This window comes from Rhizobium sp. CF142 (assembly GCF_000281145.1).
GTDB lineage: Bacteria > Pseudomonadota > Alphaproteobacteria > Rhizobiales > Rhizobiaceae > Rhizobium.
In genome coordinates this window covers 1-56247 of sequence record NZ_AJWE01000137.1, presented here as the reverse complement: position 1 = coordinate 56247, position 56247 = coordinate 1, and the positions used below count along the sequence as shown (strand labels likewise).

The following is a 56247-nucleotide window of genomic DNA, read 5'->3' as shown; positions in this document are numbered from 1 at the left end:
ATTTCTTGGATGCCCAATTTCGGGTCTGAGAGACGGTTGATGGAAAAGACACTCAATCACGTAGCCGGAGCCTTTCGCTGGTCGACTGAAAAGGAAGTGACGGCGATCGAAATCGCCGTATCGGCGCTTGCCATGGCCGTTCCGGCACTGCTTGCGGCGAGGGGCCATCATACGGGGCTCGGCCTGATCGGCGGCATGGCGATGAGCGGGACGGTAGCGCATGGCAGACTGAGGACGCAAGCTGCGAGCGCAGGGGCCGCATTGCTGGTGCTGGTGTTTGCGGCGGGGCTTGCCTGCGCGCTCGGGCGGCTTGGCGGCGCTTGGCAGATGGGCCTGTTGGTGATTGCCGGCATTGCCGGTATCGTCGGCGGTCTCGATCGCGCTGTTGTCGCCGCCTCCATGCGCTTCGTCTTCTATCTCGTCATGGTCGGCGGCATCGTCTCCACTACTACGGCAGATCCGCGGCTCATCTTTGCCATTGTCATCGGCGGCGCGGTTTTCGCTGTCGTTCTCCACATGGTGATGGCTGGGGTCGTCGCGCATATCCGCCGTCATGCGGCAGAGCCGGTTGAGGATGAACGCAAGCCGACCGCCAGACAGAAATTCAACAGGTTGCGGCGCTCCCTGACGGAGCCGGCAGGCTGGCAATATCCCGTCCGGCTGGTTTCCTGCCTGGGTGCCGTCTCGCTCATCCACCTGTTCTTTCCCGATCATGACGTTCACTGGGCGGCACTGGCGCTGGTGCTGCTGATCGAGCGGCGGCCGGAACGTTTGCCACTCAAGACGACGCAAAGAGTGATCGGCGTTCTCTTCGGTGTCTGTTGTGCGGGATTGCTATCGTTTCTTACCTTGCCAGCCTGGGCCGATGTGCTTGTTGTCGCCGCGCTCGGCGGTATCAGGCCCTTTCTGCGGGCCAGGAATTATCTCGCCTATTCGATCGTGATGACGCCGCTGATGATGATGGCCATGGGAACCGCCGATCATACCCTGCCGGCCTCCGCGCTGCTGGACAGGCTATTTGCAACTGTCTTTGCCGCCTGTCTTGTGCTGCTCGTCAACCAGGCAACGATCTATTTCGTGCCGCAGACGGCAGCGCCTAACGCTTAGACGACGATGCTCGAGGGAATGGTCGCCGTCGGCACGGCAGCCGACAGACCGGTCACGGCTGATTGTGCTGCTCCGATTGCACCTTCGGCGGTGGCGTCGCGGTTCTTCTCACGCAGATCGCGCATTGCCTTTCCGAGGATCTGCTTCAGCTCGCGAACGACAGACTTGAACTCTTCCATGGTCTTGCGGTCATCGGCGGAAATTGCCGAGGACTTCGGACCGTCTTCGACGATTTCCTGATAGGCCTTGCGGGCGTGAGCCGCACCATCTGTTTCTGCAGCGTCCGTGCCGTCTTCCACTGCTCCTGTTGTCGTTTCGGTACCCTGCGTTGCCTCGGTGGAAGCCGGTGCATCGCTTGCGACAACGTCGGCCGTTGCACTGGTGGCATCGGCCGTCGCGGCGGTGGAAGCTGACGCGGCTGCTGTGCTGGTCGCAGCACCTGCGTCCGAAGAGCCGCCGGTTGCAACGGCCGAGGCGAATTCGGAGGCTGCGGCGCCAACCTTGCGTGCGAGTTCGGCGGCGAGACGCGCAATCACTTCAGGCGGGAAGCCCGCTGTCTTCAGCGCCTGAAGCTCCTGCTTGGCTTCTTCGAGCTTGCGCTGGGCGCGGCTCTTCGCATCGTCGGCGGAGCTTGCCAGCGAATTACGCACCTGCTCCAGCGCCAGCGACTGCCGCTGGATCTTCAATACACCTGTGTCGGGCTCGTTGCTCGTGGACGAAACGCCGGATTGTGCCGGCTGGGTGCCGCGCAGAAGGGTGGACGCCGAAACGGTTGCGAGCTGCATAATATACCCCCGATTACATTTGGGGCGTACTCTGCCAGATCAGACTTGCGTGGAACTGGGGCGCGGAACCCCTTGTTTCCCGGCCAATTGCTGCATCGTTTGTTCGAAAAGGGGCATGCCGCCGGGCTTCCAGCCGAGCGCGCGGATCTTACCCGTGTTCATGGCGCAAAGCTCTGCCTTGTCCGCTGCTTCGGGCAGCGGGAAGGGACAGTCGGCGTGATGACGGATCGGCGAAAGTATATCCCTCGTATCGACGGCGATATCCGAAACGTTAAAGACTTCACCGGCGATTCGGGCACTTTCTGTTTCCAGCATCAGCCGCACGACACGGCCGAGATCGCGTCCATGCACTTCGGTTCCCGCACGTGGGGAAACAGGCTGGCCGCTCAGATAGTCGTCGATCAGTCGATCCCATTTGTTTGGAGACCGGTCACCGTAAACGCCTGTTGCCCGTAGGCTTGCTCCCGCAAAGCCCGGGCCGGAAAGATGGGCAAGCGCCCGCTCCGCATCGAGCTTGACCTGCCCATAGAGGGTTTCCGGCGTGGCGGGCATGGTTTCGAAGAGCTCGGTGCCCGGTGCATGCTCGCCATAGGCGGCGCGACTGGACATGAAGATGCAACGGCGGGTGCCTGCGCGCTTTGCCTCCTCGAAGAGTTTCACTGTGCCATCGAGATTCAGGCGGTGAAACGCCTTTGGATCATCGCCTTCGCCGCCGCGGTATTTTCCTTCGATGTGGCTGAAGGCGGCGTGCACGAAGAAATAGGCATCATCGAAGGCGCCGATATCGTCCTCGTCCGGATCAAGCGAAAGCGGAGCGAAATCGACCGGACGAGAGAAGGACCGGGGGAGCGGCGCACGCCGTCCGCCGACAATCACCTGATATCCAGCAGAAAGCAGCTCTTCGACGATATAACGTCCGACGAGGCCCGTTCCGCCTGATACCAGTACTTTCATGCCGCCTCATCCGGATTGGCCAGAGATGCAATCTCCGGCACGTGGCTGTCAGTATGGAAACAATGCCACAAATCGATCAAAGGTTGTAGCCTTGCGGCCTTGGGATGATCTTTTTCCCAAGGTTTTTCATACTGATAGTGCAGGATAGAAATACTCTTCCAATCCCACAGGGCCGGCATTGTGAGCCAGACATATTGCAGCATGTTGAAATAGACCGGCAGGCCGTGCCAATCGGGAAAGAATGTCTCGAGGAAGGTCTGGTCCGTGCGCCGCCAGAAGATGTCGGGCTGATCCAGAACTGCGAGCATCTGCCGGAAGGTCTCTTGCGAGGGGCGGGCAACGAAGACGCCGGAGTTCATGCGATGGAAGTCGGCAAGGCTTTCATAGACATTCGGAGCTGCGGAGAATTCCGGGTAGGCGAAGAGCTTGTCGACGTTCTTCAAGGCGATCGCATCGGCATCGATGAAAACGCAGCGCTCATATTCGACAAGCTGCCAGAGGCGGAGCTTGCAGAAATTGTCGAGCGGCGAATGAAAGGCCGGCTTGCGGCCCTTGGTGAAAGGTGCTGCGGAGTGGAGATTGCGGCACGCATGCCGCTCGTTGAAAGCATCCGACAACGGCAGATGCTCGACTTCGATCAGCCGGCAGCCGAGAGCGTCCAGTGGGGCGAGGGTGGCCGCGTCGACACCGCCGGTATGCAGGATGACGATGGCGGCGTCCGTACCAGTGCGACGCAGCGAGTTTGCCAGTGCCGTCGCGCCCATGGCGTAATCGGCGTTGGTGACGAGAGTGACATAGGCGAAGTGCGGGGCAGAGGTCATGGATGCAGGGTACCTTCCTGAACGGCCTCGCTTCGGCAAGGCCGTTGCTTCGCGAAGAAAGCACCCCTCATGATACGGACTTCAGCCGCTTGCCTTCCGGGTCGTGATTAATCGTCGCGGCGATGTCCTTCGTCCAGGCGGAGATGGCCGGGACGCGGGAGCGGTCGACACGGTAAGCGAATTTCTTGGCGACTTCGACGATTTCGTCGAGCAGGCCGGCCTTCAGGGTAATCGGATCGAGGCCGAGACTGAGGAACTTGTCGTTCCTGACGACCAGATCGTTTTCGGCAGCTTCCTTGCGCGGATTGGGCAGCCAGACGACTTCGGAACCGGCCATCTTGGCGATCATCTCCGCAAGATCGCGCACGCGATGGGTTTCCGTCATCTGGTTGAAGATCTCGACGCGTGAGCCGCGGGCGGGGGGATTCTTGAGCGCCAGTTCGATGCAGCGGACAGAATCCTGGATATGGATGAAGGCGCGCGTCTGGCCACCGGTGCCGTGGACGGTCAGCGGATAGCCGATGGCTGCCTGAATGAGAAACCGGTTCAGTACCGTGCCGTAGTCGCCATCATAATCGAAGCGGTTGATGAGCTGCGGATGGCGGCGCGTCTGTTCGGTATGCGTGCCCCACACGATGCCTTGATGCAGATCAGTGATCCTAAGGCTGTCATTCTTGGCATAGAACTGGAAGAGCAGCTGATCCAGGCACTTGGTCATGTGGTAGATCGAGCCGGGATTGGATGGATAGAGAATCTCCTGGGAGGCAGTTTCGCCATCCATCGTCTCGATGCCGACAGGCAGATAACCTTCCGGGATGGCGGCGCCGACCGTCGAATAGCCATAGACGCCCATGGTGCCGAGATGGACCAGATGCGCATCGAGCTGCAACTCGACCAACGCATTCAAGAGATTATGCGTGGCGCTAACATTGTTGTTAACAGTGTAATTCTTGTGCCGGTCGCTTTTCATCGAATAGGGCGCAGCGCGCTGTTCGGCGAAATGGATGATCGCATCTGGCCGGTTTTCCGCTAGCCACTTCTTCAGGAGCTCGTAGTCGCGGGCGAGGTCGATCAGATTGAAATGGATGCGGCGGCCGGTTTCTGCATGCCAGATACGAGTGCGCTCCTGAATGGAGTCCATCGGCGTCAGCGATTGGACGCCGAGCTCGGTATCGATCCAGCGGCGGGAGAGATTGTCGAGGATGTGGATGTCATGCCCGGCATCGGAGAGATGCAGCGAGGTTGGCCAACCGATGAAACCGTCTCCGCCCATCACCGCAATCTTCATGCCACTGGCTCCTCATCGGTTGTTTCCCATCGGGATAGTTAGGAAATATGACAATTGTTCAATGCTTGCCTGTCGAGAAGTGTTGCGTCAAAGAGGGCCGGAAAGTTTGGAGAAAATTATGGCGGAACACGGTTTTTCTATTTCCGGCGAGCTCACCGAGGCGGGCCATCGACTCGTCCAGCGGGTCTATTATGAAGATACTGATTTCTCCGGTCTGGTCTATCACGCACGCTATCTGCATTTCCTCGAACGGGGCCGCACCGACTACCTGCGCTGTCTCGGTGTCGAGCAGCGAGAGCTCGTGAATGCGGACGAGGAAGGACTCGTTTTCGTCGTCCATCGCATGGAGATCGACTTCAAAAGCCCGGCCCGCATGGACGACATTTTGACCGTGATCACACACACCGAAAAGGCCGGCGGCGCGAAGATGGTGCTCAACCAGGAAATCCGCCGCGACGACACGCTGCTGATCGCTGCCAAGGTGATCATCGCCGTGATCAATGCCAAGGGCAGGCCGCGCCGGTTGCCGGAGGCGCTCGCAAGGCAAATGCTCATTCCCGAAAGCTGAAAATAGCCGGGACAATGCCTGCGTTTCCTGCGTCAAACTGCCGGAATCGAGGGCTTGTAAAAACTTGAATTTTATGTGAAGGAATTGCCGCGCTGCAAGATGAGCGCTGTGTTCAGCAACCGGACAATGTTCCGGTCAAGTTATCCAGGAACAAAATCTCCCGCGACATTCCCGCTGTCATAGTCTGGCACTAACGATCTATTAACCATAATGGTGTCTTACTTGCGGAGTCGGAGTTTGTGCGACGCACGCCTTCCTTTGACCAAATTTGACGGCAAGAAGGCGGAAGAAGAGCTTGGAAGCTTGACCAGGGCTTTGGGCGGCGGCCGCCAGACATTCTTGCGTGATCACTTCGTGCCGCCCGGTCAAGCGCCGGGCGTTTGGATTCGGGGATTTTGGATCTATGGAACAAGTAGGATTGGCAGCAGCCACGACCGACGTCAGCCTCTGGTCGCTTTTCATGCAGGCCGGCATCGTCGTCAAGCTGGTCATGCTCGGCCTTATCGCCGCTTCGGTGTGGACCTGGGCTATCGTCATTGACAAATATCTGGCTTACGGCCGAGCCCGTCGCCAGTTCGACAAGTTCGAGCAGGTCTTCTGGTCGGGCCAGTCGCTGGAAGAACTCTACCGGACGCTTTCCGAGCGCAACAATACCGGCCTTGCGGCGATCTTCGTCGCAGCGATGCGCGAATGGAAGAAGTCCTTCGAGCGCGGTGCACGTTCGCCGATCGGTTTGCAGATGCGTATCGACCGCGCTATGGACGTGACGCTCGCCCGTGAATCCGAATTTCTCTCTGCCCGTCTCGGGTCGCTCGCGACGATCGGTTCGGCCGGTCCGTTCATCGGCCTCTTCGGTACGGTCGTCGGTATCATGACCTCATTCCAGGCAATTGCCGGTTCGAAGTCAACCAACCTCGCGGTTGTCGCACCCGGTATTGCGGAAGCGCTTCTCGCAACCGCCATCGGCCTCGTTGCCGCTATCCCGGCGGTTATCGCCTACAACAAGTTCTCCGCCGACGCGGGCAAGCTCTCGGGTCGCATGGAAGGCTTTGCGGATGAATTCTCCGCCATCCTTTCGCGCCAGATCGACGAGAAGCTGCAGCCGCGCCAGGCTGCGCAGTAACGGAGTAGACGACTATGGGTATGGCTGTAGGCGGCAATAGCGGAGGGGGCGGCGGACGCCGCCGCCGCGGTGGCCGCAACAAGGGTGTGATCTCCGAAATCAACGTGACGCCGCTCGTCGACGTCATGCTCGTGCTGCTCATCATCTTCATGGTGGCGGCGCCGATGATGACGGTCGGCGTGCCGATCGATCTGCCGGAAACGCAGGCCAAGGCCCTGAATTCCGAAACGCAGCCGATCACGATTTCGGTCAAGAACAGCGGCGAAGTCTATCTGCAGGAAACGCCGATCCCGGCCGAGGAAATTGCTGCAAAGCTCGAGGCGATCGCCACAACAGGCTACAACGAGCGCATCTTCGTGCGCGGCGATGCGACCGCGCCTTACGGTGTGATTGCCGACGTCATGGCCCGCATCCAGGGCGCAGGCTTCAAGAATATCGGCCTCGTGACGCAGCAGAAGAAGGACCAGTAACGCTCAAGATGAAGACCAGCGTCGTCACATCTGCGGTTCTGCACGGGCTGGTGCTTACCTGGGCGCTGGTGTCGCTGAGTGCTCCGGAATCCTTCAAGGTGGAGGATTTCGAGGCGATGCCGGTCGATCTCGTGCCGGTGGAATCCATCACGCAGTTACAGCGGGGGGACAAGAAAGCTCCGAAGAAGGAGACCTCTGCACCCGTGCCGACGACACGGCCGCCGATCCCGCAACCGGCCGAAAATGCCGGCGACAACAATGTCGATTTGAAGACGCCACCGGTTCCGAACGCCAAGCCGAGCAATAGTGAGGCGGCTGCCGCCAATTCGAGCGAAAAGCCTCTGCCGCAGGTCGATCCGAAGCCGAACGACGTCAAGGAAGTCAACAAGGAAGAGACCGAGGTCGAGCAGCCGAAGGAGGTTGCCTCCATTCCGCCGCCGAAGCCGGTCGAGGTGACGCCGCCGAAGCCGGAGGAAAAACCGCCGGAAGAGCAGGCAAAGCCTGAAGAGCCGCCGAAGCCGGATGCGGAAGCGTTGCCGGACAAGGTGCCGACGCCGGTCGTCAAGCCGCAGGTGAAGCCGCCGGAACAGAAGCCGGCCGAAAAGCCGCCGGAGAAGACACCGGATCAGCCGAAGGCCGCTGAAAAGCCGACTGACAAGAAGAAGGACGATCAGAAGCGCGAAGTGGCGAAATCCGCCTCGTCGATGAAGAGCGACTTCAACGCGGACGAGATCTCTGCGCTGCTGAACAAGACCGATCCATCTGCCGGTGGCGCCAAGCGTTCGACGCAGGAAGCATCCTTGGGCGCGAAGAAGAGCACGGGCGGCTCGAAACTCAGCCAAAGCGAAGAGAATGCGCTGCAAGGTTTGATCGAAGGTAACTGGCTGATCACTCCCGGAATGGAAGGCCTTTCCGGCATGGTCATTAGGGTACATATGAAGCTCGATAAGGATGGTAACATTATCGGCCAGCCCGAAGTTGAGTCCTCGGGCGGTAGCAGCAGCGATTCCACGCGACGTGCGCTGGAAAGTGGCGCCTACAGAGCTGTCATGAAATCCGCGCCCTTCTCGATGCTTCCGAAGGACAAGTATGACGCTTGGAATGAGGTCGAACTGAACTTCGATCCGAGCAGCATGGGAATCTAGATGCTGACGGACCTGTCCCATGGCAATAAGTCCCTTGCAGCCGCCGCAGTGCTCGGCACGATTCTGGGCTGCGCCTTTGAGGCATCGGCACAGTCAGCTGGGGCAGCAACAGCCGATGCGTCAGCGGAGGCGATACAGCAGGCGGTAGCGACGTATTTCAATATCCCTGCGGGCTTGCTGGACGGTGGCAAGGTTCTGATCACCGTTCACCTGAAGCTTAGCAGGACTGGTGCGATCAAAGGGTCGCCGCTGGTGACGGCTTCAGGCGGCGATGAAGCTGCACGGCAAGGTCTGTCGGCTGCAGCTCTCCGTGCAGTGCAGCGCGCATCGCCATTCACCACACTTCCGAAAGACAAATACGAATCCTGGAAAGAAGTTGTCCTGCGCTTCGAACCCGGCGATCCGACTCCATAGATGCTGAAAGGCTGTTTGGTATGACAAAGTGTTCCTTCTTCCGCGCCATTGCGATCGCAGCCGGTCTGATGACCGCTGCCGTCTTCGCGACGCCGGCCAATGCGTTGGTCACCATCGACATTCGAAAAGGTAACGTTCAGCCGCTGCCGATTGCGGTGACGGACTTTTTGCAGGGCGATATGGGCGCGCAGGTTTCTCAGGTCATCGCCGCCGACCTGCAGCGATCCGGTTTGTTTGCGCCGATCAGCAAGACGGCCTTCATCGAGAAAATTTCCAATCCCGACGCTGCACCGCGCTTCGAAGACTGGAAGGTCATTAATGCTCAGGCGCTTGTGACCGGTCGCGTTACCCAGGAAGCGGACGGGCGCCTTCGTGCTGAATTCCGTCTGTGGGATCCGTTTGCCGGCCAGCAGATGACCGGCCAGCAGTTCTACACGCAGCCTGAGAACTGGCGTCGCGTCGCCCATATCATTGCCGACGCAATCTACAAGCAGATCACCGGTGAAGAGGGCTATTTCGATACCCGTGTCGTCTTCGTTTCCGAATCCGGTCCCAAGCAGCAGCGCAAGCGCCAGCTGGCGATCATGGACCAGGACGGCTTCAACGTGCGCATGCTGACCGATGGCAGCGACCTCGTGCTGACGCCGCGCTTCTCGCCGAACCGGCAGGAAGTGACCTACATGTCCTTCGCCAACCAGCAGCCGCGAGTCTATCTGCTCCAGCTCGAAACCGGACAGCGCGAAGTTGTCGGTAACTTCCCGGGCATGACCTTCTCGCCGCGCTTTTCTCCTGATGGCCAGAAGGTCATCATGAGCCTGCAGCAGGAAGGCAACTCGAACATCTATACGATGGACCTGCGTTCGCGCACGACGACTCGCCTGACATCCACGGCCGCAATCGATACCTCGCCCTCCTATTCGCCTGACGGCAACCGAGTCGCCTTTGAAAGCGACCGCGGCGGACAGTCGCAGATCTATGTGATGAATGCCGACGGTTCGGGCCAGACCCGCATCTCCTTCGGTGACGGCCGATATTCCACGCCGGTCTGGTCGCCGCGCGGCGATCTGATCGCTTTCACCAAACAGTCGGGCGGCAAGTTCTCGATCGGCGTCATGAAGCCGGATGGCTCGGGCGAGCGCATTCTGACGACCGGTTTCCATAACGAAGGCCCGACCTGGGCGCCGAATGGTCGTGTTATCATGTTCTTCCGTCAGGCAGCAGGTGCGGGTGGTCCGCAGCTCTATTCGATCGATCTGACGGGCTATAACGAACAGGCCATCAAGACGCCGGCCTATGGCTCGGACCCGGCCTGGTCGCCGCTTCTTGAGTAGTGGAGGGGCGGAAACTCGCCTTCATGTCGCCGCAAAGTCCTGAAAATGGGCGATGCAGGGACAAATCAACGAATCGTTAACCATAATCTTTGATGGCCGGTTAACCCAGTGCGGTTACTGTCCGGAAACCCTGATTGAAGTCGCAAGGAGACCCGGCCATGAGCCGAATTCACACCCCGGCAATGAGCCGCATGCAGAATTTTGCCCGTAACCCCGTCATGATCGCGCTTGTCGCCGGCCTTGCTCTCGCAAGCTGCGCCAACAAGAAGAACGTGCCGAACAGCGCCGGCGATCTCGGCCTCGGTGCAGGTGCGGCAACGCCGGGCTCTGCCCAGGACTTCACGGTTAATGTCGGCGACCGTATCTTCTTCGACACCGACTCCACGTCGATCCGCGCCGATGCTGCCCAGACGCTCGACCGTCAGGCTCAGTGGCTCGGTCGCTACCCGAACTACCAGATCACGGTCGAAGGCCATGCCGACGAGCGCGGCACGCGCGAATATAACCTCGCTCTCGGCGCTCGCCGCGCTGCAGCTGCCAAGGATTATCTCGCTTCGCGCGGTGTTCCAGCCCAGCGCATGAAGACGATCTCCTACGGCAAGGAACGTCCGGTCGCCGTCTGCGACGACATTTCGTGCTGGTCGCAGAACCGCCGTGCCGTTACCGTTCTCGGCGGCGCAGGCATGTAATTTTCGGCAAAAGCCGGAATTTGACGAGGCGGCTCCTTGCGGGCCGCCTTTCTTTTTGACCACACTTTGGCCAGACTCCGTTGCTTTTTGAGAGCAATTGGAAAAATCTCCTGTCGTGCCATCGGGGCGCGAAGAATCACTGGGACAGGACGATACAAAAATGAAGAAACTAGTCGTGGCAGGCATGCTGTGCCTTGCGGCCGTGACCGGGAGCGAGCGAGCGGCTTATTCCGCTTCGTTCTTCGGCTTGCACATCGGCGGCCAATCTGCGCAACAGAGCCAGCCGGCAGCGCCGGTTGTCAACGTGCAGAGCAGCGGAGCGGAAGTCCGCATTCAGCAGATGGAAGACCAGATGCGGCAGTTGAACGGTCGTATCGAGGAAATGAGCTATCAGCTCCTCCAGATGCAGGAGACGATCCGCAAGCAGCAGGAAGACAATGAATTCCGCTTCCAGCAGCTCGAAAAGACGGGCGGCGGCGCAGGAACTGGTGGCGGTGCTGCCAAAACGCCGGTGAAGAAGAGTGAAGCAGACGTCGCTCCACCGGCATCAGGCGGTGGCGATGATATCGCCAAGGTCATTCAAGCCCCACAGGGAGCCGAAACGGCTCCCTCCACCAACGCGCCGGCCAATGACGGCCTCGGCCAGCCGCCGCGCGAGCTCGGCTCTATGGATTTCGACCAAAACGGCAATCCCGTTGGCAATAGCATGAACAAGAATGCGACGGTCGGTTCCGCGCCGCTACCGGATGCGGCGGCGCCACAGCAGACTGCTTCGCTCGGCAGCGAGGGTGATCAGTACAGGGCTGCCTATGGCCATGTGCTTTCCGGCGACTACGCGACGGCGGAGCAGGAATTCACGCAGTACATCTCCCGTTATCCGAACAGCTCGCGCGCTGCGGATGCCAATTTCTGGCTCGGCGAGGCGCTTTATTCGCAGGGCAAGTTCAACGAATCGGCCAAGACTTTCCTGAACGCTCATCAAAAATACGGCACGTCCGAAAAGGCGCCCGAGATGCTGCTGAAGCTCGGCATGTCGCTTGCCGCTCTCGACAATACCGATACGGCCTGTGCGACCCTGCGCGAAGTCAGTAAGCGGTATCCGAAAGCCTCCCGTGCCGTCATAAACAAGGTCGCGAGCGAACAGAAGCGTCTCGCCTGCTAGGGCCTTCCGGTTTGTTTCCGGAAGATCCGATTTCTCCCGAGGCGGCAATCGACCGTTTCCTCGCTTTGCTGAAGATACCCACGCGCATTCTTGTCGCGATCTCAGGCGGAAGCGATTCCAGTGGCCTGCTCCTGGTGCTCCATGAAGCGCTGAAGGCCGCATCCGATCTTTCCATTTCCCTTTGTGCCGCGACGGTCGACCATGCGCTGCGCCGCGAATCCGCGGATGAGGCCAGCCGGGTCGCAACTCTCTGCGCATCAATGGGCATTCCGCACCGGACGATGGTCTGGCAGGGGGAGAAGCCGAAAACCGGTATCTTGGCGGCGGCACGCGAGGCGCGTTACGGTCTTCTTGCCGAGGCGGCGGAAGCCTTCGACGCTGATCTCATCGTGACAGGACATACGCTGGACGATCAGCGCGAAACACTGCATATGCGTGGAATGCGGACGGAGCAGATTTCGACCGGCATCGCGGATGCGGTGCTGTTCGACCGGCATTTCTGGATCCTTCGGCCGCTGCTTTTTTCCACCCGGGCAGATATACGTCGCTTCCTGACCGCGCGTAGCGTGACGTGGATCGACGATCCCAGCAACGAAGATATGAAATACGAGCGTGTGCGGACGCGCCGGCAGCTTTCCATTGAGGGCGCTGCCGAGACGGATATCTCTCGTGCTTGGGAAGAGCGTCTGGCTCTTTCTTCTGATGGAGCCGAATGGCTGCATCGCCATTTCAGGCTTCATGGCGGTTTGCTCGGGCAGGTGATGCCTGGCGGGTTGAGGCAGGATCGCAGAGTTCTTGATTATGCACTTGGCCGTTTGACGGCCGTTTTTGGTGGGCAGCCGTTTGTGCCGGGAAGGAAACAGATGGAGCGGCTTCTTGCATTCGCCACAGGTGGCAAGCCGGGGCGAATGACTGTCGGCCGTGTGGTATTCGATTTGCGGCGTGACGGGCTTTATCTGGCACGTGAGAGCCGGGGAATCCTGCCTCTGGTGCTTCGGTCGGGAGAAGCCGGGGTTTGGGATGGAAGATTTGAAGCGAGAAACAGGTCGTCAGAGACCATAGAAATTACGACACGCGCCGGCTCGGTGAATGAGGCAACAATGCGTGACGGGCCTTCCGCGCCCGACTTGGGCTCGCCGGATTTCGATGACAGGCAAGACAAGGGGGATTGGAGCCCGGGTCTTCCCAAGGCGGCGTGGAAACGGGCTGCGGCTTCTGGGCCGGCCATATCCGCAGGGCAAGGGCTTTTATCGCCGGAATTCGCCCGATCCGTCGATTTGACGCCCCATTTTGCAGCCTTCGACCGCTTTTTGACACGATTTGATTTCACCTTTGCCGAGAGGCTTTCGGCAGTTTTCTCAAGGGTGCCCTATGCGGAGCCGCCTTTAAGAAGTATTGACGGAAAAACGATCTGACGGAGTGGATCGCCTTGGCAATGGCTTGGCGCAACCCTATGTTAGAGACCAAATATGACGGCCGCCATGAGGCGACTGTCCAGTGCTGGGGAGTTCAATGAACCCTAACTTACGTAATTTCGCCTTGTGGGCGATCATAGCGCTTCTGCTGATCGCCCTTTTCAGTATGTTCCAGACGGCTCCGGCGCAGACGGGTTCGCGTGAAGTTCCTTATTCGCAGTTCCTGCGTGAGGTCGATGCGGGCCGCGTGAAGGATGTCGTGGTCACCGGTAACAGGCTGACCGGAACATATCTGGAGAATAACAATACCTTCCAGACCTATTCGCCTGTGATCGACGACAATCTGCTCGATCGCCTGCAATCCAAGAATGTCGCTGTCACTGCGCGCCCGGAAACCGATGGTTCCTCCGGCTTCCTGAGCTATCTCGGAACGCTGCTGCCGATGCTCTTGATCCTTGGCGTCTGGCTGTTCTTCATGCGGCAGATGCAGGGCGGTTCTCGCGGCGCGATGGGCTTCGGTAAATCCAAGGCCAAGCTTCTGACCGAGGCGCATGGCCGCGTGACCTTCGATGACGTTGCCGGCGTTGATGAAGCCAAGCAGGACCTGGAAGAGATCGTTGAGTTCCTGCGTGACCCGCAGAAGTTCCAGCGCCTCGGCGGCAAGATCCCGCGCGGCGTGCTGCTTGTCGGCCCTCCGGGTACCGGTAAGACGCTGCTCGCCCGCTCGGTTGCCGGCGAAGCCAACGTGCCATTCTTTACCATTTCCGGTTCGGACTTCGTCGAAATGTTCGTCGGTGTCGGTGCAAGCCGCGTCCGCGACATGTTCGAGCAGGCGAAGAAGAATGCACCCTGCATCATCTTCATCGACGAAATCGACGCCGTCGGCCGCCATCGTGGCGCCGGTCTCGGCGGCGGTAACGATGAACGCGAACAGACGCTGAACCAGCTCCTCGTCGAGATGGACGGTTTTGAAGCCAATGAAGGCATCATCCTGATCGCCGCGACCAACCGTCCCGACGTTCTCGATCCGGCGCTGCTGCGTCCGGGCCGTTTCGACCGCCAGGTCGTCGTTCCGAACCCAGACATCGTCGGTCGCGAACGCATCCTGAAGGTTCATGCCCGCAACGTTCCGCTGGCACCGAATGTCGATCTCAAGGTTCTGGCTCGCGGTACGCCCGGTTTCTCCGGTGCGGACTTGATGAACCTCGTCAACGAAGCTGCCCTGATGGCCGCCCGCCGCAACAAGCGTGTCGTGACTATGCAGGAATTCGAAGACGCCAAGGACAAGATCATGATGGGTGCGGAGCGCCGCTCTTCGGCCATGACCGAAGCGGAAAAAAAGCTCACCGCTTATCACGAGGCCGGTCACGCGATCACCGCGCTGAACGTCGCCGTCGCCGATCCGCTGCACAAGGCAACGATCATTCCGCGTGGCCGTGCGCTCGGCATGGTCATGCAGCTTCCCGAGGGCGACCGCTACTCGATGAGCTACAAATGGATGATCTCGCGCCTTTGCATCATGATGGGCGGCCGCGTTGCTGAAGAACTGACCTTCGGCAAGGAGAACATTACTTCGGGTGCTTCCTCCGACATCGAGCAGGCGACCAAGCTTGCCCGTGCGATGGTCACCCAGTGGGGCTTCTCTGACGAGCTCGGCCAAGTTGCCTATGGTGAGAACCAGCAGGAGGTCTTCCTCGGTCATTCGGTTTCGCAGTCGAAGAACGTCTCCGAAGCGACCGCGCAGAAGATCGACAACGAAGTGCGCCGCCTCATCGACGAGGCCTATACGCAGGCTCGCACGATCCTGACGGAAAAGCATGACGAGTTCGTCGCTCTCGCCGAAGGGCTGCTCGAATACGAGACGCTGACCGGCGAAGAGATCAAGGCTCTGATCCGTGGCGAAAAGCCTGCGCGCGATCTTGGCGATGATTCGCCTCCGAGCCGCGGCTCTGCCGTGCCGAAGGCCGGTGCGCGCCCTGCTTCCAAGGGTGATGAACCCGAGGGTGGGCTGGAACCGCAGCCTCACTGAAATTGAACAGCAATTTGCCTAAAGGGCCGGATTTCCACAGGGAATCCGGCCCTTTTAATATTAGTAACAGGATATAATCAGTTTTCTTGGTAATTTACGTGCCGGTTACGCGGTTTTGTGGCATTCCGCTGACTAAAGACAAGTCTGATCAAGGTTTCGGGCGCAGCACCAATCTTTGAAGCCGGATTCTTGTTTGAGGAATGCCTAAGCTTCTACGGCGCGCGGAAAGCGCAGGAGTGCATATGAAAAGACGCTATTTTGGGACGGACGGCATCCGAGGCCAAGCCAACATCTTCCCTATGACGCCGGATCTTGCGATGCGGGTCGGCATCGCCGCAGGGACGATTTTCCGTAACGGCGCCCACCGTCATCGTGTAGTGATCGGCAAGGACACGCGCCTGTCGGGATATATGCTGGAGAATGCCCTCGTGGCCGGCTTTACCGCGGCAGGCCTGGACGTCTTCCTGCTCGGTCCTATTCCGACACCTGCGGTTGCCATGCTGACGCGCTCGCTGCGCTGCGATATCGGCGTGATGATTTCGGCCTCGCACAATCCGTTCCAAGATAACGGTATCAAGCTTTTCGGTCCTGATGGCTACAAGCTCTCCGATGACATCGAAGCGCAGATCGAGGACCTGCTCGACAAGGATCTATCGGGACAACTTGCCAAGGCTGAGGAAATAGGCCGAGCCAAGCGCGTCGATGGCGATATCTACCGCTATCTCGAGCACGTCAAACGCACCTTGCCGCGCGATGTGACCTTGCAGGGCCTGCGCGTCGCGGTCGACTGCGCCAACGGTGCGGCCTACAAGGTGGCACCTGCCGTTCTCTGGGAGCTCGGCGCCGACGTGGTGACGATCGGCAACGATCCGAACGGTACCAACATCAACCTGAATTGCGGCTCCACCAGCCCGGTCGCCTTGCAGAAGAAGGTTGATGAGGTGCGCGCCGATATCGGCATTGCGCTCGATGGCGATGCGGACCGCGTCATCATCGTCGATGAAAACGGCTCGATCGTCGATGGCGATCAGCTGATGGCCGTCATCGCCGAAAGCTGGGCAGAGAGCCAGCAGCTGCGCGGCAACGGTATCGTTGCGACTGTCATGTCCAATCTTGGCCTCGAGCGTTTCCTCGAAGACAAGGGCCTCGGCCTTGCCCGTACGAAGGTCGGCGACCGTTATGTCGTCGAGCACATGCGCCAGCACAACTACAATGTCGGCGGCGAGCAGTCCGGCCATATCGTGCTTTCGGATTACGGCACAACAGGCGACGGGCTCGTTGCCGCTCTGCAGATTCTGGCGGCCGTCAAGCGTACCGGCAAAACGGTCAGCGAAATCTGCCGTCGCTTCGAGCCGGTGCCGCAGCTTCTGCGCAATGTCCGCATTACCGGCGGCAAGCCGCTGGAAGATCTGCAGGTGGTCAAGGCGATTGCCGACGCGGAAGCCGAGCTTTCCAAGAATGGCCGTCTCGTCATCCGCCCTTCCGGCACCGAGCCGCTGATCCGCGTCATGGCGGAAGGCGACGACCGTGCGCAGATCGAGCGCATCGTCAACGATCTGATCGGCACGATTTCGAGCGTACGCAGCGCCGCCTGAAAGCGTCGCAAAAAAGGATTGAAAGCCGGCCTTCGTGCCGGCTTTTTTATTGGCGCTGGTTTATTGGCGTTGGGCGAGCCAGACCGTGTGATTGCCGCAAGTGGGGTCTTCGGCCTTGTGGGCGACGACCGTAAAGCCGTGTTCGGCGAGCAGGGCGCGGTATTCATCCGGGCTGAGGCTGCTGTGATAAAGTGGTTCACCGACGAAGACACCCATAGCTTCGCCATGCGCCGGGCCGCTGGTGAACATCAGCGCCGTTCCCGGCTTCGAATGCGTGCGAAATAGCGGGAAGATGCGCCGCTGGTCCTCGAAGGGCAGGTGGAAGAAACTGTCCCAGGCAACCAGCCCATTGAAACTTCTGCCAAACGAGAGGCTGCGCATGTCTGCGACGTGCCAATTGGAGTTTGGAAAGCGTGTCCGGCACATGTCGATCAGGCTGGGTGAGGAATCGATGCCGGTCACTGCGTGGCCGCTTTCGATGAAATGACGCGCGAGAGGTTCGCCGGAACCGCAGCCGATATCGAGGATTGACCCGCCTCGCGGGATCAGTGCGGTGAAGCGATCCAGCCAGATCCGTTCAAAAAGGGTCTTGCCGCGGCTTGTATCCCAGACTTTGGCATGCCGTTCGTAGAGATCGGTAATGGTATCGGCGGCCTGCCTGTTGCTGTTCTGCATACGCTGGCTGATCCTCTGTGGAAAAATCTTCGATTTGCCTTAAGCGGTTCGATCCCGGAGGATCATGTGGGGTGATGCGATTTACCGTCCTTGCTCATCCGTCGTTTGCAAGCGTGAAAGTTCGCCCGGCTTTTTATTCGTCGTCTTTCCGATTCGGGAAGTCGAGGCGGGCAGATTACTTTTCGAAACATGTTCTGCCGTGAATATTCGTATTACTTCTTATGGTTAAGCAGCTTTTAACGTTTCCGATTCATTATCCATAAAAAGCATATCCGTTTTGGCGGCCTGCAACGCGCCGACGCAACCGACTGGAGTGAATCCATGAAACGAACTTTGTCCGGTATCTTCGCCGCGCTGTTGATCGCGTCGAATGCCTATTCTGCCGATCTTGCTCCGGTCGAACCCATCCCGGAACAGCCGCCGGAAGTCGCCGTCAGCGAATCGACCGGCTGGTATCTGCGCGGTGATGTCGGCTACGCCTTCACCGACCTGCGCGGCGCAAAGTTCTTCCAGGGCAGCAATGCTCTCGAAGCCGATTTCGACGATGCTGACCTTGATGATGCCTGGACGGTTGGCGGTGGTGTCGGTTACCAGATCAACAGCTATCTGCGCACCGACCTGACCTTCGACTATCTGACCAAGTCCGACTTCCGCGGTTCGACGGTTGGCGGTGGGGCGGCCTTCGGCGCCTGCGTGGTCGCATGTACGTCGAGAGACGTATCGTCGATGACGGCCTACACGCTGCTTGCCAACGCCTATGTCGATCTCGGCACCTACGCCTACTTCACGCCCTATGTCGGCGCTGGTATCGGTGGTTCCTACGTCAAGTGGAAGGACCTCCACAATGTCGCCTGCGCCGATGACGGCAGCGGTTGCGATGATGAAGTCGTCCATGGCGGCCGCGGCGGCTGGCGTTTCAGCTACGCCCTCATGGCCGGCGCCTCGATCGACGTGACCTGCAACGTCAAGGCTGACGTCGGCTACCGCTACCTGCATATCGATGGCGGCAACATGTTCGGTTACAACGAAAACGGCGGCCCGGGTCGCGACCGTGGCGTCAACGTCCACGAAGCCCGTGTCGGCGCGCGCTATCTCTTCGGCGGCTGCGCCCAGCCAGTCGCCTACGAACCGCCGGAAATTCCGCTGCAGCAGCCGGTCTACAAGTAAGGCCATAGCTTCAAGGATTATCGAAAGCCGTCCGCAAGGGCGGCTTTTTCGTTTCAGCGGGCCGGCTCTCTCAGTCACTCCATTGCCGCGGGGATTGCCGAAGGCATCGCGGCACTCGATGCCGCCAACTCCTTCGAAATCGTAGACTGAAGGGAGAGGCTTTCGATCCCAGATTCAACGAGGCCGATGTTGCTGCTCATCGCCAGAAAGCCGAGGCACCTGCCGATGTCGTCGCCGAGCAGGCGAGAATCGATCGCGCCGATTCGCTCGTGTTGGTCTATCCTGACCATTGATGGTCCATGCCGGCCTTGATGAAAGGCTGGATCGATCGCGTCTTTGCCAATGGCTGGGTCTATGACGACACATCCGGCAAGGTTGTGAAAAAGCTTAGGCATCTGCCAGTCCATCTCGTTGGCATCGGCGGCGCGGATGCCCGTACCTATAAGCGGCACGGTTATTTCAGCGCCATCAAGACGCAGATCGACTGTGGCATTTTCGACTATTGCGGTGCTTCTGTGGTGACGTCGGAACTGCTTCTCGATTCGGATGCAGGAAATGGTGCTGCGCATATCGAGATGGCGCGCCGCATTGGCAGCGATATCTTCAAAGCAGGCGATCGCGCCGCCAGCGGCGGTTTAACCCGAGATGTGATCGCTGCTGCGGCAAAATAGCCTCCAGAAACGACATCTCCCGCTTGACTATGACGGGCTTCGCCCATAAACACGGCGGCGGGACACTCCTCCCCAACGAGGAGCCATCTATCTGGAAGGGTAGCAATATGGCAAATACCGCAAAGCCGGACGTGCGTCCGCAAAACACTCATTTTTCTTCTGGCCCCTGCGCGAAACGTCCTGGTTGGACGCTCGAAGCTCTTTCCGATGCGGCCCTTGGCCGTTCGCACCGCGCGAAAGTCGGCAAGTCCAAGCTGAAGCAGGCGATCGATCTTACCCGCGAAATTCTGGAAGTGCCTGCGGATTACCGCATCGGCATCGTACCGGCTTCCGATACTGGTGCCGTCGAGATGGCGCTCTGGTCGCTGCTCGGTGAGCGCGGCGTCGACATGGTCGCCTGGGAAAGCTTCGGCGCCGGTTGGGTTACCGATGTCGTCAAGCAGCTGAAGCTCAAGGACGTTCGCAAGATCGAAGCCGGCTACGGCGAACTCCCCGACCTTTCCACCGTCGATTTCAACCGTGACGTGGTCTTCACCTGGAACGGAACGACCTCTGGCGTACGTGTTCCGAACGCCGATTTTATCCCTGCTGATCGCAAGGGCCTGACGATCTGCGATGCGACCTCGGCCGCTTTCGCGCAGGACCTCGATTTCGCCAAGCTCGATGTCGTCACCTTCTCCTGGCAGAAGGTTCTGGGCGGCGAGGGTGCCCATGGCATCCTTATCCTGTCGCCGCGTGCTGCCGAGCGTCTGGTCTCCTACCAACCGGCATGGCCGCTGCCGAAGATCTTCCGCCTGACGTCGGGTGGCAAGTTGATCGAAGGCATCTTCCAGGGTGAGACGATCAACACGCCGTCGATGCTCTGCGTCGAGGATTATATCGATGCGCTTCTCTGGGCCAAGCAGCTCGGCGGCCTCAAGGGCCTGATTGCCCGCGCTGACGCCAATGCCAAGACGATCGCTGATTTCGTCGCAGCGAACGACTGGATCGCCAATCTGGCTGTCAAGCCGGAGATCGAATCCAATACGTCGATCTGCCTGAAGATCGTCGACAAGGATGTGGCTGCTCTCGATGCCGATGGCCAAGCGAATTTCGCCAAAGGCCTCGTCGCTCTCCTCGAAAAGGAAGGCGTCGCTTACGACATTGGCGCTTACCGTGACGCTCCGTCGGGCCTGCGCATCTGGGCTGGTGCCACGATCGAAACCGCTGACATGCAGAAGCTGATGCCTTGGCTTTCCTGGGCCTTTGAAACCCAGAAAGCAGCGCTTTCCCAGGCTGCTGCCTGACGTGATCGCATCCGGCTCCGCCTGATGGCGGAGCCCCGCATTCCGAATTCATTCATCGCTGAACCCTTTGAAGGAGGCCCTCATGGCACCTCGCGTTCTCGTATCCGACGAACTGTCGGAAACCGCCGTCCAGATCTTCCGCGATCGCGGCGTCGAAGTCGATTTCCAGCCACAGCTCGGCAAGGACAAGGACAAGCTGTTCGAAGTCATCGGCAACTATGATGGTCTCGCCATCCGTTCCGCCACGAAGGTGACTGAGAAGATCATCGAAGCCGCCAAAAACCTCAAGGTCGTCGGCCGTGCCGGTATCGGCGTCGACAATGTCGATATCCCGGCCGCATCGCGCCGCGGTATCATCGTCATGAACACGCCCTTCGGCAACTCGATCACGACGGCTGAACATGCGATCGCCCTGATGTTTGCGGTTGCCCGCCAGCTTCCGGCTGCCGACACCTCCACGCAGGCCGGCAAGTGGGAGAAGTCGAAGTTCATGGGTGTCGAAATCACCGGCAAGACGCTCGGCGTCATCGGCGCCGGCAACATCGGCTCCATCGTCTGTGCCCGCGCCATCGGCCTGAAGATGCATGTCATCGCCTATGACCCGTTCCTCTCCAAGGAGCGCGCCGAGGAGATGGGCGTCACCAAGGTCGAGCTCGACGAACTGTTGGCCCATGCTGATTTCATCACGCTGCATGTGCCTATGACCGACAGGACGCGCGGCATCCTGAACAAGGAAGCGCTTGCGAAGACCAAGCCCGGCGTTCGCATCATCAACTGCGCGCGCGGCGGTCTCGTCGATGAGGCAGCGCTTGCCGAAGCCATCAAGTCCGGCCATGTTGCTGGTGCGGCCTTCGACGTCTTCGAAGTCGAGCCCGCCAAGGAAAGCCCGCTCTTTGGGCTGCCAAACGTCGTCTGCACGCCGCATCTCGGCGCCTCGACCACCGAAGCGCAGGAAAACGTTGCTCTACAGGTTGCCGAGCAGATGGCGGACTACCTCGTCAAGGGTGCGGTTTCGAACGCCATCAACATGCCGTCGATCACCGCTGAGGAAGCGCCGATCCTGAAGCCGTTCATCAAGCTCGCCGATGTTCTCGGCGCCTTCGTCGGCCAGGTTACGGAAGAGCCGATCAAGGAAATCGAAATCCTTTATGATGGCGTCACGGCCAACATGAACACCCGCGCACTGACTTCGGCGGTTCTCGCCGGCCTGATCCGTTCGCAGGTGGCCGACGTCAATATGGTTTCGGCACCGATCATGATCAAGGAAAAGGGTGTTATCCTTTCCGAGGTCAAGCGCGACAAGTCGGGCGTCTTCGACGGCTACATCAAACTGACGGTGACCACGGAATCCATGACGCGCTCGATTGCCGGCACGGTCTTCTCCGACGGCAAGCCACGCTTCATCCAGATCAAGGGCATCAACCTCGACGCCGATGTCGGCAGCCACATGATCTACATCGCCAATACCGACGTTCCCGGCATGATCGGCTTCATCGGCACGACGCTTGGTGCTGCCGGCGTCAATATCGCCAACTTCCAACTTGGCCGCGATAAGCAGGGCGGCGATGCCATTGCTCTGCTCTATGTTGACGCCGCGGTTGACGACGTCGTTCTGGGCAAGCTGACGGCCAATTCCGCGATCCGCCAGGCAAAGCTGCTGGCCTTCAACGTCGACTGAGTTTTCCTCCCAAGGAAAGACATGAAAAACCGGCCCGGTCTCCGTGCCGGTTTTTTTATGGTTCAGCGCATGTCGTTGGCGACCTGCGATCAGTGGCGGGTGGCGTCGGCGTCGTGATGCAGGAAAGTGTCTCTGCTCGCGTCGAAAACCCTGAAGAACTCGTCCCAGGAAATGTTCTCGATAGAACTTTCCTGCCTGCCGAAATCAACGCCGACCAGGCCGCTTTTCATCCGGGCGGGATGGCCACCGCGTGTTTCGATCCATTCCCGGATCTTATCATGATCTGTCATTGCGGATGTCCCCATCATCGCCTCCCTGCCGATGGGTTGTATTTTCAACGGGAAATAACTCTTTGGAAATGATTTGGTTCCACCTGATAATCGGCACGCGTTCGCGACTTTGCTTTGACCTACCACTGAAACTTTCAACTGAACCGCGAAATGGCTGGTTTGAGAAACTTTCACTGCTTATTTTACGGGCGTGCGCTCAAAGTTTAGGCCTCTTATGATTGTGATTTTATTTAGCTTTCTCGGCTATACCACTTTCAATATTGGTTCCAATTTTGCGTGAATTTCTCAATGGCCTCGTTTCAGACGATATCCGGGCAGTCCGAAGCTCTTGTTGATGATTTCCGTTCGCTGTTTACGACGCATCCTTCTCCAATGTGGGTCTACGATCCGGATACGCTCCGCTTCCTGATCGTCAATGATGCGGCGCTCATGCTCTATGGCTACAGCGCAGAGGATTATCAGGGCATGACCGTGCTCGATATCCGCCCAGCTGCCGAGCGGGAGCGGATGCTCAGCGCCGTTCATGACCGGACCGATATGGAGAAGGCCGAGCGCTGGACGCATATGAAGGCCAATGGCGAGGCCATCGAGGTTCTGACCTACGGCCGAGAAGTGCGCTTCGAAGGAAGGGTCGCGATCCTGGCGATCGTGCAGGATCGAACCGAGGTGAATGCCGCACAGCGCCAGATCACCGATACACGTTCGCTGCTAGACAGCATCGTCGACAACCTGCCGGTCGGCGTCTTCGTGAAGGATATGGAAGAGGATGGCCGCTACATCCTGCTGAACGAGGCGTGCGGCGAGATCATGGGCTTTCATCCCGGCGACGTGGTTGGACGCGTGGACCGGGACTTCTTCCCCTCTGAGCAGACCGACATCTTTCACGAGCAGGATCACGAGGCGTTCGTCGCCGGTGCGACGATCAGCTTCGAGGAGACAATGGAGCGGGCCGACGGCGGCAAGCGGATCCTTCGCACCGTCAAGCGTGCCCTGCCGGCGTCTGAAGGGAAGGAGCCGCGCTATCTGCTGGGCATCTCTCACGACGTGACGGAGGAGCGTGCAGTGGAGGCGAGGCTTGCGCATCTTGCCATGCATGACTCGCTGACCCGCCTGCCGAACCGCGCCGCCTTCTCCAAACATATCCGCAAGCAGGCCATTACCGCTTCGATCGAAAAGCCGGTGGCACTGCTCTACATCGACGTCGACCACTTCAAGACGATCAATGACAGCAAGGGCCATGCCGCCGGCGATGCGCTTCTCTGCCAGGTGGCGGAGCGTTTGCTGGCGCTTGGCGATGAGGGCGACCTCGTGGCGCGTCTCGGCGGCGATGAATTCGCGGTCGTGCTGCAGCTTGTCGAGGCCGATCGGGCAGAGCGTTTCGCCGATCTGCTGCTCAAGTCGCTTGCCAGAGCTTTTGATCTTGATGGCACCCGGGAGCATGTCACCTGCAGCATCGGCATTGCGCTGGCGCCTGTCGATGCCGGCGAGGCCGATGTACTGATGCGCCATGCCGATCTCGCGCTCTACGCCGCCAAGGAAAGCGGACGCTCGACCTATCGTTTCTATGAGCCGGCGATGCGGCTTGAGGCCGAGCGCCGGCATCATCTGACCGGCGAATTGCGGGATGCGCTGGAACACGGGCAATTCGAGCTTTACTACCAGCCTATCGTGCAGCTCGAAAACGACGGCATCGGCGGTTTCGAGGCGCTGATCCGCTGGCGGCATCCGATGCGCGGCCTCGTGGCGCCGATGGAATTCATTCCGCTGGCGGAGGAGACAGGGCTCATCATTCCGATCGGTGATTGGGTTTTGCGGGAGGCCTGCCGTGCTGCCGCTTCCTGGCCGGACCATCTGAAAATTGCGGTCAATCTTTCCGTCAGCCAGTTCCGCCATGCGAGCCTGCTTTCCAGCGTTGTTGGCGCACTCGATGAGGCGGGTCTGCGTCCTGAACGACTGGAAATCGAGATCACCGAATCCGTCTTCCTGGCCGATGTGGCGCAGAGCCTGCCGTTGCTTCGGGCGCTGAAGGAACTCGGCGTTCGCATTGCCATCGACGATTTCGGCACCGGCTATTCGTCGCTCAGCTATCTGCGCGCCTTCACCTTCGACAAGATCAAGCTCGACCGCAGCTTCGTGTCCGGCATCGAGACGGATCCCGGCAATCTGGCCATCGTGCGAGCCGTGGCCGGCATCGGCTCCGGCTTCAATGCGGTTACGCTCGCTGAAGGCATCGAGACCGAGGAGCAGTTGCAGAAGCTGCGGGCCGAGGGATTTGGCGAGGTGCAGGGCTATCTTCTCGGCAGACCGATGCCGCAGCATGAGGCCGAAGCACTGATCTACGGACGCCAACTCAAGCAGGCATCAGCCTGAGATCATCGCATCGAAAGCATCGGCCGCCTTGCTGCGATAGCGCTCCTCATGGCGCAGCAAGAAGAAGGGACGGGGCAGGGGCGGCACATTCACCTCGGTGAGAAGACCGTTGCGGAGCTTCATAGAAACAACGCTGCGTGACATCAGCGTCGCGCCGATGCCAGCTTCGACGATGCCGACGAGCGGCTCGTTCTCCGGTAGCACCATCGCCACATCAAGCGCATCGATATCGAGACCGGTTCTTTGCAGAAGGCTTTCGAAGGCGAGGCGGGTGCCGGACCCCTGTTCGCGCAGTACCCACTGCGTCTGAGGAAAATCGCTCGGGCCGCGTGATTTGCCGTCCGCCCAGGGGTGATTGGAGGCAACGACGACGATCATCTCGTCTAGGGCGACCTGCCTTGCCGAAACGCCGCGCCTGTCGCTCGGCCACTCGATAAGGCCCACTTCCACCTCGCCATTGGCAACGGCGTCAGACACTTCGGCAGTGTTGCCGATGCGGATTGCCAATTCGATGCCCGGATAATTTCGGCGGAACGCGGCAAGCCGCGGCGACAGCCAATAGCCGCCGATCGTTTGGCTTGCCATGATCGTGAGCTCGCCATGCATGAGGCCGGAGAGGTCCATCAGGGCGGCCTCTGCCGCCTTTGCGCTGGTCAGCACGGCCTGTGCTTCCTTCAGGAACAGTTGGCCGGTCCGGTTCAGCACGATCGAGCGGCCGACGCGGTCGAAGAGGGTGACGCCGTGTCGTGTCTCCAATGCGGTGATTGCGGCGCTGACGGCCGACTGGGTCATGTTCAGGTGAGCCGCCGCCTTCGTGATGTGCTGACGCGCTGCTACCTCTGCGAATATTCTGAGCTGCTCCAGTGTCATGTCGCCTCCATCGATCGTTCGATATTATCGAACGGAATGATAAAGATAAATCGTTGGAAGCGATTATTTGATGCCGATATGAAAGCGGTCAACGAAAGGAATTCGCCATGACCGCGCTGCATCTGTCTCCTTCTGTCCCGATTGTTCGCCAGCGGACGCGTGTCTTGCGCCACTTCACGCCGAACTGGTTTGCGACGACGATGGGAACCGGCATCCTTGCCGTCTGCTTCGGTCAGTTTCCGGATTTGCCGGCAGCCCACGCGGCAGGCGAGATGCTGTGGCTCGCGAATATCGGCCTGTTTGCAGTGCTGACCTGCATCTATGCCGGAAAGTGGCTGCTGTATCCCGGCGCTGCACTGAGGGCATTCGACCATCCCGTCGTTTCGATGTTCTTCGGCTGCATTCCGATGGGCCTTGCGACTATCGTCAATGGTTTCTTGATCTTCGGACCGGGCCTTTTAGGCGAGGCGAGCGTCTCTATTGCGGCGGAGTTGTGGTGGTTGGATGCAGCGCTGGCAGTTCTGGCAGGTCTTGCCATTCCACTGGTCATGTTCACGCGGCAGCAGCATGCAATCGAGCATATGAGCGCCGTTTGGCTGTTGCCGATCGTTGCCTCTGAGGTCGCAGCTGCGAGCGGCGGATTGTTGGTGCCGCATCTTGCCGAAGGCGCGCAGCTTCCGGTGCTTTTTGCGAGTTTCGTGCTCTGGTCCTGCTCGGTGCCGCTGGCGCTCGGCATTCTCGTCATCCTCTTCCTGCGCCTGGCTCTGCACAAGCTGCCGCCCGCAAGCATGGCAGCGACGAGCTTCCTTGCCCTCGGTCCTGTTGGCACCGGCGCACTTGGGCTTGCTCTGTTTTCCATCAATGGCGGGCAAGCTCTTACAGCCGGCGGCCTTGGCGCGCTGGCTCCAGCGATTTCGGGTGCGGCTTTGCTTGGTGCTGTCCTGCTGTGGGGCTATGGCCTCTGGTGGCTTGGCCTGGCGGTTGCCATCACCATCAACCATCTGCGGCAGGGCTTGCCCTTCAATCTCGGCTGGTGGGGTTACACCTTCCCGATCGGTGTCTATGCCGTCGCCACGCTGCGGCTTTCCAGTATCTTTCCGTTGCCGGCGCTGACAGGGTTCGGAGAGGTTCTGGTCGTAGCTCTTGCCGCGATTTGGGTCGTCGTCGCCATCCGCACGAGCTGCGGCGCCTATAATGGTTCGCTCTTCGTTGATCCCAGCCTGGAGAGCTGATCGTCTGGCGCTTACGCAACTGCCTCAATCATTCGTTATTTTGAGAATGCCAGTCAGCATTGCATACTCTCGGCGGGGCTGAAAAAGGAGGATGCACATGAAACGCTACACGTTGTCGATGATCGGTCTGGCGCTCATGACTGCCATCATCGCCAATCCGGGCATCGCACTTGCCTGCAACAAACTGATCGGCACCTGAGCCGATACCGCCCACCTCTTGCCTGAAGGCGCAGCTTCGGCTGCGTCTTTTTCCCGCGCTGCGTCGCAAAGCAGCGCATGCAGGTGATGACGAGCGAGCCACCCACGCGGACCTGGCGCGAGGCGGCGGAATAGGCCTATCGCGTCGGGGCGTCCACGTCGCCTTCCACCGGTGTCGTAGCGATCTGCGATTGTGCGTCGCCGGAGGCAACGGCTGCCGGCAGAGGCACCTGACGTTTGCGCTCGCGGATCAGCGTCAGTAGACCCGAGCAGATGATGAGCACGATGCCGAGGGCCATCGGCAGATCGACGCTGTCGTTGAAGAACAGATAGCCGAAGGCGATTGCCCAGATCATCTGGCTATATTGCGGTGTCGCGACCAGCGTTGCCGGGGCGAGGCGGGCTGCCGTCATCAGCATGACGTTGCCGGCTGCGCCCAGCAGGCCGTAGCTTGCGAGAAACAACCATTGCTGCGGGCTTGGCACAACCACCTGTGAGAGCATGAGAAGGCCGCTGACGATGAGCGTGCCAAGCAGCGAGGCACCATAAAGCGAGAGGCGCTTTTCGGCCGGGCCGAGCTTGCGAAGGATGACGATGGCGATAGCCGCCGAGATCGCGCCGATGGTCGCCGCCAGATGGCCGACAGACAGTTCGCGGAAACCCGGCCTCAGAACCACGAGCACCCCGAGGAAGCCGACGATGACGGCAGCCCAGCGCTGCCAGCGTACATCCTCCTTCAGGAAGATCACCGAGAGGATGGTAACGAAGGAGGGCAGCAAAAAGAGAAGGCAGAATGCCTCTGCCATCGGCAGCTTGGTAAAGGTGATGATGGAGGCGATTGCGCCGGTCGCACCGGCAACAAAGCGCACCAGCCAGAGCGGCCGGTTCGTCGTCCTGAAAATGTCCAGCCATGAATCACTTGGCCCCTTGATGAAGGGCAGGGCTGCCAGGCTGAGGATCGCACCCGTAAAGGCGACCTGGAAGGAAGGAACCGTGCCGTGCAGGGCCTTGATGGAAGCATCGCTGAAGGCAAAGACGGCATAGGCCGCAAATGCGACAAGGACGCCACGAAGCGTGGTGGAGGCGGCTGTCATTTATCCGAATCTTTTAAAAGGTGGGCCGTTTCATCTACGTGATGAAATACGGCCTATCAAAGGTCGATTGCGAATAGCTGCAATGCGCGACCCGCGCATGACGCTGCCGGAAAAGCCGGCCCTTGCGCGGAGACGGAATAGTTTCTATATCCGTCGCCCATGCAAGCTGGCGGCCGATCCCGCCGGAACACAGGAAATCCGCCACATTCCGACGTGAGAAAAGGCGGATCGAAACAGCATAGAATTTGGCAGTACCCGTGAACACACTGGATTTTGACAAGCAGCCGGAAGACACCCGTGTCGTCGTCGCCATGTCTGGCGGCGTTGACAGCTCCGTCGTGGCCGGGCTTCTCAAACGCCAGGGGTACGATGTGCTTGGCATCACGCTGCAGCTATACGATCATGGCGCTGCGGTCCACCGCGCCGGCTCGTGCTGCGCGGGCCAGGATATCGACGATGCACGCCGTGTCTGCGAGACGCTCGGTATTCCGCATTACGTGCTCGACTACGAGAAGCGGTTCCGCGAAACCGTCATCAATCCCTTTGCCGAGAGCTACGTCGCCGGCGAGACGCCGATCCCCTGCGTTGCCTGCAACCAGACGGTCAAGTTCGCCGATCTTCTGGCGACAGCCAAGGAACTCGGCGCCGATGCGCTCGCGACCGGCCATTATATCCGCTCGCGCCCGAATCCATCGTCCTGCAATCCCGGTCGCCGCGCGCTCTATCGCCCGGCCGATGCCGACCGTGACCAGAGTTATTTCCTCTTCGCCACGACGCAGGAGCAGATCGACTATCTGCGCTTCCCGCTCGGCGGTCTGCCGAAGTCGGAAACCCGCCGACTGGCCGAAGAGATGGGCCTTGTCGTCGCCAAGAAGGCCGACAGCCAGGACATCTGTTTCGTGCCGCAGGGCAAATATTCGGACATCATCACCAAGCTGAAGCCGAATTCGGCTTTGGCCGGTGATATCGTTCATCTCGACGGCCGCATCCTCGGCCAGCACGAAGGCATCCTGCATTACACGATCGGCCAGCGCCGCGGCATCGGCATTGCTACCGGCGAGCCTCTCTACGTCGTCTTTCTCGACGCCCGTTCGCGCCGCGTCATCGTCGGTCCGAAGGAGGCGCTGGAAACGCACCGCGTCTATCTGCGCGACGTCAACTGGCTGGGCGACGAGACACTTCAGGTCGCAGCGTCAGGCGACGGCTTTGCCTGCTACGCCAAGGTGCGCTCCACCCGCGCGCCGGCGCCTGCTGTCCTGCACATCGATGCAAGCGGCGTCTATGTCGACCTGACGGTCGGCGAGGCAGGCATCGCGCCGGGCCAGGCCTGCGCGCTCTATTCGGCACCCGGCGATGACGCCCGCGTCTTCGGCGGCGGCTTCATCGAACGTTCCGAACGCGAGCCCGATGCCGAAGCCTCGTTGAAGGCGCTGCTTTCCAACTACGCGATGGCCTGAAACGGCGAAAAACGGCACTGCGGAAAGCCCACCGTTTTTCTCCATCATGTGCTTGACACAAAGCGGAAGCGCACCTTATAAGCCGCACATCCCACGGACCGGAAGCGCTTCGCGAACGGTATCGTTTGACCAGTGGCGGAGTAGCTCAGTAGGTCAGAGCAGAGGAATCATAATCCTTGTGTCGGGGGTTCAAATCCCTCCTCCGCTACCACTCGTCCCCAAGATCAAAACTATCAGTGCGCGCTCGTGGCGCAGGCGATATAATTCGTCGGAAGACGCTTCGTCATCGGGGGTGCGTGATGAAATACGCTGTTGTCGCAATTCTTCTTCTCGCTGCTGGCTGCAGCACGACGACGGAAGACCAGCCTATCCCAGGCAGCCTGACCTATGGCGGTAAGGTTATCCATTCGCCCTATAAGCCCGGCACGGTGGTGAAGCATACTTTCCTCGGCAAATTTGGCGTTCGGCAGTTCGAACGTTATGTCGTTCAGCCTGACGGCACGCTCAAGCTTGCCTCCCGTATTGAAAGCGAAGATTTCCTCTGGAACTGAAGGTGGGTGTCAGCTTCGCCTGATGTTGACCTGCGTCAAGGCGCGGGATTACCATTGCTGTTGAATTCCTTCTTCATTTGAATTCAGCCAGCAGAACGGATCTCCCATGTATAATCGCATATTGCTGCCCACTGACGGTTCGGAACTTGCCGGTCGGGGTGTCGATCATGGTCTTGCGCTTGCCAAGGCGCTCAACCTTCCCGTGACCGTTATCAGCGTCATCGTGCCGCTGACCGGTTTTGCGCTGCAGGGGATCGTGCAGGCTGAGGCGATGGACAGCTACAATGAGGGCCGCCGGAAAGAGATCGAGGATCTGGAAAAGATCATCGGGGAAAAAGCGAAGAGCGCCGGCGTTGTCGCCGACTTCGTCAGCAAGGTGCATCTTTCGCCGGCAGTCGCCATTTTGGAAACGGCAGCAGAGCGGGGCTGCGGCCTGATCGTTATTTCCTCGCATGGCCGCCGCGGGATCTCGCGGCTCATGCTCGGCAGCCAGACGTCCGAGGTCCTTTCCGAGGCGGCTATCCCGGTCCTGGTGGTAAAGTAGGCGACCTAGTTTTCCGTCAGGGCGGCGAGGGACGCCGTGCGCTCGGCGGTGTGATCTGCCGTCTTGGTGGACACCGCTCCGCTTTCCTCGCGGCCATCGTCGGCTTCGTCAGGGCTACCCGCCGCCGGCGTCATGTAGAAGGCCAGCATTTCTTCCAGGCGGGAGGCGGTGAGGCTGGTGGCGAAACCCTTCATGGCTTTCCTCGGCGGCGTTTCCAGTTGTGAAATTTCATAGCCTACGTTCAGGTCGAACCGGAACAAGGGCCGAAAGGTTGTCACCAACTTTCGAAGATCGGTATCTAGTCGCGGATAAGCTCCAGGCAGAATTCGATAAAGGCGTTCACCTTGGCCGGTACGTGATGCCGGGAAGGATGGACAGCGTAGAGGGGGAAAGTTTCGCCCGGCCAGTCTGGATAGAGCTCTATAAGGCGTCCTTCGGCAAGCAGGTCCTTGACGCTAAGGGCAAGCACCTGGGCGATGCCGGCGCCGGCAAGGCAGGCATCGAGCATGGTGCCGGGGTCGCTCATCAGAAGTGGTCCACGGGCGTCGAGCGGCACGATCTTCTTGCCCCTGTGCAGTTCCCATTCGAAAGTCTTGCCTGTCAGCGGATCGCGGAACTGGATACAGGAGTGGTTGGCGATTTCGGCCGGTGTCCTCGGCGTGCCGTGCTCCGCGAGATAGGCAGGCGTGGCGACCGTGAGGACGCGGGTTTCCATCAGCTTGCGGGCGATGCGCGACGAGTTCGGCTGCTGGCCGAAGCGGATGGCGATATCAATGCCGTCGGCGACGAGATCACTCATCAGGTCGCGGGTTATCAATTCGAGTTCCAGCGCCGGATAGCGGGTCATGAACTGCTTCAGATGCGGCGCCAGCACCATGCGGGAAAAGATCGGATCGACGTCGATGCGCAAGCGGCCGCGCACGGTCAGAGACGCACCTGATGCGAGCGTCGCGGCCTCCTCTATGCCATCGAGATGCGGAGCGACCTGTTCGTAAAAACGGGCGCCTTCGTCCGTCAGCCGTACCGAGCGGGTGGTGCGGTCGAGCAGGCGCACGCCGACACGGGCCTCCAGTCTCGATATGGCGCGGCTGACGCCGGAGGCTGAAAGGCCAAGCGCATCGGCTGCCCTGACGAAGCTGCCGCTTTCGACCACCGCGGCAAGCGTGCTGACACCGGAAAGCAGGCGGCCGTCGAATGCCATGGATCGCTCCTGATTTGATGTCATTGATGATGTTAAGGAAGTGCAGCTTGGTCAACAAGGTCGGCACGTTATCGCTGCCCGTATGGATCCAAAAACCGGCTCGATGGAACATCTTCCCGCTGATTTGGTTTCTACCGCACAGATTGGAGGATCAAGTGATGACCCAATATGGTGACGACAAGAACCGAATCGTGGATGAGAATACCGGCATGCCACTCGGGCAGGCATCCTATAAAGAGGAGAAAGTGCTCGCCGATGAGCGGCGTAGCGTCTCGCTCTGGGGTGTGCTCGCAGCCGGCATTCTGGTCATTCTGATCGCTGCTGCGAGCTTTGCCATCTGGCCGGGCACGACCACAGAACCGGCTTCGACCGCATCCACAACGCCCAATGCGATCACCGGGCAGCCTTCGGGTGCCGGTACTTTAGACAACAATCCGGCGACCGGCTCCATTAAGCCGCTGGAACCTACAGATCGCAACCCGGCGCCTGTCGGCAACGCGCCGACGGGTGCGGCCGCACCAAGCGGCACGCAGAACGGCCAGTAACTTCGCATTACGGCTGGGGAAGGGCCGCGCGGTTTCCGTGCGGCCCTTTTCATATTTAGTGGCATCCTTTTCAGGCTGCGGGCCATTTCCAGTTGCGCACATCAGGCATGTCCTCGCCATATTCGCGGACATAGGCATGATGCTCGACGAGCTTGGCCCTCAGGCTTTCCAACACCTCGGGCACTTTCTCCTTCAGGCCCGGAACGCGCTCGATTGCCTCAATCGCGAGGTGAAAGCGGTCGAGCTCGTTGAGCACCGTCATGTCGAAGGGCGTGGTCGTCGTGCCCTCTTCGATGAAGCCGCGCACATGGATGTTGCGGTGGTTGGTGCGCTTATAGGTCAGCCGGTGGATGAGGTAGGGATAGCCGTGATAGGCGAAGATCACCGGCCTGTCCGTTGTGAAGATCGCGTCGAAGGCCTCGTCCGTCAGGCCATGCGGATGCTGATCCTGTGATTGCAGGGCGAGAAGGTCGACCACGTTGACAGTGCGGATCTTCAGCTCCGGAATATGCCGATGCAGCAGATCGACGGCAGCGAGCGTCTCCATGGTCGGCACGTCACCAGCGCAGGCCATGACGACATCGGGCGCCACCGTGTCGTCCTCATGGCTTGCCCAGTTCCAAATGCCGATGCCGGTCTCGCAATGTTTCACCGCCTCGTCCATGGTCAGCCATTGCGGCTCCGGCTGCTTGCCGGCGACGATGACGTTGATGCGGTCGTAGGTCTTCAGGCAATGATCGCCGACCCAGAGGAGGGTGTTGGCGTCCGGCGGCAGGTAAATGCGGACGATATCGGCCTTCTTGTTGGCGACGAGATCAACGAAGCCGGGGTCCTGATGTGAGAAGCCGTTATGGTCCTGCCGCCAGACATGCGAGGTCAAGAGATAGTTGAGCGAGGAGATTGGCTTCCTCCACTCCAGCTCCCGGGTGACCTTCAACCACTTGGCATGCTGGTTGAACATCGAGTCGATGATGTGGATGAAGGCCTCGTAGCAGGAAAAGAGACCGTGCCGGCCCGTCAGCAGGTAGCCTTCCAGCCATCCCTGGCAAAGATGTTCGCTCAGCACCTCCATGACGCGGCCGTCGCTGGCGAGGCTCACGTCATAGGGTTCGATCTTCTCCATCCAGACGCGATCGGTGACTTCAAAGACGCTGCCGAGACGGTTCGATTCCGTTTCGTCGGGGCCGAAAATGCGAAAGTTCGCGTTGGCCTCATTGAGCTTCAGCGTATCGCGCAGGTAATGGCCGAGGATTTCGGTGGATTGCACCATCTCAGCCCCCCGTTTTTCCACCTTTACCTCATAGGTGCGGATATCAGGCGCGATCAGCTCCTTGCGTAGCAGACCGCCATTGGCGTGCGGATTGGCACCCATGCGGCGTTTGCCTGAGGGGGCCAGCGCCCGCAGTTCCGGCTTCAGCGTGCCCGACGCATCGAAGAGGTCTTCGGGATCGTAACCGCGCATCCAGTCTTCGAGGATTTTCCGGTGTCCGTCGTTCTCCCGGCAATTGGAAACCGGCACCTGATGGGCGCGCCAGAAGCCTTCGACCTTTTTGCCATCCACTTCTTTCGGGCCAGTCCAGCCCTTGGGGCTGCGCAGTACGATCATCGGCCAGCGCGGGCAGGCCTGTGGCGCCGTGCCGTCGCGTGCCTCCCTCTGAATTGCCCGAATGCGGTCGAAGATCTCGTCGAAGGCAGCGGCCATCTGCTGATGCATCTTTGCCGGCTCGTGGCCTTCGACGAAGAAGGGCTCATAACCATAGCCTTCGAACAAATGCATCAGATCTTCGTCGCTCGCCCGACCGAGGATGGTTGGATTGGCGATCTTGTAGCCGTTGAGATGCAGGATCGGCAGGACGGCGCCGTCGCGGGCGGGGTTCAGGAACTTGTTGGAATGCCAGCTTGCCGCCAGCGGCCCGGTTTCGGCTTCGCCATCGCCGATGACGCAGGCGACGATCAGATCGGGATTATCGAAGGCTGCGCCATAGGCATGGACGAGCGCATAGCCGAGTTCACCGCCCTCATGGATGGAGCCGGGCGTTTCCGGCGCCGCATGGCTCGGGATGCCGCCGGGGAAGGAGAACTGGCGAAAGAGCTTGCGCATGCCGTCCTCGGTCTCGGCGATATCGGGATAGATCTCGCTGTAAATGCCTTCGAGATAGGTATTGGCGACCATGCCCGGTCCGCCGTGGCCGGGGCCGCACATATAGATGATGTCGAGATCGCGGGCGCGGATGATGCGGTTCAGATGCGCGTAGATGAAGTTGAGGCCGGGCGTGGTGCCCCAGTGACCGAGTAGGCGGGGCTTGATATGTTCCGGTTTTAGCGGCTGGCGCAGGAGAGGATTGGATAGGAGATAGATCTGGCCGACCGAGAGATAGTTGGCTGCCCGCCAGTAGCGGTCGATGAGTGTGAGTTCGGCGTCGGAAATAACTGCTGGAGTCGAGACATGCTTTTCCACGGATTTCTCCCGTTAAACTTGTTCAACGTCAATTCTAGCTGATGGCGCAGGCATTGATTTGATCTGGATCATCAGGAACGAAGAATAGAGAGCGCTTCCTGCGCGATGACCTGTTCCTCGTCGGTCGCAATGACATGCGCCGTTATGCGGCTTGCGGGTGTCGTGATTGTGAAGCCGTTGGCGGCATTCGCCTTTTCATCGACGGCAAGGCCGAGCCAGCTCAAGCGCTGGAGGACTGCTGCGCGGATCTGCGGCTGATGCTCGCCGATGCCGGCCGTGAAGACGATGGCGTCGAGCCCGCCGAGCGTCACCGACATGCGACCGATCTCGCCTGCGATACGCAATGTGAAAAGGTCGAGCGCCTCCTGGGCTTCTGCACGGCTATCCTCGAGAAGATTGCGGGTATCGGCATCGATGCCTGAGACACCGAGCAGGCCGGAGCGATGGTAGAGCAGATCTTCCACCTGATCGGCGGACTGCTTCTTTTGCTGCAGCAGGTGCAGGATCACGCCGGGATCGAGCCAGCCGGGCCTTGTGGCCATGGGAATGCCGTCGAGCGTGGAAAAGCCCATGCTGCAATCGCGACTGATGCCCTTTTCAAGAGCGCAGAGGCTTGCGCCGCTACCGAGATGGGCGGCGACGATTTTCGTTTTATTCGACAGCCTGCGGCCTACGTCCCCAGCGATGAATTTGTAGGAAAGGCCATGAAAGCCGTAGCGTTTGATGCCCTCGTCATGAAGCGCGCGGGGGATGGCGAAGCGGCGGACGAGATCGGCCTGCGTTGCATGAAAGGCGGTATCGAAGGAAGCCGTCTGGGCAAGCTGTGGCTTCAGGTGTTTCAGGGCGCGGATGAAGCGAAGCGCTTGCGGCTGGTGAAGGGGTGCGAGCGGCGTGAGCGCGTCGATCGCCGCGATTGCGGCATGATCGAGCGCGGTTGCCGCGGTAAAACGGTCGCCGCCATGGACGACGCGGTGGCCTGCAGCGCGGACGTCGCCGATATCGAAATGCTCCGAGAGCAGTTTGAACGTTTCGTCGATGACGGCGTGCAGATCGTCGGTAAGCTCCGCCTTCAGCGGCGTATCAAATGTCTGCGGACCTTCCGTCAGCTTGAAGGCGAGCGGTTTGGAGCGGAAGTCGATCACGCTCTTGCCGATGCGGCGCACCTTCGCATCCTCGATTGCGAAGATGCCGATCTTGACCGTCGACGAGCCGGCATTGAAGGTCAGAAGAAGGTCGTTCGACGGCATTTGCTTGTTGCTCCCCGGCAAGCGTGACGATGACGAACTTAGCGTCATCGTGCCGGGTGGGAAGTCTCTTGCACCCCGGCAGGCAATTTTTGGTTGCTGATTTCGGTCTGGGGCCGGTATGGCGCGCGAATGGCCGCGTCATGAGAGCTTCACGCTAGGGATTTATTAACAAATGGCAATTTTGCAAATGGAACAAGGAACTATGCCATGGCCGACATTGCCCCCAGCCATAGCGACGCTTCCCATCCGCTGCATCATTCGAACTCCGCCGGCAAGTGGTTCCTTCCGGTGTTCGGGCTCGTTGTGGTCTGCGGTCTCGGATATGTCGGCTATGCCCTCGCCCGTGATTTGACCGCCGCAGTTGCTGTTCCCTGGCTGCTTCTCGGCCTTGCGCTGCTGATCGCGCTCGGCTTCGAGTTCGTCAACGGTTTCCATGATACGGCCAATGCCGTGGCGACCGTTATCTATACGCGCTCCATGCCGGCGGAATTTGCCGTCATCTGGTCGGGCTTCTTCAATTTTCTCGGTGTCCTGACATCGACGGGCGCCGTCGCCTTCGGCATCCTGGCCTTGTTGCCGGTCGAGCTCATCCTGCAAGTCGGCTCCGGCTCGGGCCTGGCCATGGTCTTCGCTCTTTTGATCGCAGCGATCGTCTGGAATCTTGGTACTTGGTACCTTGGTCTGCCGTCATCGAGCTCGCATACGCTGGTCGGCTCGATCATCGGTGTCGGTCTCGCCAACCAGTTCCTGGCGCCGGCGGGCTCGGCCACCAGCGGTGTGGACTGGTCGCAGGCAACCAACATTGGCCTATCGCTCCTGATCTCGCCAATCATCGGTTTCGGCCTTTCCGCCATCCTGCTCGTCGTTATGAAGTTCCTGGTGCGCAAACCCGAGCTCTATCAGGAGCCGAAGGGCAACCAGCCGCCGCCGTTGTGGATCCGCGCCATCCTGATCTTCACCTGCACGGGCGTCAGCTTCGCCCACGGCTCGAATGATGGCCAGAAGGGCATGGGTCTCATCATGCTCATCCTGATCGGTCTGGTGCCGACCGCCTTCGCGCTGAACCGCACGCCTGACGTCAATTATCTCGAAGCCTACAAGTCGGCTTCGGCGCAGGTGGAAACCGCACTCGGCAAATATGTGAAGCCGGGCGTGACCGTCACCGACTACAAGGCTGAAGTCAGCAATGCCGTCAAGAACAAGGTCTGGACGGATGCGACCACGCCGGCGCTGCAGCAGTATATCCATCAGACGAGCGCCGAAGTCGCCGCTTTCCCGACATTGGAAGCCGTTCCGACCAATCTCGTCAGCAACGTCCGCAACGACATCTACCTGATCGGCGAGGCGCTGAAGCTCATCGACAAGAAGAAGCTGCTGCCGATGGACGCCAGTGATCTCAAGGCCGTCACCGGCTATCATGCGGCGGTGGACAATGCGACGAAGTTCATTCCGTTGTGGGTGAAGGTCGCAGTTGCGCTGGCGCTCGGCCTCGGCACGATGGTTGGCTGGAAGCGCATCGTCGTGACGGTTGGTGAGAAGATCGGCAAAACGCACCTGACCTATGGCCAGGGTGCCGCCGCGGAAGTCGTCGCCATGGTGACAATCGCCTCGGCCGACCATCTCGGCCTACCGGTTTCGACCACGCATGTTCTGTCGTCTGGTGTGGCGGGCACGATGGCTGCGAACGGCTCGGGCCTGCAATGGTCCACCGTGCGCAACATGCTCATGGCCTGGGTGCTAACGCTGCCGGCCTCGATCGCGATCGCCTTCCTGCTGTTCGTGATCCTGCGGCAGGTCTTCTAGTGTAAAGCATTTCCGTTTTTCTTCGAAACACGGAAATGCTTTATCTCTTTGTTTTCACGCAATTCCGGACGCAAAACCGCTTCACACTTTTGCTGGAATTGCTTTATTCAGGCCGTAGAGGCCAGACTGGTATTCTGACTTTCGACGAAGATGCCCGCCTCCGCGGCGGGCATCGCCTTGCCGAAGAGATAGCCCTGACCGATGTCGCAGCCAAGCTGCAGCAGATAGGCGAGCTGGGCGTGCTCCTCGACGCCTTCAGCCGTCGTCTTGATGTTGAGGCTTCTTCCGAGAGCGAGCATCGCGCGGACGATCTTTTCCTGCTTCTCGTCCTCCCGGCAGGTGGCGATGAAACTCTTGTCGATCTTGATTTTGTCGAAGCGATAACGGGCGAGCTGAGCAAGGCTCGAATAGCCCGTGCCGAAATCATCGAGCGCGATCTGTACGCCCGCCTTATGCAACTCATCGAGAATATGGGCTGCGATCGCCGGGTCCTGGACCAGCGCGTTTTCGGTGATTTCAACTTCCAGCCGCCTGGCGGGCAGGCGGCTTGCGGCGAGCACTTTGAAGATGCGCGAGGGAAGGAGTTTATCCTCCATCTGCACAGGCGACACGTTGAAGGAAAGCCTTACATCGTCAGGCCAGGCGAGGGCATCGCTGCAGGCCTGGGTGAGAAGGTTTTCGAACAGTTCAGTGATCATGCCGGTTTCTTCGGCGATGCCGATGAAGACCGGAGGCGGAATATTCATGCCGTCTTCGTCGGTCCATCGGGCCAGTGCCTCGAAGCCGCAGAGCCTGCCGCTCCTGAGATCGATCAGCGGCTGATAGTAGGTCTTGATCGCCTTGTTCTGAATGGCGCCGCGCAGCTTGGTCTCGAGCGATGCGCGTTCCGTCACCTTGTCCTGCATGGACGGTTCGAAAATCAGTTGATGATTGGGTCCGCGCGATTTCGCCTCGTACATGGCAAGGTCGGCGCGGTGAGCGGCATCCTCCAGCGGTTCTGCGCCTTCGCTCCAGCGGTCGTAGCCCACGCTGGCGCCGACCTCGACGGCAAAGCCGTCGATCAGGATGGGGCGGGTGACCGCCTGGATGAGCACTTTGGCAAACCATTCCTCCCGCGCCGGGGTCATGCCGAGGGCGATGATGATGAATTCATCCCCGCCGAAACGGTAGACGCAGTCGGCATTGCCCAACGCGCAGATGCGCTTGGCCACTTCCACCAGCAGAACGTCGCCGCCCTTATGGCCGACGAGGTCGTTGACTTTCTTGAAGCCGTCGAGATCGACGGAGAAGATCGTGACGTTGCTCTTTGCCTCTTCGGGGATATTGCCCCCCTTATCGGCGGGCTTGGGCAGGATTTTGCGTTCGAAGGCGTAGCGGTTCGGAAGCTTGGTCAGATGGTCGTGGGTGGCGGTCCAGTCGGCGCGTGCTTGGGCGGCGTCGCGAAGCTGCATCTCCTTACGAAGATCGGCAATGCGCAACACGGAATAGATGAAACTCATCGCGCCGGCGATGCCGAGGGCCAGCACGAACTTATCGGCGCCGTAGTTCTCGAAGCTGCTCATGAAGGAGACGAGCCAGCTATCGACATCCAGCAGGGTGGCTGAAATCCACAGCGCTGCACCGAGCGCCATGATCGACAGACATTGCCTTCCTGCCCTGCTCCTGAAGAATTCCGGCATGAGCTTCTCCATCTCCACCCGGGGCGGAAATATCATGAAAGTCTGAAATGTTTATTGAAACCTGAAGGCGAATTGTTGGAGATCATGCCACGCATTCGGTAGCACATTCATCGGAAACGATCACGCCTTTCGTACTGCGCAGCTTTTCCATATGGTGTGCGGAACACCGAATTTTGCCGGTGATCTGAAACCTTTGGCCGCCTGCTGCTTTATGCTTCGCAACGGATGCAGGCAGATGTCTCTCTTCTATTTCAAGACCATAGACAATGACGGCACAGTTCCGGGCGATCTGCCGTTCGAATTTCCCGACCTTTTCGCCGCCGTGGAAGAGGCAAAGCATGTTCTGGCCGAAATGGCGCTCGACGGTTTGCCGCAATGGCCGGGCGGATCGCTGGGCATAGAAGTGCAGAACGGTGATCGCTCTCCGATCGTACGGCTGCGTCTGGAGCTTAAAGTAGATTACATCCGGCCGCCCTGAGCGGAACCAATGTTGCGTCCAAGCCGTTTTCCGGAACCATTCACGAGAGAGGACAATCTCATGCAACTTGTCGGCACTCAGGTTATCCCCGCCTATGGCGGCAAAGGTGGTTTCACGGTCGAGTTCGTGGGCGACGGCGGTGAAGTCGTCTCCGTGCAGATTAAGAGCGACCGTGGCCAGCAATTGAACCGACTGAACGCGGTCGAAAAGGCGAGGGAAGTGATGAGCCGTTTTGCCACGGCGGAAATTCGCGACGACGATGATGATGATCGCACCAGCGTGATGCGGACAGCCCGTGCGGCGGGTGACAGGGGAACGATGGAAGAGCAGCTCGACGAAGGGCTGGAAGGCACCTTCCCCGCCAGCGATCCAGTCTCGGTCACCAACACTGCAATCCCCAAGGGCAGCAAGCACTGATCTGCCCTTTCATGGCCGCACTGCCAGATCGTACCGGCGAAGTAAGCCGTGATCGCTATTTTCTTGTTCTTTTGAATCGAACCTGCCGGATATGTCGGGTATCGATATTCTTGAGAGGATCAAGGGCAACACCACGCGTCTGCCCGTTGTGATCCTGGCGACGACCGACGACGAGCGTGAGATTCAGCGCTGCTATCATCTAGGCGCTAATGTCTACATCACCAGGCCGATCGATTACGAGAATTTCGCTCACGCGATCCGCCAACTCGGCTTGTTCTTCGCAGTGATCCAGATCCCGCAATAGATCGGCAAAGAGAAAGGCGAGCAGCCGCAGCACGCTCGCCTTTGACGTACTCTGACAGTTCAGGCGACGTTGATCAGCAATGGCAGGCTGATCATGACGCCGACGAGAACGGCGACAACAGTTGCGATACGCACGATGCGAATGCGCCGCGTGCGCTCCCCACTCCAGTCATAGGTCATTTTTCGTCTCCTCGGGGAAGGACGTAGAGCCCGGAATCCCGGGTTCAATATGTATGACTGCGTTTGCTTGTGTAAGGCTGGACTAATTTACGAGGACTATTCAGAAACGCAGCGACCAGCGGCGGCCGTCATGCGTCATGCGCACCATACCGAGCGGCTGGACATCGATGGTCCAGAAAGATGCGGGCGGTGCTTTCAGCACATCCAGGATCGCGGCGCGGATGACGGCTGCGTGAGTGACCGCCACGACATGGCCGCCGAGCGGCATCTCCTCGTTCATCCAGCCGGCGATGCGTTTGCAAAGCTGTTGCAGGCTCTCGCCCTCATGCGGGGCAGCTTCGGGATCGGACATCCAGAGAGCAAGGTTTTCCGGCTCTTCGGAATGAAGGCTGATGAGCGGTTTGCCGGTCCAGCGTCCGTAGTCGCAATCCCTGAGCGAGGGGGCAAGGGTCGCGTCGAAGCCCAGCATTTCGGCGGTCTGCCGGGCGCGCAGTGCCGGGCTTGCGAAAACCCTGTCCGCCCGTCCTGGTGCTGGCAGCGCGGTGTCGCTCAGTGACTTTTCCTCCAGCGGCTCATCTGCGGGAAAGGAAGCCGTGCGATTTGCCGCCGTGGCGCCGTGATTTATCCATGTGAGGCGAGTGGTCACGTCTGTCGCACCCTCCGGAGATAGGGCGGGATGGCCGCCGCCCGCTTATGAAGTTTCGTTGACAGTGTCTTTGACGAGCAGATATAAACGTGACGTTGCGGGTTTGGAAGCCGGTGAAAGTCCGGCGCGGTCGCGCCACTGTGACCAGCGTGTCGAAAATCTTCGCGTTGGAAGTCAGACCCTACTGCACGCAAGATCTTCGACTGAACGCGTCATTCCAGGAGGAATACATGTCTGACACCACTTTTGCGCCCGTCGCGTCACCCGCCCCAATTCCTGTAGGCCAGATTCTGCCGTGGGCGATCTTCGGTGGCCTGCTGATGCTGATTGCCATCTATTTCGTCGGCACCGAAGAAGGCGCGATGGCGCTCTTCAACGGCATGTATGTGCACGAATTCGTGCATGACGGCCGCCACCTCCTCGGCTTCCCCTGCCACTAAGGGAGTGCCTCACATGGTTGGAAACCTTCTGCTTCGCGGCATGATCGCGGGCCTGATTGCTGGCATCCTGGTTTTTGCCTTTGCACGCGTCTTCGGCGAGCCGCTGGTCGATGCGGCGATTGCCTTTGAAGAGGCGACGTCGCGGGCGGCCGGTGCGGCAGCCGAACCGGAAATTGTCAGCCGTGCCACGCAGGCGGGCCTGGGGCTCTTTACCGGCGTCATGGCCTATAGCGTTGCCGTCGGCGGGCTGTTCGCGCTCGTCTTCGCCTTCGTGCATGGTCGCTTCAGCAGCCTTTCGGTACGCGGCACTTCGGCCGTCATCGCTGTTGCCGCGTTCGTCGCCATCGTCATCGTTCCGGCGATCAAATATCCGGCCAATCCGCCGGCGGTCGGCAACCCGGATACGATCGGCGTGCGCACCGAGCTGTTCTTCCTGATGATCGTTGTTTCGCTTGCCTCGCTGGTTGCAGCCATTGCGATCGCCCGCCGGCTGGCAGCGAATTTCGGCATCTGGAATGCGGCGATCATCGCGGGCGTTCTCTTCGTCGTCTTCATCGGCATAGTGGAATATCTGCTGCCGCCGATCAATGAAGTGCCGGAGAATTTCTCTGCCATGGTGCTGTGGCGCTTCCGCACGACATCGCTCGCCATGCATGTGATCCTCTGGTCGGTGCTCGGCCTCGCCTTCGGGGCTCTGGCGGAAAAGCGCCTCGGCGTGAAGAGCGGGTTTCGTCCAGCCTATCGATAGGGTAGCAGGAGAGGGGGCTTTAACAGCTCCCTCTTTCCTCATGAGCCCATCAGCTCGTGACTAGCCACATCGGGACTTCGATCGTCTTATGAAAAACGCGTTGCAAGCCATTTGTTTTGGCCTTGTCCTGCTCCTTGCCGGAAGCGCGCTCGCGCATAGCCGCAGCGGCGAGAGCAGTCATGCCGGTCTACCAGTTCCTGAAATCTCGCATGGCGAGATGGCGGTCATTTCCGACTACCGCAGCCGCATCATGGATCTCGCCTCGACAGCAGCGGATACCAACGAGCCGTTTCGACGCGTGCTGAACTATGCCGAAATCCAGTATTCCTACTGTCTCTGGGGCCGGATGCCCGGCAGCGTGACGGATGAGCAAAGCCCGTTCAACGAATGCGCCCATGCCTATCTCGCCGCGACCAAGGCAGTGCTGCTCGCCATGCGCGACATGCCGCAGGAGGCCATGGCGGCCGGTGAAATCGCATCGGCTGTCGATGTCGATATGGTCAGGCGGGGGCTCTCGCTGGTGACCTGCCGGTTCAGTGGTGAGGGGTTCAACACCGCCGATGTCGTGCGCCCGCGCTGGAGCGAAATTCCGCTGCATCCGGCGAGCATGGCCTCGCTGACCGGATTTGCAGCGATTCTCGCCGCAGGGTTCTTTGTTCTCAGGCGGCTTCTTCGGATTCAGTCCTGGGAATAGCGCTGCTCGCGCCACGGATCACCATACATATGGTAGCCGTTCTTTTCCCAGAAGCCGGCCTTGTCGGCTGGCAGCAGATCGATGCGGCGCAGCCATTTGGCGCTTTTCCAGAAATAGAGATGCGGTACGACGAGGCGCATCGGTCCGCCATGATCGCGGGTGAGCGGCAGGCCTTCCCACGAGGTAGCGAGAATGGCGTCTTCGGCGGCGAAATCGGAAAGCGGCAGATTGGTCGTGTAGCCGTCATAGCTTGTCAGCACGACGTAACCCGCTTCCGCTTTCGGCATGGCGAGATCAAGCAGGTCGCGGGTCGAAACACCCTTCCACTTGTTGTCGTAGCGCGACCACGTCGTCACGCAATGAATGTCGCTGACCATGGCGCTCTGTTCCAGCGCCTGAAAAGCTGCCCAATTGAGATCCAATGGTGTTTCGACGAGGCCTCGAACTTCCAGCTTCCAGCTGTCGATAGAAATGATCGGCTGCTGGCCGAGGTCGAGCACCGGCCAGTTCTTGACAAGATGCTGGCCCGGCGGCAGGCGCTCGGTTTCCGGGCGGCTGATGCGGCCGGTCAGGAACTTTCCTTCGGCGGCCCAGCGGCGTTTGGATGTCGTGAGCTTGCTGTCTTCGGGGATCTGGTCGTCGCTCATGGCGGTCTCCTTGCGGTGCAGCAATCAGACATCCGCGCCTGACAGGTGTCAAGTTTCGGCGCCTCTTGGAAATCTCCATCGCGCTCATTACACTTGATGCCGTCGGGTTATGCCTCCACGGGGAGCGGAGGCGGAAAGGGAGGAGCGAGACTCTGTCTTCGCGCTATCGTGTCATTGCGGCGCTTTGCGCCGCACCCTTGCTGATTTTCGCTTTCTTCCATTATGGGAGCGCGGTCGCCACGCGCGCCTATATGGGCGAGGCTTCGGCTCAGGCCGGCACGGCGCTGAGACTCGCCGTCTCGGCGCTCAGCGGCCATCTCAGCCGCTATGAGGCGCTGCCGGCGCTGATTGCCGATCATGACGATATCAAGGAACTGGTGAGCCGGCCGGACGATCGGTCGCTTCGGGATGGCGCTAATCTCTACCTCAAGGAAATCAACGGGCTGCTGAAATCTTCCGACATCTACGTCGTGCAGCCCGATGGCGAGACGATCGCTGCCAGCAACTTTGACGGACCGGGTAGTTTCGTCGGCGAGAACTTCAGCTACCGCCCCTATTTCCAGGAGGCCATTGCCGGGCACCATGCACGCTTTTATGCGCTCGGAACGACTTCGTTGAAGCGCGGCTACTATTTCTCCTCGCCAATCTGGGTGGATGGAGAGATCCGCGGTGTCATCGTCTTTAAGGTCGATATCGATGTAATCGAATCCTCGTGGAGCGGCGGCGAATACCGCATCTTCGTCTCCGATCCCGAGGGTATCATCTTCATGTCCGACAGTCCCGACTGGCTCTACGGGGCTGTTCTGCCGCTGAGTTCGGATCGGATGGCGCGCACCGAGGCATCGCGACGTTATGCCAATGCGAAGCTCGTCGAACTGCCGGTCATCCGTCATCGCTTCGAAGACCATGACCTGATGACGCTCGCCGGCGATCGCGGGCAAAGCGAATATCTTGTGTTCTCGCACTATATGCCGGCCGAGGACTGGACGGTGAACGTGCTGATGGACACGAGTTCCATCCGGGCGCAGGCCCGGACCGCGCTGGTCGTCGTCTTCCTCATTCTCTGTATTGCCGCTTTGACATTTGCCATTCTACGGCAGCGACGGTTGCGGCTTGCCGAGCGCCTGCAGTTGCAGGCGGAGGCGCGGAACGAGCTGGAGCGGCGGGTTGATGAGCGCACGGCCGATCTTGCCCGCGTCAACAGCCGGATCGAGGAGGAGATTGCCGAGCGGCGCCTCACCGAGCAGCAGCTGCGCCAGACGCAAGCCGATCTCATCCAGGCGGGCAAGCTTGCCGGTCTCGGCCAGATGTCGGCAGCCCTTTCGCATGAGTTCAACCAGCCGCTTGCCGCCGCCAAGACCTATACGGACAGCGCCTCTGTCCTGCTGGAGCGCGGCCGTACGGCCGAAGCGCAGGACAACATCCAGCGCATCGGCGGGCTGATAGATCGCATGGCTTCCATCAGTCGGCACCTGCGCAATTTCGCGCGCAAGCCCAATGAGAAGCTCGGTCCTGTGCCGCTCGACGAGGCGATCCGCGATACGCTGGAGATTGTCGCCTGGCGGCTCAAGGCTGCGGATGCTGATCTCCGGCTGCATCTTGGGGTGCGGCCCCCGGTGGTCAAGGCGGGCTCGGTGCGACTGCAGCAGGTGCTGGTCAATGTGATCTCGAATGCGGCTGATGCCGTCGAGGGGCTGGAGGACCGGCGCATCGAGGTTTCGGCGTCCGAAGAGACCTGCAGGGTAATCCTGACCGTGCGTGATCATGGCCCTGGTGTGCCGGCGGCGATTGCCGAGCGCATTTTTGATCCCTTCTTCACCACTAAAGGGGTGGGCAAGGGACTCGGCCTTGGACTTTCCATCTCCTATAACATCATCAAGGATTTCGGCGGCAATCTGACTGTCTCCAACCATCCGGAGGGTGGGGCCGTGTTCCGTATCGAGCTTTCCGCGGCAGCTGGCATGATGCCGGAGGCGGCGGAATGAACGAACAGAAGATATTGCTCGTCGATGACGAAGAGGAACTGCGCCGCTCGACCGCTCAGGCGCTGGAACTGTCCGGCTTCAGCGTCGAGACCTTTTCCAATGCCGACCACGTGCTGGAACTGATCGGCTATAGCTTTCCCGGTGTCGTCGTCACCGATATCCGCATGCCGGGCATGGACGGCATGACGCTGATGCAGAAGATCCGTGAACTCGATATTGAAGTGCCCGTTATTCTCGTCACCGGCCATGGGGATGTGCAACTCGCCGTCAAGGCGATGCGCGAGGGTGCCTATGACTTCATCGAGAAGCCGTTCACGCCGCAGATGCTCGCCGGCGTCATCCGTCGCGCCATGGAACGGCGTAGCCTCGTGCTGGAAAACCGGCTGCTGAAGGCCGTTGCCGGCAAGCGTGACGATATCGAAGCGCGGCTTCCGGGACGCACGCAGATCATGGTCGATCTGCGCTACCGCATCCGTGCGATCGGAGCGAGCGATGCCGATACGCTTGTGGTCGGTGATACCGGTGCCGGCAAGGAGGTGGTGGCGCGGGCGCTGCACGATATCAGCGCGCGGGCAAGCCGGCCCTTCATCGCCATCAATTGCGCAGCACTTCCGGCAAATCTGATCGAGAGCGAGCTTTTCGGGCATGAGGCCGGCGCTTTTCCTGGGGCCGTGCGGCCGCGTTACGGCAAGTTCGAGCATGGGCGGGGCGGCACCATCCTGCTCGACGAGATCGGCTCCATGCCGTTCGATCTGCAGGCGAAGTTCCTGCGGGTGCTGCAGGAGAGAATGATTTCCCGCCTCGGATCGAATGAGACCGTACCGCTCGACGTGCGGTTCATCGCCACGAGCAAGGTCGATCTGGAAGCGGAAGTCGCCGGTGGCCGATTCCGCGCCGACCTCCTCTACCGCCTGAACGTCGCGACCATTCACGTGCCGTCACTCTCACAGCGCCGGGCCGATGTTCCGCTGCTCTTCATGCAACTCGTCAGGGAGGCTGCCGCGCGTTACGGCAAGGACGACATGGCCGTGCCGCCGGATGTGATTTCCGACATCGCGCAGCGCGACTGGCCGGGCAATGTCCGCGAATTGCGCAATGCGGCCGACCGCTTCGTACTCGGTCTCGATGGTGGCGGCCGGCAGACAGAGGTCGCGGGGCTTGCCGAGCGCGTCGCGGAATTCGAACGTGGCGTGATTGCGAGCGCGCTTGTCGCCCATAGCGGCAGTCTGAAGCCGGTCTATGAATCGCTTGGCATCTCTCGTAAGACGCTTTACGAGAAAATGCAGAAATACGGTCTCGACAAGAAGCTGCTGGCCAATGACATGGCCGGTGAGATGCGCCGCGAGCTTTGATCCCCCTTTCGAATTTGATCGTGATCGCGCTGTTTGCGGGTCTTCGTCGATTCATATCTTGACAGGCAACTATTTGGTTGCCTATAAAATCGCGATAGGCAACCAAATGGTTCCGTATTTAGCATGGATGAAGATGCGGTTTTTCGAGCTCTGGCGGATGGCAGCCGGCGACGCCTGCTGGATCGCCTGCATGCGCGCAACGGCCAAACGCTCGGCGAATTGTGTGAAGGGCTGGAGATGACGCGTCAGGCGGTGACGAAGCATCTCGGCATTCTCGAAGAAGCGAACCTCGTCTCCACGCGCCGGCAGGGGCGCGAAAAGCTGCATTACATCAATCCGGTTCCGATCAACGAGATCGCGGACCGGTGGATCAGCAAATTCGAGCGCCGCGCATTAGAGGCGCTCTCCGATCTCAAGAAGAGCCTCGAGGGCAGCAAAGACGAATGAATCGTTCCACCTGCCGGCGAGGGTGTGACCAAGCCTTGGCCAAAAGGGAGTATCATCATGGCTGGCAGCGCATTCAACTACGTCACCTATATCCGCACCACGCCGGAACAGCTCTGGTTGGCGCTTACGACGACGGAATTCATGAAGAAATTCTGGCTCGGAGTGCAGTTCGAAACCGATTGGAAAGTCGGCTCCGCCTGGCAGATGCGCTATTCCGACGGAACCGTTACCGATACGGGTGAAATCCTCGAATTTGATCCACCCAGGCGACTTGTCCTCAAGTGGCATAATGAGTTCAGGCCGGAGCTCAAGGCTGAGGGGGTTTCTCGATGCGTGATTGAGCTTGAACAGGTCGGCGAGGCGGTCAAGCTGACGCTGACGCATTCGATGCCGGTCGAGGGCTCCAAGTTCATCGGCGCCGTCTCCGGCGGGTGGCCGCAAATTCTTTCCAACCTCAAATCGCTGCTGGAAACGGGTGAGGTTGTTCTGCCGCCCAATCGGTGAAGGACAAGTGATGGGTGGATTTCCACCCATCACTTTAACCATTTGTTTCCAAATCGACCCATGCTGCGGCGCACTCTCGCAAAATCGTCATTCCTCTCCTCGCGTCGCGATTGCGGCTGTCAGTCCCTGGCCTGCAAATGGGCCATCCAAGCCGGTGCGGAGGATGCGCCGGCGGGACGACCCATTTTCATCAGGGAGGAAAACGATGAAAATCCTGAAGGCCATGCTCGGCGTGACCGCCGCCGCTGCCGTTTCACTGCTCGCCCATTCTGCTTTGGCTCAGACCTATCCCGAGCGCACCATCACCATGGTCGTGCCTTTCGCCGCCGGCGGCCCGACTGATACTGTTGCTCGCCTCGTCGCGGAATCCATGTCGAAGGATCTCGGCCAGCAGATCGTCGTCGAAAATGTTGGCGGTGCCGGCGGCACGCTCGGTGCCGGCCGCGTCGCCGATGCTGATCCGGATGGCTACACGATCCTGTTGCACCATATCGGCATGGCGACCAGCGCCACGCTTTACCGCAAGCTCGCCTATGACACGCTGAACGCCTTCGAATATGTCGGTCTCGTCACCGATGTCCCGATGACGATCGTTGCCCGCAAGGATTTCGAACCGGCCGATCTGAAGGGCCTGATCGACTATGTGAAGGCGAACAAGGACAAGGTCACCGTCGCCAATGCCGGTATCGGTGCGGCTTCCCACCTCTGCGGCATGATGTTCATGAGCGCCATCCAGACGCCGCTGACGACCGTTCCCTACAAGGGAACCGGCCCGGCCATGACTGACCTTCTCGGCGGCCAGGTCGATATCATGTGCGACCAGACGACCAATACGACGAAGCAGATCAAGGGCGGTACGATCAAGGCCTATGCCGTGACATCGCCGGCCCGCCTCGATGTGCTCAAGGATATTCCGACGGCGGTCGAAGCCGGCCTGCCGGGTTTCCAAGTCGGTATCTGGCACGGCATCTACACGCCGAAGAGCACGCCGGCCGAAATCAATGAGCGCCTGTCGAAGGCGCTGCAGGTCGCACTAAAGGACCCGAATGTTGGCGCCCGCTTTGCCGAACTTGGCACCGCTCCCTCGTCGGAAGCTGATGCGACGCCGGCGGCGCTGAAGGCGAAGCTCGAGAGCGAAATCACCCGCTGGAAGTCCGTCATCGAAGCTGCCGGCGAATACGCGGACTGAGCCTGGCTGCCGCCTCGCCACCCTCCTCCCAATCGGGAGGAGGGTGTTTGCGCAGCCTCGTATCCGTCGCGACGCTTCATCTCCAACCCCAGGAGACATCATGAAATCTCTCAGTTTCGACACCACCAATGTCATCTGCGGCGCCTTGCTTGCCGCGACCGGCGCCTTCTTTGCCTATCAGTCGCTCAACCTCGATATCGGTACGGCGTTGCGCATGGGACCCGGGTATTTTCCACTGGTCCTGTCCGGCATCCTCGTCCTGCTCGGCCTCATCATTCTCGTGCAGGCGGTGCGGGTTCAGGGTGAGCCGATTGATCCCTTCGCCTGGCGCGGCATGCTCTTCATCCTGCCCGCACCGGTCTTTTTCGGATTGACTGTGCGCGGGCTCGGTTTTGCGCCGGCGATCTTCCTGACGGCCTTCATCGCTTGCTTTGCATCCAGTCGCATGAATGTGCTGTTCGCGCTGGTTCTTTCGCTGCTGCTGACGGTCTTTTCGGTTGGGGTCTTCAGCTACGCGCTCGGGCTGCCGTTCGAGCGTTTTGGCCCCTGGGTCCGGTTCTAGGAGGCGGGTATGGAACTCTTCAGCAATCTCGCACTCGGTTTCTATACGGCGGCAAGCCCGGAAAACCTGTTCTTCTGCCTTATCGGCGTGCTGCTCGGCACGCTGATCGGCGTGCTGCCTGGCATCGGCGCGACGGCAACAATCGCCATGCTTCTGCCGATCACCTTCCAGCTTGAGCCGGTCTCCTCGCTCATCATGCTCGCCGGCATCTATTACGGCGCGCAATATGGCGGTTCGACGACGGCAATCCTCATCAATATGCCGGGTGAATCTTCCTCGGCCGTGACGGCCATTGACGGCTATCAGATGGCGCGGAAGGGCAGGGCGGGTGCTGCGCTCGCAATTGCCGCGCTCGGCTCCTTCTTCGCCGGCACGGTATCGACCTTCCTCGTGGCTGTCTTTGCTCCGCCACTGACGGCGATTGCACTGCAGTTTGGTTCGGCCGAATATTTCTCGCTGATGATCGTCGGCCTCGTATCCTCGATCGCACTGGCGCATGGCTCGGTCGTCAAGGCGCTGGCGATGGTGGCGCTGGGGCTGCTGCTCGGTCTTGTGGGCACGGACATCTATACCGGCACGCCACGCTTCACGCTCGGCATCCGCGAATATGCCGACGGGCTGAATTTCGTGGCGCTTGCAGTCGGCGTCTTCGGCATTGCGGAAATCCTGCGCAATCTGGAAGGCGAGAAGACGCGCACAGTGTTGATGGCAAAAGTCTCGGGGCTGTTGCCATCGAAGGAGGAATTCAAGGAGATGATCGCGCCGATTATTCGCGGCACGGTCATCGGCTCGGCGCTCGGTATCCTGCCAGGCGGCGGCGCGATCCTCGCCTCCTTTGCATCCTATACGGTGGAAAAGCGCGTCTCCAAGAAGCCGGAGGAATTCGGACATGGTGCGGTTGCCGGCGTCGCCGGGCCGGAATCGGCCAATAATGCCGGTGCGCAGACCTCCTTCATTCCGCTGCTGACGCTCGGCATTCCTGCAAACCCGGTCATGGCGCTGATGGTCGGCGCGATGATCATCCAGGGCATCGTGCCGGGGCCGAACGTGGCAACGGAGCAGCCGGCGCTTTTCTGGGGCATCATTGCCTCCATGTGGATCGGCAACCTGATGCTCGTCATCCTCAATCTGCCGCTGATCGGCTTGTGGGTGAAGCTGCTGACGGTGCCTTACTATGTGCTTTTCCCCGTCATCATGGCCTTCTGCTCGATCGGGGTCTACAGCGTCAATTCCAACGTCTACGACCTCTACGCCGTCGCTTTCTTCGGCCTCATCGGCTATGTGCTGGCAAAGCTCCGTTGCGAGCCGGCGCCGCTGCTGCTCGGGTTCGTGCTCGGACCGTTGCTGGAGGAAAACCTGCGACGGGCCATGATCCTGTCGCGCGGCGATGCGACGACCTTCGTCACACGGCCGATCAGCGCCATCCTGCTGACGATTGCCGTGGCGGTGCTGATCATCGTCTTCCTGCCGAGCGTCAAGCGCAAGCGCGAAGAGGTCTTCGTCGAAGAGGCCTAAGGGCTTGCACTCCCGGCCTGTTTGTTGAAGAAAGAACGATCTGATGCGGGCGTCGTCGGGCGCCCGTTTTCGTTTTACAGGATATCCAGGCTCATGAGCATTCCCGCCCGGATCAGCAACGATCTGCCCTTTCTAACCTCTCTCCGTCGCGACCTGCATGCCCATCCCGAACTCGGCTTCGAGGAGGAGCGTACCAGCAATATCGTCGCGAAACTTCTGGAAGAGGCGGGTATCCAGGTGCACCGCGGCCTTGGCGGCACCGGTGTTGTCGGAACGCTGCAGATCGGCAATGGTACGCGCAAGATCGGGCTGAGGGCAGATATGGACGCGCTCGCCATGCCGGAAACGGCGGATCGCCCTTACAAGTCGACTGTGCCGGGCAAGATGCATGCTTGCGGCCATGACGGGCATACGACGATGCTATTAGGCGCGGCACGCTATCTGGCTGAAACACGTGGTTTTTCCGGCACTGTGCATTTCATCTTCCAGCCGGCCGAAGAGGGCCGTGGCGGTGCAAAGCGCATGGTGGAGGAGGGGCTGTTCAAACTCTTTCCCTGCGATGCCGTCTATGGGTTGCACAATATGCCCGGGCTTGCCGTGGATGAGATCGCGGTCGTCGAGGGGCCGCAGCTTGCTTCTTCGGATAGCTGGCGGATCACCTTCCGGGGTGTTGGTACGCATGGCGCAAAGCCGCATCTCGGCCGCGATCCCATCACAGCTGCCGCCACCTTCCTTTCGTCTCTGCAAACGATCGTCGGGCGCGTCGTCGATCCCCTTCAGCCGGCAGTCGTCAGCGCCTGTTCACTCCAGGCCGGCAATCCGAAGGCATTGAACGTCATCCCCGATATCGTCGAGATCGGCGGAACGGCGCGGGCCTATTCGCCTGAGGTGCGCGACCAGCTTGAAGCCGAAATCGGCCGCCTGGCACAGGGAGCCGCCGTCATGTTCGGCATTTCGGTAGATTATGAATTCGAACGCCGCATTCCACCCGTCGTCAATGACGCGGATGCGGCTGCGCGGGCGCTGGGTGCCGCACGGGCGGTGTTTGGTGAAAAGGCGCGTATGGGCTTTCCGCCGTCGACCGCCGGCGACGATTTCGCCTTCTTCGGGCAAAATGCGCCTGGCTGTTATGTCTGGCTTGGCAACGGCCCGGCCGTCGATGGAGCGCTGCATCATAATACAGCCTACGACTTCAATGATGAGGCGCTCGGATATGGAGCGGCCTATTGGGTGGCGCTGGTGGAGCGGGAGCTCAAGGCTGAGGCGTAAGCCGCCTCAAAACGTTTCCAGTATGGGGCTTTCCAACACCTTGCCGGTAATGACGTCGGCAATGCCGCGGTCGGTCTGATGTGGGCCGATATTGCAGGCAAGTGTCGCGCCGAAGCAGGCTTTGAAGACCAGATAGGGCGGTTTCCAGTCGACGATCTTTTCCATTGCCTTGCGGATGGCAGCAAAGCCATCGGCGGTTTCCTGCAGGGATGCATCCGTCACGAGGCCGGAGAGTGGCAGGGGCAGCAGGGCTTCGATGCGCCCATCCTTTGCCACGGCCATGCCACCGCCGGCGTCGATGACGGCATTGGCTGCAAGCGCCATATCACTGATATTTCCTCCGAACACAGTGAGGTTGTGGCTGTCATGTGAAACCGTGGTGCAGAAGGCGCCGCGCCACTCACCCCAGCCGGTCAGGAAGCCGATGCGCGGCTTGCCATCCGCCAGTCCATGGCGATGTGCAACCGCTATCATGGCGCTGCCAGCCGGCGGTACGACGAAGCCGTCGCGGATATCCGCTTCGGTTGCTCCCCACTGGGTGAAGCGTGGACGGTCGATTGTTGCGAGGTGCACCTTCGTGCCGTTGGCGGGAATGCGGAAATCGTCTTCGGCAAGCGGTGCGAGCTTGACCGATTGCATGAGCGGCCCGGCGTCGAACGACGGAAGGCGATCGCTGACCATGCCATTTTCGGCGATTAGTCGGCCGTTGGCGATGACGGCGCGGGTCTTGAATTCGCTCATGTCCTCGAACAGCACGAGATCGGCGCGGCGTCCGGCGGCGATGAGCCCGAGGTCGGAACGCTTCAGGCGTTGCGCGGCGTTGAAGGTAGCGGCGCGCAATGCCCATTCCGGGCGCATGCCGTAGCGCACGAGGCGACGCACGACGTCGTCGAGGCCGCCATTCTGATAAAGTTCATCGGGGAAGACATCATCCGTGCAGAGCGTGACGGTCGGCGGAAGGTGGCCGATGCCGTTCAATGCATCGACAAATTCCTTCAGCAGATGATCGTGCGAGCCGCGCAGCTCGATCGTCATTCCGGCCGCCAGCTTCTGCAGCAAATCGGCGCCCGAGGTAAGCTCGTGATCGGAGGTGATGCCAGCGGCCATGAAGGCGTTGAGATCGGTACCCTCCAGTCCGCGGGCATGGCCGCAGACGAGCTTGCCGGAGGTGAGGCCGGCATTGACGATATCGGTCATGCGCGGATCGCCATCGATGACGCCGCGCATGTTCATGACTTCCGCCACGCCACCGATCGCCGGCGAGCGCAGCAGCTCGGCGATGACACTGGCGTCGAAATCCGCACCGGCGAGTTCCAGACCAGGGGCGGAAGGAACGCAGGAGGGGGCAAGCAGGATCGTGCGCAGCGGCAGATTGCGCGAGGCTTCGATTGCCCAGCGTACGCCATCGAGACCATGGACATTGCCGAATTCGTGCGGATCCCAGACGATCGTTGTCACGCCGCGAGGCAACACGGCTTCAGCATATTCAGCCGGCGTCACCATCGAGCTTTCAATATGCATGTGTGTATCGATGAGGCCGGGAGAGACGATGCTACCGGCTGCGTCAATTACCTTGGCAGCGTCCGTGCGGCTCGACGATGCGTGAACACTCGCAATCATCGCACCAACGAGGCCAATATCGGCCTCGCGGATCAGGCCTGTGACGGCATCGAGAATGCGGCCGCCGGTCACAAGCACATCGAAGGGAGCATCGCCGCGGGCGGCGGCAACAGCGCGGGCGCGTAAGGCGGGCTCGTTGAGATCGGCGGGTTCCTGGCGCGGAGTTGCAGTCATTTGCGGGCCTCGTTGACCAGGGCGGCGAGAATGATGACACGCACCATGTCGGCATCGATGTCGGCGGCGAACTGTGCATTGAACGTTGCGTGAGTGGCGCGGGTTTCAACGACCGTGCGCCCGCGCGTATGCTGCCCCTGCAATTCCACGTCGATGCGGGCTGGGCGGAAGCTCACCACTTGCGGAGCGACGAAGGCGACGGCAGCCGAAGGATCATAGATCGCCATGGCCGGGCGACCGCGGCTGGTGCCAATGCGGATATAACCGGAGAACATATCGGCGATCAGCTCAGCGTTGGCGCCACCGGCAGCGCGGACTGGATCGGCATCTTCGGGCTTTGCAACAACCTTGCGGCAGAGATCGAGATCGACCATGCGGAGTGGCAGCTCGTGGGCGATGACGATCGCCAGCGCTTCCGGGTCGGCGAGTGCGTTGAATTCTGCGGAGGCCGTATGGTTGCCGGAGGTGACACCGCCGCCCATCCAGACGAGCTCGGTGATGCGGGCGGCAAGATCGGGCCGGGCGAGCGCGAGTGCGGCGATATTCGTCAGCGGTCCAAGCGCCAGAATGCGGTGCGGGCCTTCCAGCTCCAGCCAACGGCAAAGCGCGACGAAGGCATCGCTATCAGGCAGGATCGGGGCCGGCGGCAGATGTCTACCGGTCGTCGGAATGCCGCTTTCGCCGAGGATCGCCTGAGCAGTCTCTAGATTGGCGAGGACGGGCATGTCGCGGCCGGTATGGATCGGAAATTTCCAGCCGAAGGCCTTGGCAGCGCCTGCCGCATTGGTGCGCACCTGCGGCAGCGGTGCATTGCCGAAAACCAGCGAGACGCCGTCGATGTCGAGTTCTGCGCTCGTCACCACCATGATGGCGGCGATATCGTCGAACCCCATGTCTGTGTCGATCCAGACGCCCATGATCTCACCCGAAACGCTTGAGGCTTGCGGAAACTGCGACCGGCAGGTCGAAGGAGATCATACTGCCGAGTTCGTGTTGCGGCAGGGCGGCGTCGACTTCCGCTTTGATAGGGCCAAGCGCGCTGTCCAGCAGATATTCGCGGCTGTTGCCGGCGAAAGACGTGCCACGCACGGTGCCCTGGAAAGGGCCAGAACCAAGCATCACCGCACGCGGCCGCCAGGCCAGACCCGCCGCACCGTCAGGGGCT

51 protein-coding genes, 1 tRNA gene, 4 pseudogenes and 1 riboswitch are annotated in these 56247 nt (G+C 60.2%); of the genes and pseudogenes, 38 read left to right on the top strand and 18 right to left on the bottom strand.

Annotated features, from left to right (window positions below; translation table 11 throughout):
• Nucleotides 1-39 precede the first annotated feature (39 nt).
• Nucleotides 40-1107, top strand: a complete 1068-nt coding sequence (locus PMI11_RS34970; RefSeq protein ID WP_007827073.1) for an FUSC family protein — start codon at nt 40-42, stop codon at nt 1105-1107.
• Here PMI11_RS34970 and PMI11_RS34965 read toward each other — a convergent pair.
• From PMI11_RS34965 to PMI11_RS34950, 4 genes are all read right to left on the bottom strand, one after another.
• Complete coding sequence (locus PMI11_RS34965) at nt 1104-1892, bottom strand: hypothetical protein (RefSeq protein WP_007827072.1); 789 nt, start codon at nt 1890-1892, stop codon at nt 1104-1106. The genes PMI11_RS34970 and PMI11_RS34965 overlap by 4 nt on opposite strands.
• 39 nt (nt 1893-1931) lie before the next feature.
• Nucleotides 1932-2846, bottom strand: coding sequence for an NAD-dependent epimerase/dehydratase family protein (locus PMI11_RS34960; RefSeq protein WP_007827071.1), 915 nt, complete (start codon nt 2844-2846; stop codon nt 1932-1934).
• A complete protein-coding gene (locus PMI11_RS34955) occupies nt 2843-3667 on the bottom strand; it encodes a glycosyltransferase (protein WP_007827070.1) in 825 nt (274 codons plus the stop codon). Before PMI11_RS34955 ends, PMI11_RS34960 begins: the two co-directional genes overlap by 4 nt.
• A gap of 67 nt (nt 3668-3734) precedes the next feature.
• On the bottom strand, nt 3735-4955 hold the full coding sequence (locus tag PMI11_RS34950; protein ID WP_007827069.1) for an NAD-dependent epimerase/dehydratase family protein: 1221 nt from the start codon (nt 4953-4955) through the stop codon (nt 3735-3737).
• A 118-nt stretch (nt 4956-5073) separates the two neighbouring features.
• On the opposite strand from PMI11_RS34950, the gene ybgC reads away from it, so the two are divergent.
• The 11 genes from ybgC (at nt 5074) to glmM (ending at nt 16896) form a co-directional block, all read left to right on the top strand.
• Entirely contained in the window at nt 5074-5523 is a 450-nt protein-coding gene (gene ybgC / locus PMI11_RS34945; RefSeq protein WP_007827068.1) for a tol-pal system-associated acyl-CoA thioesterase, read from the top strand.
• A gap of 403 nt (nt 5524-5926) precedes the next feature.
• On the top strand, nt 5927-6646 hold the full coding sequence (gene tolQ / locus PMI11_RS34940; protein ID WP_007827062.1) for a protein TolQ: 720 nt from the start codon (nt 5927-5929) through the stop codon (nt 6644-6646).
• Between the two features lie 14 nt (nt 6647-6660).
• Nucleotides 6661-7116: a protein TolR gene (gene tolR, locus PMI11_RS34935; protein WP_007827059.1), complete on the top strand. Its 456-nt coding sequence runs from the start codon at nt 6661-6663 to the stop codon at nt 7114-7116.
• Between the two features lie 8 nt (nt 7117-7124).
• Nucleotides 7125-8261 (top strand): hypothetical protein, encoded by a 1137-nt coding sequence (locus tag PMI11_RS34930; protein ID WP_007827058.1) that lies wholly within the window; start codon nt 7125-7127, stop codon nt 8259-8261.
• Complete coding sequence (locus tag PMI11_RS34925) at nt 8262-8675, top strand: hypothetical protein (protein WP_007827057.1); 414 nt, start codon at nt 8262-8264, stop codon at nt 8673-8675. It begins immediately after the preceding gene.
• A gap of 20 nt (nt 8676-8695) precedes the next feature.
• Entirely contained in the window at nt 8696-10006 is a 1311-nt protein-coding gene (gene tolB / locus PMI11_RS34920) for a Tol-Pal system beta propeller repeat protein TolB (protein WP_007827056.1), read from the top strand.
• A 158-nt stretch (nt 10007-10164) separates the two neighbouring features.
• Entirely contained in the window at nt 10165-10695 is a 531-nt protein-coding gene (gene pal, locus PMI11_RS34915; protein WP_007827054.1) for a peptidoglycan-associated lipoprotein Pal, read from the top strand.
• Nucleotides 10696-10855: 160 nt separating this feature from the next.
• Nucleotides 10856-11857, top strand: coding sequence for a tol-pal system protein YbgF (gene ybgF / locus PMI11_RS34910; protein WP_007827051.1), 1002 nt, complete (start codon nt 10856-10858; stop codon nt 11855-11857).
• Between the two features lie 11 nt (nt 11858-11868).
• Nucleotides 11869-13272 (top strand): tRNA lysidine(34) synthetase TilS, encoded by a 1404-nt coding sequence (gene tilS, locus PMI11_RS34905; protein ID WP_007827049.1) that lies wholly within the window; start codon nt 11869-11871, stop codon nt 13270-13272.
• Nucleotides 13273-13369: 97 nt separating this feature from the next.
• Nucleotides 13370-15301, top strand: coding sequence for an ATP-dependent zinc metalloprotease FtsH (gene ftsH, locus PMI11_RS34900; RefSeq protein WP_007827042.1), 1932 nt, complete (start codon nt 13370-13372; stop codon nt 15299-15301).
• 242 nt (nt 15302-15543) lie between these two features.
• Nucleotides 15544-16896 (top strand): phosphoglucosamine mutase, encoded by a 1353-nt coding sequence (gene glmM, locus PMI11_RS34895; RefSeq protein WP_007827040.1) that lies wholly within the window; start codon nt 15544-15546, stop codon nt 16894-16896.
• A 60-nt stretch (nt 16897-16956) separates the two neighbouring features.
• Here the strand turns inward: glmM and PMI11_RS34890 are convergent, their stop codons facing one another.
• A complete protein-coding gene (locus PMI11_RS34890; protein ID WP_007827038.1) occupies nt 16957-17571 on the bottom strand; it encodes a class I SAM-dependent DNA methyltransferase in 615 nt (204 codons plus the stop codon).
• A gap of 321 nt (nt 17572-17892) precedes the next feature.
• Here PMI11_RS34890 and PMI11_RS34885 point away from each other — a divergent pair, with 321 nt between their 5' ends.
• The 4 genes and pseudogenes from PMI11_RS34885 to serA all read left to right on the top strand — a co-directional run bounded on the left by PMI11_RS34885 (nt 17893) and on the right by serA (nt 22373).
• Nucleotides 17893-18738 (top strand): outer membrane protein, encoded by an 846-nt coding sequence (locus PMI11_RS34885; RefSeq protein WP_007827036.1) that lies wholly within the window; start codon nt 17893-17895, stop codon nt 18736-18738.
• 81 nt (nt 18739-18819) lie between these two features.
• Nucleotides 18820-19409: pseudogene (locus PMI11_RS34880) on the top strand (NAD(P)H-dependent oxidoreductase).
• A gap of 107 nt (nt 19410-19516) precedes the next feature.
• Entirely contained in the window at nt 19517-20695 is a 1179-nt protein-coding gene (locus tag PMI11_RS34875) for a phosphoserine transaminase (protein ID WP_007827031.1), read from the top strand.
• An 82-nt stretch (nt 20696-20777) separates the two neighbouring features.
• Nucleotides 20778-22373 carry a phosphoglycerate dehydrogenase gene (gene serA, locus PMI11_RS34870; RefSeq protein ID WP_007827029.1) on the top strand — a complete coding sequence of 532 codons (1596 nt, stop codon included), beginning with the start codon at nt 20778-20780 and terminating at the stop codon, nt 22371-22373.
• A gap of 89 nt (nt 22374-22462) precedes the next feature.
• Here the strand turns inward: serA and PMI11_RS34865 are convergent, their stop codons facing one another.
• The gene (locus tag PMI11_RS34865) at nt 22463-22681 is read right to left on the bottom strand and encodes a hypothetical protein (protein WP_037072695.1); all 219 of its coding nucleotides are present in this window, start codon (nt 22679-22681) and stop codon (nt 22463-22465) included.
• Nucleotides 22682-22951: 270 nt separating this feature from the next.
• Between PMI11_RS34865 and PMI11_RS34860 the strand changes: the two genes are divergently transcribed.
• Nucleotides 22952-25033, top strand: coding sequence for a putative bifunctional diguanylate cyclase/phosphodiesterase (locus PMI11_RS34860; protein WP_037072693.1), 2082 nt, complete (start codon nt 22952-22954; stop codon nt 25031-25033).
• On the opposite strand, the gene PMI11_RS34855 is transcribed toward PMI11_RS34860, so the two are convergent.
• Nucleotides 25025-25903, bottom strand: coding sequence for a LysR family transcriptional regulator (locus PMI11_RS34855; protein ID WP_007827025.1), 879 nt, complete (start codon nt 25901-25903; stop codon nt 25025-25027). The two genes, PMI11_RS34860 and PMI11_RS34855, sit on opposite strands and share 9 nt — an antisense overlap.
• Before the next feature lie 107 nt (nt 25904-26010).
• Here PMI11_RS34855 and PMI11_RS34850 point away from each other — a divergent pair, with 107 nt between their 5' ends.
• The gene (locus tag PMI11_RS34850; protein ID WP_007827024.1) at nt 26011-27135 is read left to right on the top strand and encodes a TDT family transporter; all 1125 of its coding nucleotides are present in this window, start codon (nt 26011-26013) and stop codon (nt 27133-27135) included.
• Nucleotides 27136-27470: 335 nt separating this feature from the next.
• Here PMI11_RS34850 and PMI11_RS34845 read toward each other — a convergent pair whose 3' ends face one another.
• Nucleotides 27471-28427 carry a DMT family transporter gene (locus PMI11_RS34845; protein ID WP_007827020.1) on the bottom strand — a complete coding sequence of 319 codons (957 nt, stop codon included), beginning with the start codon at nt 28425-28427 and terminating at the stop codon, nt 27471-27473.
• A 257-nt stretch (nt 28428-28684) separates the two neighbouring features.
• Here PMI11_RS34845 and mnmA point away from each other — a divergent pair, with 257 nt between their 5' ends.
• From mnmA to PMI11_RS34820, 4 genes are all read left to right on the top strand, one after another.
• Nucleotides 28685-29884 (top strand): tRNA 2-thiouridine(34) synthase MnmA, encoded by a 1200-nt coding sequence (gene mnmA, locus PMI11_RS34835; RefSeq protein WP_007827018.1) that lies wholly within the window; start codon nt 28685-28687, stop codon nt 29882-29884.
• A gap of 134 nt (nt 29885-30018) precedes the next feature.
• Nucleotides 30019-30095 (top strand) — tRNA-Met (locus tag PMI11_RS34830).
• Between the two features lie 88 nt (nt 30096-30183).
• Nucleotides 30184-30435 (top strand): hypothetical protein, encoded by a 252-nt coding sequence (locus PMI11_RS34825; RefSeq protein ID WP_007827016.1) that lies wholly within the window; start codon nt 30184-30186, stop codon nt 30433-30435.
• A 106-nt stretch (nt 30436-30541) separates the two neighbouring features.
• Nucleotides 30542-30979, top strand: coding sequence for a universal stress protein (locus tag PMI11_RS34820; protein ID WP_007827014.1), 438 nt, complete (start codon nt 30542-30544; stop codon nt 30977-30979).
• Nucleotides 30980-30984: 5 nt separating this feature from the next.
• Here PMI11_RS34820 and PMI11_RS34815 read toward each other — a convergent pair whose 3' ends face one another.
• Complete coding sequence (locus PMI11_RS34815) at nt 30985-31239, bottom strand: hypothetical protein (protein WP_157179734.1); 255 nt, start codon at nt 31237-31239, stop codon at nt 30985-30987.
• A 38-nt stretch (nt 31240-31277) separates the two neighbouring features.
• Complete coding sequence (locus PMI11_RS34810) at nt 31278-32180, bottom strand: LysR family transcriptional regulator (protein WP_007827011.1); 903 nt, start codon at nt 32178-32180, stop codon at nt 31278-31280.
• Between the two features lie 158 nt (nt 32181-32338).
• On the opposite strand from PMI11_RS34810, the gene PMI11_RS34805 reads away from it, so the two are divergent.
• Nucleotides 32339-32725, top strand: a complete 387-nt coding sequence (locus tag PMI11_RS34805) for a hypothetical protein (protein WP_007827009.1) — start codon at nt 32339-32341, stop codon at nt 32723-32725.
• 70 nt (nt 32726-32795) lie between these two features.
• Here the strand turns inward: PMI11_RS34805 and PMI11_RS34800 are convergent, their stop codons facing one another.
• A complete protein-coding gene (locus tag PMI11_RS34800) occupies nt 32796-35183 on the bottom strand; it encodes a phosphoketolase family protein (RefSeq protein WP_007827007.1) in 2388 nt (795 codons plus the stop codon).
• A gap of 71 nt (nt 35184-35254) precedes the next feature.
• A complete protein-coding gene (locus PMI11_RS34795; RefSeq protein ID WP_007826996.1) occupies nt 35255-36430 on the bottom strand; it encodes an acetate/propionate family kinase in 1176 nt (391 codons plus the stop codon).
• 207 nt (nt 36431-36637) lie between these two features.
• On the opposite strand from PMI11_RS34795, the gene PMI11_RS34790 reads away from it, so the two are divergent.
• Nucleotides 36638-38233 (top strand): inorganic phosphate transporter, encoded by a 1596-nt coding sequence (locus tag PMI11_RS34790; protein ID WP_007826989.1) that lies wholly within the window; start codon nt 36638-36640, stop codon nt 38231-38233.
• Nucleotides 38234-38340: 107 nt separating this feature from the next.
• On the opposite strand, the gene PMI11_RS34785 is transcribed toward PMI11_RS34790, so the two are convergent.
• Nucleotides 38341-39912, bottom strand: a complete 1572-nt coding sequence (locus tag PMI11_RS34785) for a putative bifunctional diguanylate cyclase/phosphodiesterase (RefSeq protein WP_007826987.1) — start codon at nt 39910-39912, stop codon at nt 38341-38343.
• A 235-nt stretch (nt 39913-40147) separates the two neighbouring features.
• On the opposite strand from PMI11_RS34785, the gene PMI11_RS34780 reads away from it, so the two are divergent.
• The 3 genes and pseudogenes from PMI11_RS34780 to PMI11_RS34770 form a co-directional block, all read left to right on the top strand.
• The gene (locus PMI11_RS34780; protein WP_007826985.1) at nt 40148-40390 is read left to right on the top strand and encodes a DUF6894 family protein; all 243 of its coding nucleotides are present in this window, start codon (nt 40148-40150) and stop codon (nt 40388-40390) included.
• 60 nt (nt 40391-40450) lie between these two features.
• Complete coding sequence (locus PMI11_RS34775; RefSeq protein ID WP_007826983.1) at nt 40451-40807, top strand: hypothetical protein; 357 nt, start codon at nt 40451-40453, stop codon at nt 40805-40807.
• 26 nt (nt 40808-40833) lie between these two features.
• Nucleotides 40834-41111 (top strand): annotated as a pseudogene (locus PMI11_RS34770) (response regulator); the annotation flags it as partial.
• Between the two features lie 279 nt (nt 41112-41390).
• Here the strand turns inward: PMI11_RS34770 and PMI11_RS34765 are convergent.
• Nucleotides 41391-41936, bottom strand: coding sequence for a histidine phosphatase family protein (locus tag PMI11_RS34765; protein ID WP_007826978.1), 546 nt, complete (start codon nt 41934-41936; stop codon nt 41391-41393).
• A 105-nt stretch (nt 41937-42041) separates the two neighbouring features.
• Nucleotides 42042-42116: riboswitch (cobalamin riboswitch) on the top strand.
• A gap of 50 nt (nt 42117-42166) precedes the next feature.
• Between PMI11_RS34765 and PMI11_RS34760 the strand changes: the two genes are divergently transcribed.
• The 3 genes from PMI11_RS34760 (at nt 42167) to PMI11_RS34750 (ending at nt 43818) form a co-directional block, all read left to right on the top strand.
• A complete protein-coding gene (locus PMI11_RS34760) occupies nt 42167-42376 on the top strand; it encodes a CbtB domain-containing protein (RefSeq protein WP_007826976.1) in 210 nt (69 codons plus the stop codon).
• 13 nt (nt 42377-42389) lie between these two features.
• Complete coding sequence (locus tag PMI11_RS34755; protein WP_007826975.1) at nt 42390-43124, top strand: CbtA family protein; 735 nt, start codon at nt 42390-42392, stop codon at nt 43122-43124.
• 100 nt (nt 43125-43224) lie between these two features.
• Complete coding sequence (locus PMI11_RS34750; RefSeq protein ID WP_244430756.1) at nt 43225-43818, top strand: hypothetical protein; 594 nt, start codon at nt 43225-43227, stop codon at nt 43816-43818.
• On the opposite strand, the gene PMI11_RS34745 is transcribed toward PMI11_RS34750, so the two are convergent.
• The gene (locus PMI11_RS34745) at nt 43803-44465 is read right to left on the bottom strand and encodes a sulfite oxidase-like oxidoreductase (RefSeq protein ID WP_007826973.1); all 663 of its coding nucleotides are present in this window, start codon (nt 44463-44465) and stop codon (nt 43803-43805) included. The two genes, PMI11_RS34750 and PMI11_RS34745, sit on opposite strands and share 16 nt — an antisense overlap.
• 109 nt (nt 44466-44574) lie before the next feature.
• Here PMI11_RS34745 and PMI11_RS34740 point away from each other — a divergent pair.
• The 8 genes and pseudogenes from PMI11_RS34740 to PMI11_RS34705 all read left to right on the top strand — a co-directional run bounded on the left by PMI11_RS34740 (nt 44575) and on the right by PMI11_RS34705 (nt 53288).
• A pseudogene (locus PMI11_RS34740) lies at nt 44575-46450 on the top strand (sensor histidine kinase).
• On the top strand, nt 46447-47802 hold the full coding sequence (locus tag PMI11_RS34735; protein WP_007826971.1) for a sigma-54-dependent transcriptional regulator: 1356 nt from the start codon (nt 46447-46449) through the stop codon (nt 47800-47802). The pseudogene PMI11_RS34740 and the gene PMI11_RS34735 overlap by 4 nt, the downstream one beginning before the upstream one ends.
• Nucleotides 47803-47925: 123 nt before the next feature.
• A complete protein-coding gene (locus PMI11_RS34730; RefSeq protein WP_037072691.1) occupies nt 47926-48249 on the top strand; it encodes an ArsR/SmtB family transcription factor in 324 nt (107 codons plus the stop codon).
• 57 nt (nt 48250-48306) lie between these two features.
• Nucleotides 48307-48753 carry an SRPBCC family protein gene (locus PMI11_RS34725; RefSeq protein WP_007826968.1) on the top strand — a complete coding sequence of 149 codons (447 nt, stop codon included), beginning with the start codon at nt 48307-48309 and terminating at the stop codon, nt 48751-48753.
• Nucleotides 48754-48958: 205 nt separating this feature from the next.
• Entirely contained in the window at nt 48959-49942 is a 984-nt protein-coding gene (locus PMI11_RS34720; RefSeq protein WP_007826967.1) for a tripartite tricarboxylate transporter substrate-binding protein, read from the top strand.
• A 100-nt stretch (nt 49943-50042) separates the two neighbouring features.
• Nucleotides 50043-50504 (top strand): tripartite tricarboxylate transporter TctB family protein, encoded by a 462-nt coding sequence (locus PMI11_RS34715; RefSeq protein WP_007826966.1) that lies wholly within the window; start codon nt 50043-50045, stop codon nt 50502-50504.
• A gap of 9 nt (nt 50505-50513) precedes the next feature.
• Nucleotides 50514-52019, top strand: a complete 1506-nt coding sequence (locus PMI11_RS34710) for a tripartite tricarboxylate transporter permease (RefSeq protein WP_007826965.1) — start codon at nt 50514-50516, stop codon at nt 52017-52019.
• A 93-nt stretch (nt 52020-52112) separates the two neighbouring features.
• Nucleotides 52113-53288, top strand: a complete 1176-nt coding sequence (locus PMI11_RS34705; protein ID WP_007826964.1) for a M20 aminoacylase family protein — start codon at nt 52113-52115, stop codon at nt 53286-53288.
• 6 nt (nt 53289-53294) lie between these two features.
• Here the strand turns inward: PMI11_RS34705 and PMI11_RS34700 are convergent, their stop codons facing one another.
• The 3 genes and pseudogenes from PMI11_RS34700 to PMI11_RS34690 all read right to left on the bottom strand — a co-directional run.
• Complete coding sequence (locus PMI11_RS34700) at nt 53295-55082, bottom strand: adenine deaminase (protein WP_007826963.1); 1788 nt, start codon at nt 55080-55082, stop codon at nt 53295-53297.
• A complete protein-coding gene (locus tag PMI11_RS34695) occupies nt 55079-55999 on the bottom strand; it encodes a nucleoside hydrolase (protein WP_007826962.1) in 921 nt (306 codons plus the stop codon). Before PMI11_RS34695 ends, PMI11_RS34700 begins: the two co-directional genes overlap by 4 nt.
• A gap of 4 nt (nt 56000-56003) precedes the next feature.
• Nucleotides 56004-56247 (bottom strand): annotated as a pseudogene (locus tag PMI11_RS34690) (ABC transporter ATP-binding protein); the annotation flags it as partial.

Excerpts from the sequence above, each read along its gene's own strand:
- ybgC (WP_007827068.1), top strand. The coding sequence starts at position 5,074 with ATGGCGGAACACGGTTTTTCTATTTCCGGCGAGCTCACCGAGGCGGGC.
- PMI11_RS34885 (WP_007827036.1), top strand. The coding sequence starts at position 17,893 with ATGAAACGAACTTTGTCCGGTATCTTCGCCGCGCTGTTGATCGCGTCG.
- PMI11_RS34890 (WP_007827038.1), bottom strand. The coding sequence starts at position 17,571 with ATGCAGAACAGCAACAGGCAGGCCGCCGATACCATTACCGATCTCTAC.
- PMI11_RS34775 (WP_007826983.1), top strand. The coding sequence starts at position 40,451 with ATGCAACTTGTCGGCACTCAGGTTATCCCCGCCTATGGCGGCAAAGGT.
- PMI11_RS34695 (WP_007826962.1), bottom strand. The coding sequence starts at position 55,999 with ATGGGCGTCTGGATCGACACAGACATGGGGTTCGACGATATCGCCGCC.
- PMI11_RS34860 (WP_037072693.1), top strand. The coding sequence starts at position 22,952 with ATGGCCTCGTTTCAGACGATATCCGGGCAGTCCGAAGCTCTTGTTGAT.
- PMI11_RS34930 (WP_007827058.1), top strand. The coding sequence starts at position 7,125 with ATGAAGACCAGCGTCGTCACATCTGCGGTTCTGCACGGGCTGGTGCTT.
- PMI11_RS34960 (WP_007827071.1), bottom strand. The coding sequence starts at position 2,846 with ATGAAAGTACTGGTATCAGGCGGAACGGGCCTCGTCGGACGTTATATC.
- serA (WP_007827029.1), top strand. The coding sequence starts at position 20,778 with ATGGCACCTCGCGTTCTCGTATCCGACGAACTGTCGGAAACCGCCGTC.
- PMI11_RS34760 (WP_007826976.1), top strand. The coding sequence starts at position 42,167 with ATGTCTGACACCACTTTTGCGCCCGTCGCGTCACCCGCCCCAATTCCT.
- PMI11_RS34755 (WP_007826975.1), top strand. The coding sequence starts at position 42,390 with ATGGTTGGAAACCTTCTGCTTCGCGGCATGATCGCGGGCCTGATTGCT.
- PMI11_RS34810 (WP_007827011.1), bottom strand. The coding sequence starts at position 32,180 with ATGGCATTCGACGGCCGCCTGCTTTCCGGTGTCAGCACGCTTGCCGCG.
- PMI11_RS34790 (WP_007826989.1), top strand. The coding sequence starts at position 36,638 with ATGGCCGACATTGCCCCCAGCCATAGCGACGCTTCCCATCCGCTGCAT.
- PMI11_RS34730 (WP_037072691.1), top strand. The coding sequence starts at position 47,926 with ATGGATGAAGATGCGGTTTTTCGAGCTCTGGCGGATGGCAGCCGGCGA.
- pal (WP_007827054.1), top strand. The coding sequence starts at position 10,165 with ATGAGCCGAATTCACACCCCGGCAATGAGCCGCATGCAGAATTTTGCC.
- tolB (WP_007827056.1), top strand. The coding sequence starts at position 8,696 with ATGACAAAGTGTTCCTTCTTCCGCGCCATTGCGATCGCAGCCGGTCTG.
- PMI11_RS34805 (WP_007827009.1), top strand. The coding sequence starts at position 32,339 with ATGACCCAATATGGTGACGACAAGAACCGAATCGTGGATGAGAATACC.
- PMI11_RS34820 (WP_007827014.1), top strand. The coding sequence starts at position 30,542 with ATGTATAATCGCATATTGCTGCCCACTGACGGTTCGGAACTTGCCGGT.
- PMI11_RS34965 (WP_007827072.1), bottom strand. The coding sequence starts at position 1,892 with ATGCAGCTCGCAACCGTTTCGGCGTCCACCCTTCTGCGCGGCACCCAG.
- PMI11_RS34795 (WP_007826996.1), bottom strand. The coding sequence starts at position 36,430 with ATGCCGTCGAACGACCTTCTTCTGACCTTCAATGCCGGCTCGTCGACG.
- ybgF (WP_007827051.1), top strand. The coding sequence starts at position 10,856 with ATGAAGAAACTAGTCGTGGCAGGCATGCTGTGCCTTGCGGCCGTGACC.
- PMI11_RS34715 (WP_007826966.1), top strand. The coding sequence starts at position 50,043 with ATGAAATCTCTCAGTTTCGACACCACCAATGTCATCTGCGGCGCCTTG.
- PMI11_RS34845 (WP_007827020.1), bottom strand. The coding sequence starts at position 28,427 with ATGACAGCCGCCTCCACCACGCTTCGTGGCGTCCTTGTCGCATTTGCG.
- PMI11_RS34710 (WP_007826965.1), top strand. The coding sequence starts at position 50,514 with ATGGAACTCTTCAGCAATCTCGCACTCGGTTTCTATACGGCGGCAAGC.
- tolR (WP_007827059.1), top strand. The coding sequence starts at position 6,661 with ATGGGTATGGCTGTAGGCGGCAATAGCGGAGGGGGCGGCGGACGCCGC.
- PMI11_RS34780 (WP_007826985.1), top strand. The coding sequence starts at position 40,148 with ATGTCTCTCTTCTATTTCAAGACCATAGACAATGACGGCACAGTTCCG.
- PMI11_RS34925 (WP_007827057.1), top strand. The coding sequence starts at position 8,262 with ATGCTGACGGACCTGTCCCATGGCAATAAGTCCCTTGCAGCCGCCGCA.
- glmM (WP_007827040.1), top strand. The coding sequence starts at position 15,544 with ATGAAAAGACGCTATTTTGGGACGGACGGCATCCGAGGCCAAGCCAAC.
- PMI11_RS34785 (WP_007826987.1), bottom strand. The coding sequence starts at position 39,912 with ATGCCGGAATTCTTCAGGAGCAGGGCAGGAAGGCAATGTCTGTCGATC.
- PMI11_RS34850 (WP_007827024.1), top strand. The coding sequence starts at position 26,011 with ATGACCGCGCTGCATCTGTCTCCTTCTGTCCCGATTGTTCGCCAGCGG.
- PMI11_RS34725 (WP_007826968.1), top strand. The coding sequence starts at position 48,307 with ATGGCTGGCAGCGCATTCAACTACGTCACCTATATCCGCACCACGCCG.
- PMI11_RS34865 (WP_037072695.1), bottom strand. The coding sequence starts at position 22,681 with ATGATGGGGACATCCGCAATGACAGATCATGATAAGATCCGGGAATGG.
- tolQ (WP_007827062.1), top strand. The coding sequence starts at position 5,927 with ATGGAACAAGTAGGATTGGCAGCAGCCACGACCGACGTCAGCCTCTGG.
- PMI11_RS34705 (WP_007826964.1), top strand. The coding sequence starts at position 52,113 with ATGAGCATTCCCGCCCGGATCAGCAACGATCTGCCCTTTCTAACCTCT.
- PMI11_RS34955 (WP_007827070.1), bottom strand. The coding sequence starts at position 3,667 with ATGACCTCTGCCCCGCACTTCGCCTATGTCACTCTCGTCACCAACGCC.
- PMI11_RS34970 (WP_007827073.1), top strand. The coding sequence starts at position 40 with ATGGAAAAGACACTCAATCACGTAGCCGGAGCCTTTCGCTGGTCGACT.
- PMI11_RS34875 (WP_007827031.1), top strand. The coding sequence starts at position 19,517 with ATGGCAAATACCGCAAAGCCGGACGTGCGTCCGCAAAACACTCATTTT.
- PMI11_RS34745 (WP_007826973.1), bottom strand. The coding sequence starts at position 44,465 with ATGAGCGACGACCAGATCCCCGAAGACAGCAAGCTCACGACATCCAAA.
- PMI11_RS34735 (WP_007826971.1), top strand. The coding sequence starts at position 46,447 with ATGAACGAACAGAAGATATTGCTCGTCGATGACGAAGAGGAACTGCGC.
- PMI11_RS34825 (WP_007827016.1), top strand. The coding sequence starts at position 30,184 with ATGAAATACGCTGTTGTCGCAATTCTTCTTCTCGCTGCTGGCTGCAGC.
- PMI11_RS34720 (WP_007826967.1), top strand. The coding sequence starts at position 48,959 with ATGAAAATCCTGAAGGCCATGCTCGGCGTGACCGCCGCCGCTGCCGTT.
- PMI11_RS34950 (WP_007827069.1), bottom strand. The coding sequence starts at position 4,955 with ATGAAGATTGCGGTGATGGGCGGAGACGGTTTCATCGGTTGGCCAACC.
- PMI11_RS34700 (WP_007826963.1), bottom strand. The coding sequence starts at position 55,082 with ATGACTGCAACTCCGCGCCAGGAACCCGCCGATCTCAACGAGCCCGCC.
- ftsH (WP_007827042.1), top strand. The coding sequence starts at position 13,370 with ATGAACCCTAACTTACGTAATTTCGCCTTGTGGGCGATCATAGCGCTT.
- PMI11_RS34855 (WP_007827025.1), bottom strand. The coding sequence starts at position 25,903 with ATGACACTGGAGCAGCTCAGAATATTCGCAGAGGTAGCAGCGCGTCAG.